This is a genomic window from Streptomyces sp. NPDC050704, from assembly GCF_040654355.1.
Lineage (GTDB): Bacteria > Actinomycetota > Actinomycetes > Streptomycetales > Streptomycetaceae > Streptomyces.
Window position 1 is genome coordinate 1 of sequence record NZ_JBFAHW010000064.1, and the last position, 57,671, is coordinate 57,671.

The 57,671-nt window shown below is 69.6% G+C and carries 45 protein-coding genes, 1 other RNA gene and 2 pseudogenes (1 of these 48 running past the window's edge); 33 read left to right on the forward strand and 15 right to left on the reverse strand.

Going from position 1 to position 57,671, the window contains the following annotated elements; all coding sequences use genetic code 11:
* Positions 1-124: 124 nt before the first annotated feature.
* A complete protein-coding gene (locus AB0I18_RS31700; RefSeq protein WP_363109066.1) occupies positions 125-3,880 on the reverse strand; it encodes an FHA domain-containing protein in 3,756 nt (1,251 codons plus the stop codon).
* 434 nt (positions 3,881-4,314) lie between these two features.
* On the opposite strand from AB0I18_RS31700, the gene AB0I18_RS31705 reads away from it, so the two are divergent.
* From AB0I18_RS31705 to AB0I18_RS31720, 4 genes are all read left to right on the forward strand, one after another.
* Positions 4,315-6,033: a protein kinase gene (locus tag AB0I18_RS31705; RefSeq protein ID WP_363109067.1), complete on the forward strand. Its 1,719-nt coding sequence runs from the start codon at positions 4,315-4,317 to the stop codon at positions 6,031-6,033.
* Between the two features lie 250 nt (positions 6,034-6,283).
* Positions 6,284-7,570, forward strand: a complete 1,287-nt coding sequence (locus tag AB0I18_RS31710) for a serine/threonine-protein kinase (RefSeq protein ID WP_363109068.1) — start codon at positions 6,284-6,286, stop codon at positions 7,568-7,570.
* A gap of 441 nt (positions 7,571-8,011) precedes the next feature.
* Complete coding sequence (gene prfB / locus AB0I18_RS31715) at positions 8,012-9,118, forward strand: peptide chain release factor 2 (RefSeq protein ID WP_363109069.1); 1,107 nt, start codon at positions 8,012-8,014, stop codon at positions 9,116-9,118.
* Between the two features lie 305 nt (positions 9,119-9,423).
* Positions 9,424-10,287, forward strand: coding sequence for an LPXTG cell wall anchor domain-containing protein (locus tag AB0I18_RS31720; RefSeq protein WP_363109070.1), 864 nt, complete (start codon positions 9,424-9,426; stop codon positions 10,285-10,287).
* A gap of 126 nt (positions 10,288-10,413) precedes the next feature.
* Here AB0I18_RS31720 and AB0I18_RS31725 read toward each other — a convergent pair whose 3' ends face one another.
* Positions 10,414-10,605, reverse strand: coding sequence for a hypothetical protein (locus AB0I18_RS31725; RefSeq protein ID WP_363109071.1), 192 nt, complete (start codon positions 10,603-10,605; stop codon positions 10,414-10,416).
* Between the two features lie 344 nt (positions 10,606-10,949).
* Here AB0I18_RS31725 and ftsE point away from each other — a divergent pair, with 344 nt between their 5' ends.
* The 6 genes from ftsE (at position 10,950) to dacB (ending at position 16,741) form a co-directional block, all read left to right on the forward strand.
* Positions 10,950-11,639, forward strand: a complete 690-nt coding sequence (ftsE, locus tag AB0I18_RS31730; protein WP_151476621.1) for a cell division ATP-binding protein FtsE — start codon at positions 10,950-10,952, stop codon at positions 11,637-11,639.
* Between the two features lie 33 nt (positions 11,640-11,672).
* The gene (gene ftsX, locus AB0I18_RS31735) at positions 11,673-12,590 is read left to right on the forward strand and encodes a permease-like cell division protein FtsX (protein WP_363109072.1); all 918 of its coding nucleotides are present in this window, start codon (positions 11,673-11,675) and stop codon (positions 12,588-12,590) included.
* 67 nt (positions 12,591-12,657) lie between these two features.
* On the forward strand, positions 12,658-13,836 hold the full coding sequence (locus AB0I18_RS31740) for a S41 family peptidase (RefSeq protein WP_363109073.1): 1,179 nt from the start codon (positions 12,658-12,660) through the stop codon (positions 13,834-13,836).
* 58 nt (positions 13,837-13,894) lie between these two features.
* On the forward strand, positions 13,895-14,428 hold the full coding sequence (gene smpB / locus AB0I18_RS31745; RefSeq protein ID WP_363109107.1) for an SsrA-binding protein SmpB: 534 nt from the start codon (positions 13,895-13,897) through the stop codon (positions 14,426-14,428).
* A 140-nt stretch (positions 14,429-14,568) separates the two neighbouring features.
* Positions 14,569-14,958: a transfer-messenger RNA gene (ssrA, locus tag AB0I18_RS31750) on the forward strand.
* Positions 14,959-15,133: 175 nt separating this feature from the next.
* The gene (dacB, locus tag AB0I18_RS31755; protein ID WP_363109074.1) at positions 15,134-16,741 is read left to right on the forward strand and encodes a D-alanyl-D-alanine carboxypeptidase/D-alanyl-D-alanine-endopeptidase; all 1,608 of its coding nucleotides are present in this window, start codon (positions 15,134-15,136) and stop codon (positions 16,739-16,741) included.
* A 123-nt stretch (positions 16,742-16,864) separates the two neighbouring features.
* Here dacB and AB0I18_RS31760 read toward each other — a convergent pair whose 3' ends face one another.
* From AB0I18_RS31760 to AB0I18_RS31790, 7 genes are all read right to left on the reverse strand, one after another.
* Positions 16,865-19,864, reverse strand: coding sequence for a glycoside hydrolase family 3 C-terminal domain-containing protein (locus tag AB0I18_RS31760; protein ID WP_363109075.1), 3,000 nt, complete (start codon positions 19,862-19,864; stop codon positions 16,865-16,867).
* A gap of 32 nt (positions 19,865-19,896) precedes the next feature.
* Positions 19,897-20,904 (reverse strand): LacI family DNA-binding transcriptional regulator, encoded by a 1,008-nt coding sequence (locus tag AB0I18_RS31765; protein ID WP_363109076.1) that lies wholly within the window; start codon positions 20,902-20,904, stop codon positions 19,897-19,899.
* Positions 20,904-23,156, reverse strand: a complete 2,253-nt coding sequence (gene yicI / locus AB0I18_RS31770) for an alpha-xylosidase (protein ID WP_363109077.1) — start codon at positions 23,154-23,156, stop codon at positions 20,904-20,906. Before yicI ends, AB0I18_RS31765 begins: the two co-directional genes overlap by 1 nt.
* Positions 23,157-23,195: 39 nt before the next feature.
* Entirely contained in the window at positions 23,196-24,017 is an 822-nt protein-coding gene (locus tag AB0I18_RS31775) for a carbohydrate ABC transporter permease (RefSeq protein WP_363109078.1), read from the reverse strand.
* Complete coding sequence (locus tag AB0I18_RS31780; RefSeq protein WP_363109079.1) at positions 24,014-24,979, reverse strand: sugar ABC transporter permease; 966 nt, start codon at positions 24,977-24,979, stop codon at positions 24,014-24,016. The genes AB0I18_RS31775 and AB0I18_RS31780 overlap by 4 nt, the downstream gene beginning before the upstream one ends.
* Complete coding sequence (locus AB0I18_RS31785; RefSeq protein WP_363109080.1) at positions 24,976-26,271, reverse strand: extracellular solute-binding protein; 1,296 nt, start codon at positions 26,269-26,271, stop codon at positions 24,976-24,978. The genes AB0I18_RS31780 and AB0I18_RS31785 overlap by 4 nt, the downstream gene beginning before the upstream one ends.
* Before the next feature lie 226 nt (positions 26,272-26,497).
* Positions 26,498-27,892, reverse strand: coding sequence for an MFS transporter (locus tag AB0I18_RS31790; protein WP_363109081.1), 1,395 nt, complete (start codon positions 27,890-27,892; stop codon positions 26,498-26,500).
* 83 nt (positions 27,893-27,975) lie between these two features.
* Between AB0I18_RS31790 and AB0I18_RS31795 the strand changes: the two genes are divergently transcribed.
* From AB0I18_RS31795 to AB0I18_RS31845, 11 genes are all read left to right on the forward strand, one after another.
* A complete protein-coding gene (locus tag AB0I18_RS31795) occupies positions 27,976-28,977 on the forward strand; it encodes a LysR family transcriptional regulator (RefSeq protein WP_363109082.1) in 1,002 nt (333 codons plus the stop codon).
* A gap of 389 nt (positions 28,978-29,366) precedes the next feature.
* Positions 29,367-30,443 (forward strand): hypothetical protein, encoded by a 1,077-nt coding sequence (locus AB0I18_RS31800; RefSeq protein ID WP_363109083.1) that lies wholly within the window; start codon positions 29,367-29,369, stop codon positions 30,441-30,443.
* Positions 30,443-32,626 (forward strand): glycosyltransferase, encoded by a 2,184-nt coding sequence (locus AB0I18_RS31805; protein ID WP_363109084.1) that lies wholly within the window; start codon positions 30,443-30,445, stop codon positions 32,624-32,626. Before AB0I18_RS31800 ends, AB0I18_RS31805 begins: the two co-directional genes overlap by 1 nt.
* A gap of 80 nt (positions 32,627-32,706) precedes the next feature.
* Entirely contained in the window at positions 32,707-34,224 is a 1,518-nt protein-coding gene (locus AB0I18_RS31810) for an acyltransferase (protein ID WP_363109085.1), read from the forward strand.
* A gap of 246 nt (positions 34,225-34,470) precedes the next feature.
* Entirely contained in the window at positions 34,471-35,133 is a 663-nt protein-coding gene (locus AB0I18_RS31815; RefSeq protein ID WP_363109086.1) for a hypothetical protein, read from the forward strand.
* Between the two features lie 8 nt (positions 35,134-35,141).
* Positions 35,142-36,170 carry a hypothetical protein gene (locus tag AB0I18_RS31820; RefSeq protein WP_363109087.1) on the forward strand — a complete coding sequence of 343 codons (1,029 nt, stop codon included), beginning with the start codon at positions 35,142-35,144 and terminating at the stop codon, positions 36,168-36,170.
* Between the two features lie 125 nt (positions 36,171-36,295).
* On the forward strand, positions 36,296-36,613 hold the full coding sequence (locus tag AB0I18_RS31825) for a hypothetical protein (RefSeq protein ID WP_363109088.1): 318 nt from the start codon (positions 36,296-36,298) through the stop codon (positions 36,611-36,613).
* Between the two features lie 89 nt (positions 36,614-36,702).
* Entirely contained in the window at positions 36,703-37,950 is a 1,248-nt protein-coding gene (locus AB0I18_RS31830; RefSeq protein WP_363109089.1) for a hypothetical protein, read from the forward strand.
* Positions 37,951-38,043: 93 nt separating this feature from the next.
* The gene (locus AB0I18_RS31835) at positions 38,044-38,652 is read left to right on the forward strand and encodes a hypothetical protein (protein ID WP_363109090.1); all 609 of its coding nucleotides are present in this window, start codon (positions 38,044-38,046) and stop codon (positions 38,650-38,652) included.
* A 35-nt stretch (positions 38,653-38,687) separates the two neighbouring features.
* Positions 38,688-39,386 (forward strand): hypothetical protein, encoded by a 699-nt coding sequence (locus tag AB0I18_RS31840; RefSeq protein ID WP_363109091.1) that lies wholly within the window; start codon positions 38,688-38,690, stop codon positions 39,384-39,386.
* 396 nt (positions 39,387-39,782) lie between these two features.
* Positions 39,783-40,214: an SgcJ/EcaC family oxidoreductase gene (locus AB0I18_RS31845; RefSeq protein ID WP_363109092.1), complete on the forward strand. Its 432-nt coding sequence runs from the start codon at positions 39,783-39,785 to the stop codon at positions 40,212-40,214.
* 522 nt (positions 40,215-40,736) lie between these two features.
* On the opposite strand, the gene AB0I18_RS31850 is transcribed toward AB0I18_RS31845, so the two are convergent.
* Positions 40,737-40,931, reverse strand: a complete 195-nt coding sequence (locus tag AB0I18_RS31850; RefSeq protein ID WP_363109093.1) for a DUF397 domain-containing protein — start codon at positions 40,929-40,931, stop codon at positions 40,737-40,739.
* An 8-nt stretch (positions 40,932-40,939) separates the two neighbouring features.
* Complete coding sequence (locus AB0I18_RS31855; protein ID WP_363109094.1) at positions 40,940-41,392, reverse strand: DUF5753 domain-containing protein; 453 nt, start codon at positions 41,390-41,392, stop codon at positions 40,940-40,942.
* Between the two features lie 18 nt (positions 41,393-41,410).
* Here AB0I18_RS31855 and AB0I18_RS31860 point away from each other — a divergent pair.
* Both AB0I18_RS31860 and AB0I18_RS31865 read left to right on the forward strand, forming a co-directional pair.
* A pseudogene (locus AB0I18_RS31860) lies at positions 41,411-41,642 on the forward strand (ATP-binding protein); the annotation flags it as partial.
* 144 nt (positions 41,643-41,786) lie between these two features.
* Positions 41,787-42,986, forward strand: a pseudogene (locus AB0I18_RS31865) (helix-turn-helix domain-containing protein).
* Positions 42,987-43,026: 40 nt separating this feature from the next.
* Here the strand turns inward: AB0I18_RS31865 and cpt are convergent.
* Complete coding sequence (gene cpt / locus AB0I18_RS31870) at positions 43,027-43,557, reverse strand: chloramphenicol phosphotransferase CPT (protein WP_363109095.1); 531 nt, start codon at positions 43,555-43,557, stop codon at positions 43,027-43,029.
* A gap of 574 nt (positions 43,558-44,131) precedes the next feature.
* Between cpt and AB0I18_RS31875 the strand changes: the two genes are divergently transcribed.
* Together AB0I18_RS31875 and AB0I18_RS31880 are read left to right on the forward strand one after the other, a co-directional pair.
* The gene (locus AB0I18_RS31875) at positions 44,132-45,514 is read left to right on the forward strand and encodes a nitrate/nitrite transporter (protein ID WP_363109096.1); all 1,383 of its coding nucleotides are present in this window, start codon (positions 44,132-44,134) and stop codon (positions 45,512-45,514) included.
* 182 nt (positions 45,515-45,696) lie between these two features.
* On the forward strand, positions 45,697-46,866 hold the full coding sequence (locus AB0I18_RS31880; protein ID WP_363109108.1) for a uroporphyrinogen-III synthase: 1,170 nt from the start codon (positions 45,697-45,699) through the stop codon (positions 46,864-46,866).
* On the opposite strand, the gene AB0I18_RS31885 is transcribed toward AB0I18_RS31880, so the two are convergent.
* Complete coding sequence (locus AB0I18_RS31885; protein ID WP_363109097.1) at positions 46,818-47,417, reverse strand: anthrone oxygenase family protein; 600 nt, start codon at positions 47,415-47,417, stop codon at positions 46,818-46,820. The genes AB0I18_RS31880 and AB0I18_RS31885 overlap by 49 nt on opposite strands.
* A 233-nt stretch (positions 47,418-47,650) precedes the next feature.
* Between AB0I18_RS31885 and AB0I18_RS31890 the strand changes: the two genes are divergently transcribed.
* The 3 genes from AB0I18_RS31890 to AB0I18_RS31900 all read left to right on the forward strand — a co-directional run bounded on the left by AB0I18_RS31890 (position 47,651) and on the right by AB0I18_RS31900 (position 49,851).
* On the forward strand, positions 47,651-48,244 hold the full coding sequence (locus tag AB0I18_RS31890; protein WP_363109098.1) for a CGNR zinc finger domain-containing protein: 594 nt from the start codon (positions 47,651-47,653) through the stop codon (positions 48,242-48,244).
* A 273-nt stretch (positions 48,245-48,517) separates the two neighbouring features.
* On the forward strand, positions 48,518-49,039 hold the full coding sequence (locus AB0I18_RS31895; protein WP_221357382.1) for a sigma-70 family RNA polymerase sigma factor: 522 nt from the start codon (positions 48,518-48,520) through the stop codon (positions 49,037-49,039).
* Between the two features lie 38 nt (positions 49,040-49,077).
* Positions 49,078-49,851 (forward strand): zf-HC2 domain-containing protein, encoded by a 774-nt coding sequence (locus AB0I18_RS31900; RefSeq protein WP_363109099.1) that lies wholly within the window; start codon positions 49,078-49,080, stop codon positions 49,849-49,851.
* 68 nt (positions 49,852-49,919) lie between these two features.
* Here AB0I18_RS31900 and AB0I18_RS31905 read toward each other — a convergent pair whose 3' ends face one another.
* The gene (locus AB0I18_RS31905; RefSeq protein ID WP_363109100.1) at positions 49,920-50,060 is read right to left on the reverse strand and encodes a hypothetical protein; all 141 of its coding nucleotides are present in this window, start codon (positions 50,058-50,060) and stop codon (positions 49,920-49,922) included.
* Positions 50,061-50,075: 15 nt separating this feature from the next.
* Between AB0I18_RS31905 and AB0I18_RS31910 the strand changes: the two genes are divergently transcribed.
* The 3 genes from AB0I18_RS31910 (at position 50,076) to AB0I18_RS31920 (ending at position 54,838) form a co-directional block, all read left to right on the forward strand.
* A complete protein-coding gene (locus AB0I18_RS31910) occupies positions 50,076-52,310 on the forward strand; it encodes a UvrD-helicase domain-containing protein (RefSeq protein ID WP_363109101.1) in 2,235 nt (744 codons plus the stop codon).
* A gap of 366 nt (positions 52,311-52,676) precedes the next feature.
* Positions 52,677-54,104 carry an NAD-dependent malic enzyme gene (locus AB0I18_RS31915; protein WP_363109102.1) on the forward strand — a complete coding sequence of 476 codons (1,428 nt, stop codon included), beginning with the start codon at positions 52,677-52,679 and terminating at the stop codon, positions 54,102-54,104.
* Between the two features lie 452 nt (positions 54,105-54,556).
* The gene (locus AB0I18_RS31920; protein ID WP_105974351.1) at positions 54,557-54,838 is read left to right on the forward strand and encodes an HU family DNA-binding protein; all 282 of its coding nucleotides are present in this window, start codon (positions 54,557-54,559) and stop codon (positions 54,836-54,838) included.
* Between the two features lie 108 nt (positions 54,839-54,946).
* Here the strand turns inward: AB0I18_RS31920 and murA are convergent, their stop codons facing one another.
* Positions 54,947-56,293 (reverse strand): UDP-N-acetylglucosamine 1-carboxyvinyltransferase, encoded by a 1,347-nt coding sequence (gene murA / locus AB0I18_RS31925; RefSeq protein WP_363109103.1) that lies wholly within the window; start codon positions 56,291-56,293, stop codon positions 54,947-54,949.
* A 281-nt stretch (positions 56,294-56,574) separates the two neighbouring features.
* On the opposite strand from murA, the gene AB0I18_RS31930 reads away from it, so the two are divergent.
* Positions 56,575-57,147: a YqgE/AlgH family protein gene (locus AB0I18_RS31930; protein WP_363109109.1), complete on the forward strand. Its 573-nt coding sequence runs from the start codon at positions 56,575-56,577 to the stop codon at positions 57,145-57,147.
* A 254-nt stretch (positions 57,148-57,401) separates the two neighbouring features.
* Positions 57,402-57,671 carry the start of a transposase gene (locus tag AB0I18_RS31935; RefSeq protein WP_363109104.1) on the forward strand. It continues 606 nt past the right edge of the window, so the window shows 270 of its 876 coding nt (coding positions 1-270); its start codon is at positions 57,402-57,404; its stop codon lies beyond the right edge, outside the window.

The following is a 57,671-nucleotide window of genomic DNA, read 5'->3' on the forward strand; positions in this document are numbered from 1 at the left end:
CGTCCGGCGTTTGAGGACGAGGCCGTTCAGGCCGATTGCGGGGGTCTGGGGGCGCAGCCCCCAGGGATGGGACGGGTAGGGGCGGCGGGGGCGAGAACCAGCCCGCGCCGCCCCGGACCCGGCACTACAGAAGCGACGGCACCTCCGCCGCGGACACCGAGCGCGCGGCCCGCTCCAGGGCGCTGGCCAACAGCGCAAGGTCCGTGGGCCCGTTGCCCAGCTCGCGAACCGGCCGACGCGCGGGCGGATCACCCATACGGGACCACTCCAGCGGGACGACAGTGGGCCGCAGCGTCGCCGTACGGGGGATACGCCCCGTGACCCGGCCGCCCTGGAAGGGAGTCGACCGCCCGGCGGGCCCGGTCAGCCGCCCCCGCCCGGGAGCGGGCTCCTCAGGCCCGGACACGGGCGCCTCCAGGGCGACCCGGAGCGTGGCCCGCCGTGCCAGCTCCGTCTCGTCCGTACGCGCCCCGCCACCGGTCGCCGCCACCAGATGCACCCCGAGCCGCTCACCGTCCCGGGCCACGGCTTCCAGCGCCCTTATGACCGAACCGGCGGCCGGACGCCCGGGGGAGCCAAGCGCGGGCGAGAGCAGGGCGTCCAGATCGTCGACGACCACGACGAGCCGGGGCAGCGGAGGACCCGCTTCCGGGCGCGGCCGGGTCGCGGCGGGGCGCAGCCGGATGGTGGAGCTGGAAGGTGCGTCCAGGTCGGCGGCGCCGGGCCCGGCGCCCGACGCGGCGCCGGAGTGCCGGCCCGCGGAGGTGCCCGAGCCGCCCGGGCCGCCTGCCGAGCGCTGGGAGACGACGCGGCCCGACACCTCCTCCCGGGTGTGCCACTCGGCGAAGTCGAGGCGGCCGAGCAACTCCGCCCGCCGCTTCAACTCGGCGGCCAGGGACTGGGCGAACTCCCGCATCCGTACGGGATCGTTGGCGCCCAGGTGCGTGGTGACATGCGGCAGATCCGTGCAGACCTGCAACCCGTCCCCGCGCACGGCCGCACCACCGGTGCCGGTGCCGTCCCGGCCGTCGACGAGCACGATGCCGAGCCGGTCGGGCCGCTCGGCGGCGGCGAGCGACGCGGCGACGGAACGCAGCAGCTCCGTACGCCCACTGCCCGACGGGCCCTCGATCAGCAGATGCGGGCCCTCGGCCGAGAGGTCCACGCCGACGGGCCCGCGCGGCCCGGCCCCGAGCACGGCCGCGGCCCGCCCGCCGAGCGCCTCGGTGTCGTCGGCGGCGTCCGCCCAACGCGCCATCAGCGAGGCCGGGGTCGCCCTCGCCAGGCCCAACTCGTCCAGCAGCCGGGCGGCCTGGGGCAACGGCGCGGACACGCGCGTGTGCCGCTCACCCGCCACACCGTCCGCCCGCAACGGCGCAAGGGCTCGCCCGAACCGCTCGGCCCACGCCATGGACACGGCGTCCACGGCGGCCACCGTGCCATGACCCACCGGACCGCCACCGGACGCGCCGTGCGGCTGTCCGCCGGGCGCCACGCGCAGCAGCCGCAGCGCCGTGGCCACGTCACCGCTGAGCAGCGCGACGGCCCCGCACTCCCGGAACGCGGGCGAGGCCGCACACGCCGCCTCGTACGTCTCCGTCACCGGCGAGGCGGGCGACGCGGCCGGTGTCTCGGCCAGACAGATGACGTGGATCCCGACCTGGGGCCCCTCGGCCGCGAGCCGCGACACGGCCTCCCGCACACCGGCGCCACCGGGGTCACCGTCCACGACGACGACGGTGTGCGGTCCTGGCCACGCCATCTCGGCCGGGGCCTCGTCCTCGGACCGCGCCCAGGAGGGCCGGTGAGCCCTGCCCCGGCCGTCCGTGTCACCGGCCAGGGTGCCGCTGGGCAGCCCCAGGTGGGTGACTCCGCTGTCCCGCCCGGCGGCGTACGGGCCGGGGGCCAGGGCGGCCGCTCCCGAGCCGGTGCCGGCGCCGGAGACGTCGCGGGCGCCGCGGGCCCTGGGGTCGCCTTCTTCGTCGGCGTACCTCCCGGAGCGGGCGTCCGGTCCCTCGTTCGGACCGTCGCTCGGGCCACCGGCGGCCGGGAAGACCCCGCCGTCGTCCGGCGAGCCGCCGCCGAGGTGCGCCCCGCTCCTGCCCGTACCTCCGGCCGAACCGGAGGCGGAGCCGGAACTGGAACCGGATCCGCGGCCCGTCTCGGCCAGTTGGTCCTCCAGGCGGCGGATCAGCTCCTCCGTACGAGCCGTCGCCTGCTCACGGTCGTAGGCGAGGAGGAGGCGGCAGTCCTGGCCGTGGGTGGGGCGCAGGTGCGGGAGCCAGCCGAGCCAGGACCACTCGGCGGTGCGCTCCTCCAGGGAGCGCGAACGGTCCGTGCTGATCAGGGTGATTTCCAGCAGGTCGGGGGAGTGCAGCGCGGCGAGCTGGGCCACCACGGCGCGCGCGAGCCCGGAGAGGCGGCCGCGCGGCCCGGCCAGGCCCAGCGCGCCGACCTCCCGCAACCCGGAGGTCACCGGCACCGCGGGCAGCAGTCCCGAGCCGTCGGGCGCGGTCCGGTCCGCCGTGCCGAGCCGCACGGTGAGCGTCTCCGGGTGGCCGGGCCCGCGCTCCCACAGCCGCGGTCCCGGGCCGAGCGCGGTCAGCAGCAGCGCCGCGGGATCGGGCCACCGCTCCGGCTCGGGCGTGCCCCCGGCCAGGGGCTCGGCGGACTGGGTGCCGTCGTACTCGTACTCGTAGCCGTCGCGCTCGTAGCCGTCGGGTCCGCCGGGTCCGTCGTAATCCGCGTACTCGATGTCGGGATCGTCGCTCCGGCCCCCGGCCAGGCGCCTGGCCCACGCGGAGAGCCCGCCGCGCTTGCGGACCCCGCCCGGCACGGGCGTCCCCCGGAGGGGAGTGCCCTTCCGCTTGCCTTCACCGGTGGCCTCCGTGCCCGCCTCGCCCGGCGCGGCAGCCGCCCCGGAGCCCGCGCTCTCCATCCGCGGCGCCCCGCCCTGTCCCGGCACCACATGCGGCCCCGCGGGACCGTGGCCCTGGGCCCCGGGAGCCCCGCCCTCGGCGGCGCCCCACCCGGCCGTGCCGTAACCGTGGTGCGGCTCGGCGCCGGGCGGTGAGACCTGGGGACGGGACGCGTCCGGGGCGCCCTCCTGGGCTCCGGCACCCCCGTCGCGCGCGTGCGGCACTCTCGCCGCTCCGGTGCCGGCGGAGCCTGCCCGTGGCTCCGACTCCTGTCCCGTACGGCCGGAAGCCGCCGCCTGCCGCCCTCGAAGGGGCTCGTCCGGCGCCGCCGCCACCCGTACGTGGCCCTCGCCGTCCGGCGCGGTCTCCCGTACGGAAGCCGGTTCACCGGCCGGAGCCAGTCGCAGCGCCGACTCGCCGACGCGCAGCAGCGCCCCCGGCGCGAACCGCAGCGGGCGCTCGCCCACGCGTCTGCCGTCCAGCCTCGTGCCGTTCGTGGAGCCCAGGTCCGCGATCGAGACCCGGCCGTCCGACGCGACCGTCACCGCGCAGTGCAGGCGGGAGACGTCCGGGTCGTCCAGCGGCACGTCGGCGTCGCCGGAGCGGCCGATGTCGATCCGGCCGCCGTGCAGCAGATGAACGCCTCCGGCATCGGGCCCGGCGACCACCCGCAGCTGGGCCGCGGCCGCGTCGACATCGGGACCGGGCTCCGTGGGCGCCCCCAGGGACAGCACGGCACCGTCTATGAGAGGTGGCTCACCCAGCGTGCAGCGCTGCGCGTCGAGCCGCTCCGCCCCCGCGTACAGCACCCCGGCCCCCTCGCCCCCGACCGCCGAGGCGAGGCCCGAGGCCACCGCCGCGAGCGCGGTCCCGGCGGGTGCTGTGACCAGCACGTCGCAGGACGCGGAGCGTCCCTCGGGGCGCGTCCCCAGCGGGTCTACGACGGTCAGCCGGATCTGCATCGCCGTCAGCGGTCCCTTCTGTCGCGGGGCCCGCGACGAGGCTGCGCCGCGGTCCCCCACCGCGGATTCCCCCACCGCACACGGGCACATGGGCCAGTACTGCGAGTACGGAAGGCATCCTCGCACCTGCCACTGACAACACGCCCGTCCTCCACCGTCAAGTGATCTTGATTGGTCGGCTCTGCCCGCAAAAGTGCCTGACCAGTGCCCGGTTGAGATCGGTCACGTCAAGGTCCGGCAACCAAACCGCCCAAAGCGAGCGTCTTTTCATCGAACACATACGGGAGCGTCCCACGTAATGCATAGGCAGACAGGGCCGCGGAAACCGGAGGAAGACGACAGCCAGGTGCCGCGTCGGGCGGCACTACAGTGGGTCGGAACCACCCGTAGCCGGGTGGACGGACCAGTCAGGCAAGCAGCAGGGAGCGCATGACGTGCGGCCGGTAGGGAGCAAGTACCTCCTTGAGGAGCCGCTGGGACGCGGCGCCACAGGCACCGTCTGGCGCGCTCGCCAGAGGGAGACCGCGGGAGCGGAGGCGGCCGTACCAGGCCAGCCCGGGGAGACCGTGGCGATCAAGGTCCTCAAGGAGGAGCTCGCCAACGACGCGGACATCGTGATGCGGTTCCTGCGGGAGCGGTCCGTGCTGCTCCGGCTGACCCACCCGAACATCGTCCGGGTCCGGGATCTCGTCGTCGAGGGCGATCTGCTCGCGCTGGTCATGGACATCATCGAAGGGCCCGATCTCCACCGCTACCTGCGTGAGAACGGCCCGTTCTCGCCGGTCGCCGCCGCCCTCCTCACCGCCCAGGTCGCCGACGCGCTCGCCGCCAGCCACGCCGACGGCGTCGTGCACCGCGACCTGAAGCCCGCGAACGTCCTGCTCAAGCAGGACGGCGGCCAGATGCACCCGATGCTGACGGACTTCGGCATCGCCCGGCTCGCCGATTCACCGGGCCTCACGCGGACCCACGAGTTCGTGGGCACGCCCGCGTACGTCGCGCCCGAGTCGGCGGAGGGCCGTCCGCAGACCTCCGCCGTCGACATCTACGGCGCCGGGATCATGCTGTACGAGCTGGTCACCGGCCGCCCGCCGTTCGGTGGCGGGTCGGCTCTCGAAGTCCTCCACCAGCACCTCAGCGCCGAGCCGCGCCGGCCTTCGACGGTGCCCGACCCGTTGTGGACGGTCATCGAGCGCTGCCTGCGCAAGAACCCCGACGAGCGGCCCAGCGCCGAGAACCTCGCACGCGGCCTCCGTACGGTCGCCGCGGGCATCGGAGTGCACGCGAACTCCATGCAGATCGCCGCCGCCGAGGGCGTGGGCGCGCTCCTCGCGCCGGACCCGGCGCCCGCCTTCGTGCCGGGCGACCCCGGCGCCGCCGACCCCACGCAGGTGCTGCCCCAGGGGGCCGGTTCGTACGACCCGAACGGCGCGACCAGCGTCCTGCCGCACACCGGCGCCGGTGCCGCCGACCCCACGTCCGTCCTGCCCCACCGCGGCGCGGCCGATCCGACCGCGGTGATGCCGCCGGTGCCGCCGAACCAGCCTGGGGCGGGACCCGAGGACCCGCACCCCTGGCAGAACCAGCTGCGCGCGGCCCGTGACCGCAACGAGCCGACGCAGGTGCAGTCCTATGCCGACCCGAACGACGACCCGCTGCGGCGCCGCCCGCAGCGCCAGGTCGCACGGCCTCAACGGCAGCCGCAGCCGCAGCCGCCGCCGCAGGCACAGCCGCAGCAGCGGTCCCAGCGGCGTCAGCAGCAACGGCCGCCGCAGAACCAGCCCGGTTACGGCTACCCCCAGGGGCAGCAGCCGCAGCAGTACGCGCCTCAGCACCAGCAGCCTCAGCCGCAGCGGTACGCGCCTCCGCCGCAGCAGCCCCAGCAGCCCGCGCCGCGGCCGCCGCGCGAGCCCCGGGAGCCGCGGCAGCGCAGCGCCAACCCGATGAAGATCCCCGGCCTCGGCTGCCTCAAGGGGTGCCTGTTCACGATCGTCATCCTGTTCGTGGCCAGCTGGCTGATCTGGGAGCTGAGCCCGCTTCAGGAGTGGATCGGGACGACGAAGGGGTACTGGGCGCAGTTGTCCGACTGGTTCAGCACGGTGTCCGGGTGGGTCGAGGATCTGGGTGGCGGGTCCGGCGGTTCCGGACAGTAACTCTTTCCAGGAAGTCTTTTGGGGTGATTGCCCCTTCAAATCCCCAGAGCCGCGGTGCGGTTCTGGGGATTTGTCGACACCTGGGGGGTGATTTCTGCTTCCGAAGCGAAGGTTGGCGCTCTGGGCGCGTAGTTTTGTCGATCGGGGATTCTGGGTTTGCCGACCGGGATCCGCCCGTGGCGGAGCCGCTGAAGAATGCAGCGTCGCGGGAAATGCGCTGGGTCGGCAACACGCATCCGTAGGAGCAGTCTTGGTACGGAAGATCGGTAGCCGGTACACCGCGAACCAGATTCTGGGACGGGGCAGCGCCGGCACGGTGTGGCTGGGCGAGGGACCCGAGGGTCCGGTCGCCATCAAGCTGCTGCGCGAGGACCTCGCGTCCGACCAGGAGCTCGTGGGTCGTTTCGTGCAGGAGCGGACGGCGCTGCTCGGCCTCGACCATCCGCACGTCGTCGCCGTGCGGGACCTCGTGGTCGACGGCAACGATCTCGCGCTGGTCATGGACCTCGTCCGCGGTACGGACCTGCGCACCCGGCTCGACCGGGAGCGCCGCCTCGCGCCCGAGGCGGCCGTCGCGATCGTGGCCGACGTCGCGGACGGGCTCGCCGCCGCGCACGCGGCGGGGGTGGTGCACCGGGATGTGAAGCCGGAGAACGTCCTGCTCGACATGCAGGGGCCGCTCGGGCCGGGGGGCTCGCACCCCGCGCTTCTCACCGACTTCGGGGTGGCCAAGCTCATCGACTCACCGCGGCGGACGCGGGCCACGAAGATCATCGGTACGCCGGACTATCTGGCGCCGGAGATCATCGAGGGGCTGCCTCCGCGGGCGGCCGTCGACATCTACGCGCTGGCGACCGTGCTGTACGAGCTTCTCGCGGGGTTCACGCCGTTCGGTGGGGGGCATCCGGGCGCGGTGCTGCGCCGGCATGTCACCGAGACCGTCGTTCCGCTGCCCGGGATTCCGGAAGAGCTGTGGCAGTTGCTCGTGCAGTGTCTGGCCAAGGCGCCGGCCTCGCGGTTGCGGGCGTCCGAGCTGGGTGAGCGGTTGCGGGAGCAGTTGCCGTTGCTGGCGGGGATGCCGCCGTTGGATGTGGACGAGCCGGACGGGGAGGGGGACGCCGAGGCGGACGCTGCCGACGGTGCCGCTGGCGCCGACGCCGGGTACGAGGAGTCGGCGGAGGATTCGGGTGCGCCGCGGCAGGGGGAGCGGGGGCGGGTTCGGCGGGGGGCTGTTCCGTTGGTGCCCGGGGCTTCGCCGGACTCCAACCGGGATACCCACACGAGCATGCGGGTGCCTGGGCCGGACGAGCTGGCGGGTGGTGCGCGGGGGACGGCCCGGGCGCCGCGGGCCGCGGGGGCGCCGCGGCCGGGGTCGGCGCGGCATCGCGCCTCCGCTCGGCGGCGGCGGGTCACTCTTGGGGTGGCGGCCGTGGCGTTGGTGGCTGCGGCTGGGGTGGGGACGTGGTTGGCGACGGCCGGGGACAATGCGGATGCGACGCCGCGGGATGTGGAGACGTCGGTGCCGGCGTCTCCGTGATGCGGTGTTTGTCTGCGGGTGCGTTGTGGCTGGTCGCGCCCACGCGGCGGAGCCGCACAATGTCACAGCCTCGCGCCCCTGGGTTGGTGGGTGGTGGGGGCGGTGCCGCGACGGGGTATCCGATCGCCGCTCTGGGATATTCAGCTGAAGCTGAGTTGCCGCGGCGATCGGACACCCCGACACGACCCCTCACGCCGGAAGGCCGAGTGCGGGTGGGTGGGGCCTGCGGTGCAGACCCCGACCCGGTCTTTTGTCTTTTAGGGGCGCGGGGAACTGCGCGACCAGCCCCCACCGGCCCGCACCCTACGAACAACCCGACGGGGGTCTGGGGGCGGAGCCTCCAGTTTCGGGAAGGGGTGGGGTGGGGGAAAGGGAACCTGGCTCCGACGGTCGTCGCCCGCCAACCGTCGGAGACTTCTGTGGAGCCGTTACGCTGGGGGCGTGGCAGTCGTCGATGTATCCGAAGAGCTCAAGTCCCTCTCCTCGACCATGGAGTCGATCGAGGCCGTCCTGGACCTCGACAAGCTGAGGGCAGACATCGCCGTGCTCGAGGAGCAGGCGGCGGCGCCGTCCCTGTGGGACGACCCGGAAGTGGCGCAGAAGATCACCAGCAAGCTGAGCCACCTCCAGGCGGAGGTGCGGAAGACCGAGGCGCTCCGCGGGCGTATCGACGATCTGAGCGTGCTCTTCGAGATGGCTGAGGAGGAGGACGACCCGGACACCCGGGCCGAGGCGGAGACCGAGCTCGTCGCTGTCAAGAAGGCGCTGGACGAGATGGAAGTCAGGACGCTGCTGTCGGGGGAGTACGACTCCCGGGAGGCGCTGGTCAACATTCGCGCGGAGGCCGGTGGCGTCGACGCCGCCGACTTCGCCGAGAAGCTGCAGCGCATGTATCTGCGGTGGGCCGAGCAGCGCGGGTTCAAGACGGAGGTCTACGAGACCTCGTACGCGGAAGAGGCCGGCATCAAGTCGACCACCTTCGCCGTCCACTCCCCGTACGCGTACGGCACGCTCTCGGTGGAGCAGGGCACGCACCGGCTGGTGCGGATCTCGCCGTTCGACAACCAGGGACGGCGGCAGACCTCCTTCGCGGGGGTCGAGATCCTGCCCGTCGTCGAGCAGACCGATCACATCGAGATCGACGAGTCCGAGCTGCGGGTGGACGTCTACCGGTCGTCCGGGCCCGGTGGCCAGGGCGTCAACACGACCGACTCCGCGGTCCGGCTGACCCACCTGCCGACCGGCATCGTGGTGTCGTGTCAGAACGAGCGGTCGCAGATCCAGAACAAGGCCTCCGCGATGAACGTCCTGCAGGCCAAGCTGCTCGAGCGGCGGCGGCAGGAGGAGCAGGCCAAGATGGACGCCCTCAAGGGCGACGGCGGCAACTCCTGGGGCAACCAGATGCGTTCGTACGTCCTGCACCCGTACCAGATGGTCAAGGACCTGCGGACCGACTTCGAGGTCGGTAACCCCGAGGCCGTCTTCAATGGCGAGATCGACGGGTTCCTTGAGGCCGGAATTCGCTGGCGCAAGCAGCAGGAGAAGTAAGCGACATTTGCGGACGTCGCTTTGTCGACAGGGCAACTGCCATCCGGTGGGTGGTAGTTGCCCTTTGTGCTGTGCGATGTCTGGGTTTTACATCACACTCACATGACGTCGTGGTGGTCAAATAACCTTGATCTGGACATCGCGGTCGCAACGACCTTGACGTTGCCCAGAAAAGTGGGAAGGGTAACGCGCGGCATGCGTATCTCTGGGGCGCATGTGAACCGGGGGCTTCACTGAGCTTTCCCCGATGTCGTGGCCCCGGACGCTGCTCCACTGACGAATTAGCTACTGGGGGTAGCAACCAGATGACCAAGAAGACGCGGATCCGTGTCGCGCGGATAGCCGCCGGTGCGGTGATCGCCGCTGGTGCTTCGCTGACCGCCGCCGGTGCCGCTTCGGCTCTCGATGTCAATGTCAACGTGGCCGGTGTGAACGTCGGCGCCAGTGTCGACGAGAACGGTGTGTCGGCGGACGTCAGTGCCTCGGCTGACGAGGACTGCCCTGTCGGTATTTGCACGACCGGTGGGACGACCGGTGGGGACACCACGGGTGGGACCACGGGTGGTGACACCACTGGTGGGACGACCGGTGGCGACACGACCGGCGGGACCACGGGTGGCGACACCACGGGTGGGACCACGGGTGGTGACACGACCGGTGGGACGACCGGTGGCGACACCACGGGTGGGACCACGGGCGGTGACACCACGGGTGGGACGACCGGTGGCGACACGACCGGTGGGACCACGGGCGGTGACACCACGGGTGGGACGACCGGTGGCGACACCACGGGTGGGACCACGGGCGGTGACACGACCGGTGGGACGACCGGTGGCGACACGACCGGCGGGACTACGGGTGGCGACACCACGGGTGGGACGACCGGTGGCGACACCACGGGCGGGACCACGGGTGGCGACACCACTGGTGGCACCGACCCCGACGGTGGCAACAGCCCCATCGAGCAGAGTGACGGCAAGGAGAGCCTGACCGACACCGGCTCGGACGCCTCCGACACCTCCGCTCAGGGCACCGGCGGCGAGCTGGCCGAGACGGGTGCCGCCGAGAATGTCACCTTCCTGCTGATCGGCGCCGCCACGATGATCGCCGGCGGTATCGGCTTCCGGATGCTGCCGCGTCTGATGAACGGCCGCGGCGCAGCTGTCTGACGTACGTGAGTAGTGCGTATGTGAGCGAGTGAGCGGGTGAGTGTGCGAGAAGGGCCCGGAGCCAAGCTCCGGGCCCTTCTCGCATGTCCTTTGGCGTACGCCCTCGCGCGTCCGTTCTCGCGGGTTCTACGCGGTCTGGTGGGCCAGCAGGGCCACCGCCGCGATCAGTATGGCGAGCAGTGCGATCAGGGCCATGGGGTTCAGCCCGCCGAAAGGGCCCTCTTGCTGAAGCCGCTGACGGTTCGCGCGGCAGACGGGGCAGCGGCCTTCGTTCACGGGCGCGGCACAGTTCGCGCACACCAGCCGGTCGTACGTCATGCGCTCGCCCTCCTTGCACCGGTTCCATGTACACAACGCTCTCGGGAACGCGAACGTTCCCCCTCCACTGTGCCAGGTTCCTCCGGAAGGTGCGCGGGTTCCTGTGCGGGGGCTGGATAGGGCGCCTCGTGGGGGTGGGTCGGTTCGTTGCGCGGCTGCGGGTTGGTGGGGGCTGGTCGCGCAGTTCCTCGCGCCCCTTGAGGGCTGCGCCCTCATTGGGGCATGCCCTCGTCGGGCGGTACAAAAACGTACAAGCCTTGCTCAACCCTGACTGGTGCCTGCGCTCGCGTGCCCAGGTCGCGTATGGTCACGCACACCTACCCCCGACGGCCTGTGGTGCATCCGTGATCCGATTCGACAACGTGTCCAAGGTCTACCCGAAGCAGACCCGCCCCGCTCTCAGGGATGTCTCCCTGGAGGTCGAGCGAGGTGAGTTCGTGTTCCTGGTGGGGTCCTCCGGCTCCGGAAAGTCCACCTTCCTGCGGCTGATCCTCCGCGAGGAGCGGACCAGCCACGGTCAGGTGCACGTCCTGGGCAAGGACCTCGCGCGCCTCTCCAACTGGAAGGTGCCGCAGATGCGCCGCCAGCTGGGGACGGTGTTCCAGGACTTCCGGCTGCTGCCGAACAAGACGGTCGCCGAGAACGTCGCCTTCGCGCAGGAGGTCATCGGCAAGTCCCGCGGCGAGATCCGCAAGTCCGTGCCCCAGGTGCTCGACCTCGTCGGGCTCGGCGGCAAGGAGGACCGGATGCCCGGTGAGCTGTCCGGTGGTGAGCAGCAGCGCGTCGCCATCGCGCGGGCCTTCGTCAACCGGCCGAAGCTCCTCATCGCCGACGAGCCGACCGGAAACCTCGACCCGCAGACCTCCGTCGGCATCATGAAGCTGCTCGACCGCATCAACCGGACGGGCACCACGGTGTTGATGGCGACCCACGACCAGAACATCGTGGACCAGATGCGCAAGCGCGTCATCGAGCTGGAGCAGGGCCGACTCGTCCGCGACCAGGTGCGCGGCGTCTACGGCTACCAGCACTGACGACGACGGTTCACGGAAAGGCTTAGCAGACGCATGCGCGCCCAGTTCGTTCTGTCGGAGATCGGTGTCGGTCTCCGTCGCAATCTGACGATGACCTTCGCGGTCGTCGTCTCGGTCGCCCTCTCCCTCGCCCTGTTCGGCGGTTCGCTCCTGATGAGCGACCAGGTGAGCACGATGAAGGGCTACTGGTACGACAAGGTCAACGTCTCGATCTTCCTCTGCAACAAGAGCGACGCGGAGTCCGACCCCAACTGCGCCAAGGGAGCGGTCACCACCGAGCAGAAGGAGCAGATCCAGACCGACCTGGACAAGATGCCGGTCGTCGACAACGTCACGCATGAGTCCAGCGACGAGGCCTACAAGCACTACAAGGAGCAGTTCGGCGACTCCCCGCTGGCCGCCTCGCTCACGCCGGACCAGATGCAGGAGTCCTTCCGCGTCAAGCTGAAGGACCCGGAGAAGTACCAGGTCATCGCGACCGCCTTCGACGGCCGTGACGGCGTGCAGTCGGTGCAGGACCAGAAGGGCATCCTGGACAACCTCTTCGAGCTGCTCAACGGCATGAACTGGGCCGCCCGCGCGGTGATGGCGATGATGCTCGTCGTCGCGCTGATGCTGATCGTCAACACGGTGCGCGTCTCGGCGTTCAGCCGTCGGCGTGAGACCGGGATCATGCGCCTGGTGGGCGCCTCCGGGTTCTACATCCAGGCGCCGTTCATCATGGAGGCCGCCGTCGCGGGACTGATCGGCGGTGGGGTGGCCTGCGGATTCCTGGTGGTCGCCCGGTACTTCATCATCGATCACGGGCTGGCTCTGTCCGAGAAGCTGAATCTGATCAACTTCATCGGCTGGGACGCCGTTCTCACCAAGCTGCCGCTCATCCTCGCCACGAGTCTGCTGATGCCCGCGCTCGCCGCGTTCTTCGCGTTGCGCAAGTATCTGAAGGTGTGACGCACGCCAATCGGGCCGTACCGGCAACCGCCGGTACGGCCCTTCGCGTTGTCCTAGACTCACCGGCATGTCAGGCCGAGACCTGTTCTGTCAGCCCCGCCGCTTCGGCCGCGGGGCGGCCCTGACGTTGGTCTTCGCGAGTGTCCTCGCGGCGGGTGCCGCGACCGGCTCGTTCGAGGACTCCGGCCGGAAACCCGCCCCTCCGTCGGGCCGGTCCGCCCAGGCCGGCCACGAGGAGGACGTCGCCGACGCCGCCGCCGAGGCCATGGCCGACGGAAAGTCCCCGGTGGAGGCCGCCGAGCGGGCCGTCAGCCGCAGCGGCGACCGCTGGGGCGCCGTCTACTCCCCGGGCGAGTACGAGGAGTTCGAGGAAGCCCTCGACGGCCAGTACACCGGCGTCGGCCTCTGGGCCCGGCGCGAGCGCGACGGACGGATCGAGGTGACCCGGGTGCAGTCCGGCTCGCCCGCGCAGGCCGCCGGGATCCGCGAGGGCGACCGGCTGCGCAGCGTCGACGGCCGCCGGGTCGACGGCAGGCCCGTCACCGAGGTCGTCTCCTTACTGCGGGGCGACGCCACCGACGCGTCCGCGGGCACCGCCGTCGCGCTCGGCCTGGAGCGCGGCACGCGCGCGTGGAGCGAGACCCTGCACCGCGCGCAGCTGTCCACGGACTCCGTGACCGTGCGCGAGCTCCCCGACGGCATCACCGTGATCAAGGTCGCCTCCTTCACCAAGGGCTCCGGCGACCTCGTACGGTCCGCGGTGGCCCAGGCGCCCGCGGGCACCGGGATCGTCCTCGACCTGCGCGGCAACTCGGGCGGCCTGGTCACCGAAGCCGTCACCGCCGCCTCCGCCTTCCTGGACGGCGGCCTTGTGGCGACTTACGACGTGAACGGCGACCAGCGGGCCCTGCACGCCGATCCCGGCGGCGACACCTCCAGACCCGTGGTCGCGCTCGTCGACGGCGGCACGATGAGCGCGGCCGAGCTCCTCACGGGCGCCCTGCAGGACCGCGGCCGCGCGGTCGTCGTGGGCTCCAGGACCTTCGGCAAGGGCTCGGTCCAGATGCCGAGCAGACTGCCCGACGGCTCGGTCGCCGAGTTGACCGTCGGCCACTACCGCACTCCCTCCGGCCGCAGCGTGGACGGCCGTGGCATCACCCCCGACCTGGAGGTCGAGGAGAGCGCCCTGGAGCGGGCCGAGACCGTACTGAGCGGACTCGGGGCCCCCTCGTCGCCGACCTCGTAATCGGCTTTCCCTCGGACCCCCCTCTAGTGCGAAAATGGCCAGCACTATGAGCAAGGGCATGTACGTACCGAAAGAGTCCCAGCCGAAGCAGGGCGGGGGAGCCTCCGGCAAGGTCAAGGACGGCAAGCGCAAGATCGTCGCGCAGAACAAGAAGGCGCGGCACGACTACGCGATCATCGACACCTACGAGGCCGGACTCGTACTCACCGGCACAGAGGTGAAGTCGCTGCGCCAGGGCCGCGCCTCGCTGGCCGACGGGTTCGTCCAGATCGACGGGGACGAGGCGTGGCTGCACAACGCCCACATCCCCGAGTACAGCCAGGGCAGCTGGACCAACCACACCGCGCGCCGCAAGCGCAAGCTGCTCCTGCACCGCGAGGAGATCGACAAGCTGGCGTCGAAGTCCGAGGAGACGGGGCACACGATCGTGCCGCTCGTCCTGTACTTCAAGGACGGTCGCGCCAAGGCCGAGATCGCGCTCGCCCGGGGCAAGAAGGAGTACGACAAGCGGCAGACCCTGCGGGAGAAGCAGGACCGGCGGGAGTCGGACCGGGCGATCGCGGCCGCCAAGAGGAAGCAGCGGGGTGAGTAGGCGGGCAGCCGCCGGGAAGTAGTCGCCGAGAAGTAGCCGCCGGGAATACGGTGGCATCGGCGTGCGTTGGTCACGTACGATGGCGTCAGTGCCCCACCGAGGGTGCGTGGGTCGAAAGGCCCGGCTTGAAAACACAACATGGGGATGATCGGTTTCGACAGCGGCTGTCGAAGCAGGGGAAGCGAGCCGAGGAAGCGGCAATGATCTCGTTAACCATATGTCGCAACCAATAATCGCCAATTCCAAGAGCGATTCCCAGTCCTTCGCCCTCGCTGCCTAATAAGCAGTGAGTGAAGGACCCTTAATGGGTGTCAGCCCGGGAGTGTTCCCGACCCGGATCCTGGCATAATCTAGGGAACTAAACCATCGGACCCGGTCACGGGGTGCGATTGGGAAATCAAACAGTGACTGAGCCCGTCGGAGACTTGTTCGCGAGATCTCCGGGGCTGAGAAAATCGTAGCGAACTGCGCTCGGAGAAGCCCTGATTCTGCACCGTTGGACGCGGGTTCGATTCCCGCCATCTCCACAATTCCCATGTGAGGCCGAGGCCCCGCTGTTGATGCAGCGGGGCCTTTGTCGTGTCTACGGCCCACCGGTACGCTCGGGCAATCGTGGGGACTCGGTGAGCGGCTCGCAGGCGTACTGTCCATGCGGCGCTTCGTCGGGGATGCTCCTGTGACATGAGCAGACCCGTCAGTAAACCCGTGAGAAGAACCGCGAAGCGTTCCGGGGAGCGCGTCAACTCCCGTACGCACCGGTGGATCTGGCCTGTCGTGATCGGGATCGCGGCGGCCGGGCTCAGTTGGAGCGCGCCGGCCGGGGCGGACTCCGACAACAGTGGGCTGCCGGAGGCCATCGACACGATCCTCGGGGACAGCCGGATGGAGGGCGGGGTCGCGAGCGTCGTGGTCGCCGACGCCGCGAGCGGCGACGTGCTGTACCAGCGGCAGCCCACCACGCGGCTGATGCCCGCCTCCAACACCAAACTGCCCACCTCGGCCGCGGCGATGGAAATCCTCGGCCCCGACCACACGTTCACGACGGATGTCCTGGCGACCGGCAGTCGCAAGGGCTCCGTCCTGAACGGCGATCTGTATCTGCGCGGCACCGGCGACCCGACGGCGCTCGCCAAGGACTACGACGGACTGGCCGCCGACCTGGCCGCGTCGGGCGTCACCCGCGTCAACGGGCGGCTCCTCGCCGACGACACCCGCTTCGACAGCGTGCGGCTGGGCCGGTCCTGGGCCGCGGACGACGAGTCCGCGTACTACTCGGCGCAGATCAGCGCGTTGAGCGTCGCGCCCGACACCGACTACGACACCGGGTCGGTGATCGTCGAGGTCGCGCCGGGCTCGGCGGCGGGGGAGAAGCCCGTCGTCACCGTCACCCCGAAGACGAAGTACGTGGACATCGACGTGCGGGCCACCACCGTCGCCGCGGGCGGGGCGGACGATCTCACCGTCGAGCGGGAGCACGGCACCAACACGATCACCGTCAGCGGTACGACGCCGGTCGGCGGCTCCGGGGCCAAGGAGTGGGTCGCCGTGTGGGAGCCCACCGGGTACGCGGCCGCCGTGTTCCGGGACGCGCTCGCCGCGCACGGGGTGAAGGTCACCGGGCCGACGCGGCTCGGGCGCGGCACGCCGGACAGCGCGCGGCGGCTCGCCTCGCACGACTCCATGCCGCTGAAGGACCTGCTGATCCCGTTCATGAAGCTGTCAAACAACATGCACGCGGAGGTGCTGACCAAGGCCATGGGGTACAAGGTCTCGGGGTCCGGGACCTGGGGCGCCGGGCTCGCCGCCGTCAGCGGCTATCTGAAGGGCGTCGGCGTCGACACGGGCAAGCTGCGGCAGGCGGACGGGTCCGGTCTCTCGCGGATGAACAACATCCCCGCCGGGCAGTTCACCAAGCTGCTGCTCGCCGTGCGGGGCGAGCCCTGGTACGCCGACTGGTACCGGTCCCTGCCGGTGGCCTGCGGTCCGGACCGGTTCGTGGGCGGGACGCTGCGCACCAGGATGTGCGGGACGCCCGCCGCGCTCAACGCCCGTGCCAAGACAGGGTCGTTGACTGGCGCTTCGGGGCTCTCCGGGTACGTCACGGATGCCGGTGGGCGCGAGCTCGTCTACAGCATCGTGCTCAACAACTACCTGGCGTCGTCCGTGAAGCCGTTGGAGGACGCGATCGTGGTGACGCTGGCGAAGTCCACGGCGGACAAGGCGGTCCTCGTGAAGCCGGTGAGCACGCGCGGCGCCGAGCGGGCCGGGGCCGGGGATCTGGAGTGCTCGTGGCGCAAGCCGGCGGAGTGCTGAGCGACTGCTGAGCGAGCACTGAGGTGAGGTGTGGCCCAGGGCGCCCTTTCGGCGCCCTGGGCCGCTGTTCTGTCATGCCGCTGTTCTGTTATGCCGTTATGTCGTTGCGCAGGTCAGCGCAGGTCAGCGCAGGGAGAAGGTCGACAGGCGCAGGCCCTCGCTCAGTACGAGGTACACGTCCTGGCGGCCCTTCGCGGCGGCCGACAGAGAGGCGTTCACCGTCTCGTACGTGTACACCGACCCCGTTCCGGACGCCTTCGCCGTGCCGACGAGCGGGCCGGTCGGTGAGCCGAGCCGTATCTCGACCTGGCCGGCGGCCCCGGCCACCCGCGCGCTGAACTTCGCGGCACCGGAGCCCAGTTGGGCATCGGCGAATTCGAGCCAGGACCCGTTCGCCGTGGAACCCGCCGCGGTGCCGCGGACCTTGGACTCGTCGACCAGTCGCACACCCTGGTAGTCGTCGAAGTTCTCGGCCCGCGTCGGGTGCGAGAGATCCCGGGCCGGAATCGTCTCGCCGCGCACCTTCAGGGACGTACGGGAGCGGATGTCCTCGGAGGACGCGCCCACGAGGACGTCGTAAGTGCCGCTCTCCACCACCCACTTGGAGCGGGTGACGTCCCAGTGCGCCAGGTCCTTCGGCGTGAGCCCCAGTTTGACGGTCTTCGTCTGGCCCGGCTTGAGCGAGACCCGCTGGAAGGCCTCCAGTTGCTTCAGCGGTTGCTTGTCGCGGGATACGCGCTGGTGGGTGTAGAGCTGCACGACCTCGTCGCCAGCGCGCTTGCCGGTGTTGGTGACGGCGACCTCGTATCCGCCGTCGAAGCGCTTCAACTTCCCGTACCGGAAGGAGGAGTACGAGAGTCCGTAGCCGAACTCGTAGAGCGGGTCGCCCTTGAAGTACTGGTACGTGCGGTCGTGCTTGATGTTGTCGTATTCGAGGATGGAGGGGAGGTCGGCCTCCGACTCGTACCAGGTCTGGGTGAGCCGTCCTGCCGGGTTCACGTCGCCGAAGAGGATGTCGGCGAGGGCGTTGCCGGTCTCCTGGCCCGCGTGGGTGGTCCAGAGGAGGGCCGGGACCTCCTTCTGGAGGGCACCGAGGGTGGTCGGGTAGCTGTTCTCGACGACCACGACCGTCTTCGGGTTGGCCGCGCGCACCGCCTTGACCAGGGCTTCCTGGGACGGTGCCAGGCTCATGTCCTCGCGGTCGTCGTTCTCGCGGCCGTTGATCGCCGGCATGGACCCGACCACCACGACCGCCGCGTCCTTGCCCTTCACCGCCGCCACGGCCTCCGCGGTGCCGCTGCGGACGACGTCCTTGGTGTAGTGCGCGGCCTCGGCCTTGGTGACGAGACCGAGTGCGCCGTCTTCGCCGGTCGGGCCGAGGTAGACCGGGTTCGACCACCAGGGCTCCCGGGTCTCGTAGCCCGCGTAGCGGAGCAGGTACGTGCCGTCGGGCTGCTCCTCCAGCGCGAACTGCTGCTGGACGAACCAACCGTTCGGCTGGGCCTGGTCGTTGACGAAGTTCGACCAGTTGTAGCCGACGTACTTGCCGTTCGCGGCGGAGCGGAGGGTGACGATGCCGGCGCCCCAGTCGAAGACGTCGAACTGGGCGGCCGCCGCGTCGGACGAGGTGGCACTCTCCTGCAGGGCCTCCCCGTCGGCGTCCGTGCCCGCCGTCACGTACTCCCCGGTCTCCGCGTTCTTGAGCGCGATCCGGTCCACGCCTTCGTTGCTGGTCACGGGCGTGCCGAGCCGGTCGGAGATGCCCTCGGCGGGCGTGACGGCGTACGGGAGTGTGCCCGAGTACCAGTCGGTGTAGAGGGTGTCGGCGAGCGGGCCGACGACCGCCACGTCCTGGGACGCGGAGGCCTTCAGGGGCAGGGTGCCGCCCGAGTTCTTCAGCAGCACCGCCGCGTCGGCCGCGGCCTTCCGGGCCAGCTTCTGATGGGCCGGGCTGTTGATGACGGACTTGTCGATGGACCCGTACTTTCCGCCGCCCGGGTCGAACTCGCCCAACCTGACCCGGACGTTCAGGATGTGACCGGCCGCCTTGTCGACGTCCGACTCCTTCAACAGGCCTGTGGAGACAGCGGACTTGACGGCGGTGGTGGTCGGAACGGAGTTCGCGTCGTCCGTCGTGAAGCTGTCGATGCCCGCCTTCAGCGTGGCCGCGTTCCCCTCGGGCAGGGTGTCGTAGTACTTCTGACTGCCGGTGCCGATCAGGTTGTTGGGCGCGTAGGCGTCGGTGACGTTCAGGAGGTCGTGGGAGGTCCAGGTGCGCACCTCGTCCAGGGCCGGATTGACCGTCGCCGGGCGGCCGTTGACCAGGTTGTACGAGGACATCACGCCGGTCGCCGCGTCCGCCTCGATCGCCGGTTTGAAGGCCTGCTCCTCGTACTCCTTCAGGACCCGTGGGCGCAGGTCGGACGAGGTGGTGGTGCGGTCGGCCTCGTTGTTGTTGCCGAGGAAGTGCTTGAGCGTGGGCGCCGTCTTGAGGTGGTCGGGGTCGCCGCCGGTCAGGCCGGTGCCGTACGCGATCGCCATCGAGCTCGTGAGGAACGGGTCCTCGGAGTAGCCCTCCTCGTTGCGGCCCCAGCGCGGGTCGCGCAGCGGATTGACCACGGGCGCCCACAGGTTGAGGCCCCAGCCGGCCGGGCGCTCCTGCTGGAAGCCGCGCGCCTCGTCGCCGACCGCCGAGCCGATCTGCTTCAGCAGGGCCGGGTTCCAGGTCGACGCGAGCCCCACGGCCTGCGGGAAGACGGTGGTCTCGCCGAGCCAGGCGACCCCGTGCAGGGCCTCGGTGCCGGTCTTGAACGACTGGATGCCGAGGCGGGGGATCGCGGGCTGGTGCTGGTGGAGCAGGGAGATCTTCTCGTCGAGGGTCAGGCGGGAGAGGAGGTCGTCCACCCGCCTGTCCACGGCCAGGCGCGGGTCGCGGAAGGGGTACGAGGGCTCGTCGGCCCCCGCCGGTACGGTGGCGCCGAGGCCGGCGATCAGGGCCAGCGCCAGGACGAGCGTGGTTCTCGGGCTTCTCAGCCGTCCCGGGTTCCTCAGCCGTCCCGGGTTTCTCAGTCGGCTCGGGTCTCTCGGTCGGTTCGGTCTTCTCCCGCTCTTCTTGCCTGTCATGTCACGGCTCCTTCGGTTAGGGCCTTGCATGGTCAGGGGCGTGGCATCGTGCTCGCCCGCACGGTCAGCCGCGGCGGCAGCAGCGTGGCCTCCGGTACGGTCGCCGCGCCGCCCAGCTTCTTCATCAGCAGCTCCACCGCCCCGGCGCCCACTTCGGCGGCCGGTATGGCGATCGAGGTGACGGGGACGCGGGCGCGCTCGGCGACCTCGTCCGGACAGATCGCCGTGACCGACAGGTCACCCGGGACCCGTAGACCGAGCCCCTCGAACGCGTCGATCAGCGGCTCCAGGATCGGCTCGTTGTGCACCACGACACCGGTCAACGCGGGCCGCTCCCGCAGGAGTTGCTCGGCGACCTGGCGGGCCGCCGCGGGCGCCGCCTCGCACGGGTGGACCGAGGAGGACAGCCCGTTCCGGTGGGCCGCGGCGGTGAAGCCCTGGACCACGCGCTGGGCGAACCCGGTCTCGCGTACGTACACCTCGGGCGGTGACCCGACGAGCCCGATCACCCGGTGACCGAGCCCGGCCAGATGCTCGACGCACAGCTCGCCCGCCGCCCTGAAGTCCAGGTCTATGCAGGTCAGCCCCTCGGGCTCCTGGGGGAACCCGATCATCACCGAGGGCCGGTCCAGCGCGCGCAGCAACGGCAGCCGGGGGTCGTGGAGCTGGACGTCCATCACGATCAGCGCGTCGACCAGCGCGGTGTCCGCGACCCGCCGCAGCCCCGCGTCACCCTCCTCCTGCGTCAGCAGCAGCACGTCGTGGTCGTACCGACGGGCGGCGGTCACCACGGACACCGCGAACTGCATGACGACCGGTACGTGGATGCCGGCCCGTAAGGGGATCACCAGCGCCAGCACGTTCGACCTGCTGCTCGCCAGGGCGCGGGCCCCGGCGTGCGGGCGGTAGCCGAGCTGGTGGATGGACTCCTCGATGCGCTGCCGGGTCTCCTCGGAGATCGGGCGCTTGCCGCTGAGCGCGTACGAGACGGTGCTGGGGGAGACCCCGGCATGCCGTGCCACATCGGTGATCTTGACCATCAGCCCAGCTCCACCGTCAGGAATCCGGTGCCGGCCTTCGCCCGCACCTCACGCCCGCCCGAGGCCAGTCCCCAGGGTGCCGAGGGATCGCTGCAGGAAGCCCGCAGCGTGTCCCCTTCGCGGACGACGGTGAAGGTCACGTCGCCCACCGGCACGGTCACCTGGGCGCCGTGATCGAGCCCGTACGCGTGCAGGGTGACCCCGTCGGCGTACGCGTAGTCGGGTCGGTCGTCCACGGCGCCCACCGGGATCACCGCACCCGGCCTGACGAGCAGCGGCACGCTGGAGAAGCCGTGCTTCTCGCGCACCCAGCGCGGCCCGGTGACCGGCTCCCCGCTCAGCAGGTGGGTCCAGGTGCCCTCGGGGACGTAGTACGAGACGTCTCCCTCGTCGGAGAACACGGGCGCGACCAGCAGATCGGGGCCGAGCATGTACTGCCGCTCCAGATGCGCGCACCCGGGGTCGTCCGGGAACTCCAGGACCATCGCGCGCATCATCGGCACGCCCTCGGCGTGCGCGGTGCGGGCGGCCTCGTACAGGTAGGGCATGAGGCGCAGCTTCAGCTTGGTGAAGAGACGCAGGACGTCCACGGCCTCCTCGTCGAAGAGCCACGGCACGCGGTAGGAGGAGCTGCCGTGCAGCCTGCTGTGCGAGGACAGCAGGCCGAAGGCGATCCACCGTTTGAAGAGGGCGGGCGTCGGCGTGCCCTCGAAGCCGCCGATGTCGTGGCTCCAGTAGCCGAAGCCGGACAGGCCGAGGGAGAGCCCGCCGCGCAGCGACTCGGCCATCGACTCGTACGTCGCCTCGCAGTCGCCGCCCCAGTGCACCGGGAACTTCTGGCTGCCGGCGGTCGCCGAGCGGGCGAACACGACGGCCTCCTCCTCGCCGCGGTGCTTGCGCAGCACGTCGAAGACCGTGCGGTTGTACAGGTACGTGTAGTAGTTGTGCATCCGCTCGGGGTCGCCGCCGTCCGCGTACGCGACGTCGACCGGGACCCGCTCCCCGAAGTCGGTCTTGAAGCAGTCGACGCCCTGCGCGAGCAGCGCCTCCAGCTTCGACGCGTACCAGTCGCGGGCCGCCTCGCTGGTGAAGTCGACCAGCGCCATCCCCGGCTGCCACAGGTCCCACTGCCAGACACCGCCGTCCGGCCGCTTCAGCAGATGCCCGAGGGCCTTGCCCTCCGCGAAGAGGGGCGAGCGCTGCGCGATGTACGGGTTGATCCACACGGAGATGTGCAGCCCGCGGTCCTTGAGGCGGGCCAGCATCCCCTCCGGGTCGGGGAAGACCCGCGGATCCCACTCGAAGTCGCACCAGTTGAACTCCCGCATCCAGAAGCAGTCGAAGTGGAAGACGGAGAGCGGGAGTTCGCGTTCCTTCATGCCGTCGATGAAGGAGCTGACGGTGGTCTCGTCGTACGAGGTGGTGAAGGACGTGGACAGCCACAGCCCGAACGACCAGGCGGGCGGCAGCGCCGGGCGGCCGGTGAGTGCCGTGTACTTGCGCAGGATGTCCTTCGGGGTCGGCCCGTAGATGACGTAGTACGTCAACTGCTGTGTCTCGGCGCTGAACTGAACCCTGGACACCGCCTCCGAGCCGACCTCGAACGACACCCGGCCCGGATGGTCGACGAAGACGCCGTAGCCCGCGTCCGTCAGATAGAACGGCACGTTCTTGTACGCCTGTTCGGTGGCCGTGCCGCCGTCGGCGTTCCACATGTCGACGACCTGGCCGTTCTTGACCAGCGGTCCGAAACGCTCGCCGAGCCCGAAGACCTGTGTGCCCACACCGAGGTTCAGCTGCTCGCGCAGATAGTGGCCGCCGGTGCCGGCGTCCCGCATGATGCCCATGCCCTTGGGGCCGCTGGAGGTGAGGGTGCGGCCGTCCGCGAGGAAGTCGACGTGCCAGGGGCCGGTGCGGCTCACCCTGACGGACAGGGCGCCCGCGGTGAGGGTCGCGGACTCCTCGTCGTACCCGGTGTGCGCCGTGAACTCCTCTTTGGTCAGCTCGAATTGAGGGCCGTTCGCCTCCTCGCCGTCGAAGTGCGTGAACGTGACGCCGATGACGTCCGGCATCGGCGCGTGTGCGCTGATCGTCACGACCGGTCCCTTCAGCAGGTCGCCGCGGTGGCGGATGGGCTGGGTCGGCGCATGGATCTCCAGGACGCCGGGCCCGTCGGTCACATCGAGGACCTCGACCGGGTGGGCTGCGGTCACGCCCTCGCGCAGCAGCCAGTAGCCATCGGTGAACTTCACTCCCGTACCCCTTACTCGACTACCGCTACTTGACTGTCACTACTTGACGGCACCCACGGCGATGCCGCGGGTGAGGGTCCGCTGGAAGACGAGGAAGAAGACGATGGCGGGCAGCACGCCGAGGAGGGCGGCCGCGTTCGTCATCGTGGCGTCCATCAGGCGCTGGCCCTGGAGCACGCCGAGCGCCACCGACACGGTCTGGTTGTCGTTGGAGATCAGCATGACCAGCGGCAGCAGGAACTCGTTCCAGGTCCAGATGAAGAAGAAGACGAGCAGCACGCCGATGGTCGGGCGGCTGACCGGGACCACGATCCGCCACAGCACCTGCCACTTGTTGGCCCCGTCGATCCGCGCGGCCTCGATGATCTCGCGCGGGAACTGGCCGAGGACGGACGAGAGGAGGTACGTGCCGAAGGCGGCCTGGATCACGGTGAAGACGATGATCACGCTCAACCTGGTGTCGTACAGGCCGGCTTCCTTGCTCAGGTAGTAGACCGGGTAGACCAGTGCCTCCTGCGGCAGCATGTTCGCAAGCACGAAGAAGGCGAGCACCCAGGTGCGGCCCTTGATGCGGCCGATGCCGATCGCGTAAGCGTTGAGCACGGACAGCACGACGGCCAGCAGGGCCACACTGCCGCTGATCAGTACGGAGTTGATCAGCTTCTGCCCGAAGTCGACGCGCTCCCAGAAGTCCTTCAGACCGTCCAGGTAGAGCCCCTCGGGGAGGCTGAGCGGGCCGTTCGCCGAGTACTCGGCGGGCGACTTCACCGCGTTGACCGCGACGATCAGGAAGGGCAGGACCATGAACAGGGCCCCGATGATCAGGGCGACGAGGACGGGATAGCGGCGTAGGGCGGTCATCTGCGGATCCCTTCCTCGGCGTCCTCGGCACGCGTCTGGAGCTTGAGGCCGAGCACGGCGAGCGCCAGGATGATCACGGTCAGCACGGTCGAGATCGCGGCCCCGTAACCGACCTGGGTCTTCTCGAAGAAGGTGGTGAAGGAGAAGTACGAGGGGACGTTGGTCGCCCCGCCCGGGCCGCCCTTCGTGAGGACGTACACCGCGCCGAAGACCTTGAGCGCGGCGATCGTGCACCAGAGGAGGACGACGTAGATCTCGGGCCGGATCTGGGGGAGGGTGACGTGCCAGAACCTCCGCCACCAGCCGGCGCCGTCCAGCTCGGCGGCCTCGTACAGCTGCGGATCGACGCGTTGCAGCCCCGCCATGAAGATGACGAGGGGGAAGCCGAGCTGCACCCACACCATCACGCCCATCACGCTGTAGAGCGCGATGTCGGGGTCGCCGAGCCAGTCCTGCTGGAGGCTGCCGAGCCCGATGGCCTTGAGGAGCTCGTTCAGGGAGCCGTTCTCGGGCGCGAGGATCCAGCTCCACACGATGCCCGCGACCGCGATGGGCAGCACCTGCGGGAGATAGAAGCAGGCGCGCAGCACGGCGGCCGTCTTCGTGCCGAAGTGCTTGCCGACGAAGTCGAACAGGGCGGCCGCGAGGACCAGGCCGAGCGTCGTCGGCACCAGCGCCATCGCCAGGACCATGAAGAGGCTGTGCCGGAAGGACGCCCAGAACTCCGAATCACCCATCAGCTCCCGGTAGTTGGCGAGCCCGGTCCACTTCGGGGTGCCGACGCCCTGCCAGTCGGTGAAGCTCACGCCCGTGTTCATCAGGAACGGCACGATGATGATCGTGAAGAAGGCGAGGATGCCGGGCAGCAGGAACAGGGTGTACGAGTCGCGGGGGCGGCGCGGGCTCTTCGCGTGCTCGGGCTTTTTGGTGACCCGGCCGCCCCGTTCGACGGTGACCGTCATGTCTTCGGTACGCCCTTGTCGTACGCCTCCTGCACGGCGTCGAGGTAGGCGTCCGGCTTCGCGCTCCCCGTCATCAGCTTCTGCGTCTCGGAGACGAGGACGTCGTAGAAGCCGGGAACGGGCCAGTCGGGATAGAAGGCCAGTCCGTCCCGCTCGGAGAGCGTGTTGAAGTCGGCGATGAGCGCCTTGGACCGCGGGTCGGTGATGGCGGCGGGGTCGGCCGCCACCGGGACTCCGCCCTTGTTGCCCAGCATGTTCTGGATCTTCTTCGACATGGTGATGTCGATGAAGTCGTACGCCAGCTCCTTGTTCTTGGCGCCCTTGGGGACGACCCAGAGGTTGCCGCCGGAGCCGAGGGTCATGTCCGAGTCGGGCCAGAGGGCGGTGCCCCAGTCGAACTTGTTCTCCGCGGCGAACCGGCCGTACCACCAGCTGCCGGAGAACAGGATCGGGCTCTTGCCCTGGATGAAGGAGACTCCGGCGTCCTCCGCCTTCGTACTCGTGGAGTCCTTGCTGATGTAGCCCTTCTTCACCCAGTCCGTGAAGGTCTCGGCGCCGTACGTCCAGGCGGCGTCGTGGAAGTCGGTCTTGCCCTTGTAGAGCTCGTACGAGTCCACCCAGGCGCGGTCGGCCTTCGACAGCGCCAGCTGGTACAGGTACTGGTGGGCCATGTACTCGGCGCCCGCGTTGGCCAGCGGGGTGACGCCCGCGTCGACGAACTTGTCCATGGCGGCGGTGAGTTCGGCGAACGTGGTGGGTTCCGGGACCTTGTGCTTCTTGAACAGGTCCTTGTTGTAGAACACCATCGTGTACTCGGCGTAGTTGGGGATTCCGAACCACTTCCCGGAACCCATCACGCCGTTGGTGTCGTACTGGCTGGTGGTCCGCACCCCGGAGCTGAGCTTCTTGTCCCAGCCGCGCTTGGTGGCCTCGGCGGTCAGATCGGTGAGAAGCCCCTGCTTGGAGAGCAGACCGGCCGTCGCGTTGCCCTTGTTGTACTCCATGAGGTCGGGCGCGTCGCCCGAGTTGAGGACCATCGGGGCGGTCTTCTGGATCTGTTCGAAGCCCTTCTCCTCGAACTTCACCTCGACGCCCGGATGCGTCTTCTCGAACTCCTTGATGGCCGCGTTCCAGGCCACGCCCATCGCGCTGTCCGGACCCTCGTAGTGCCACAGCTTCAGCGTCTTGCCGTCTGATCCACCGCTGTCCGAGTCGCCGCAGGAGGCCAGGAGCAGCGTTCCGCTCAGGGCGGCCGCCGCCATCGCCGTCGCACGCCTTCGTGCCGTCAACATCCAGTGCCTCCATGGGAGTCGGATGGCTCGCTGTCCCGGTGAGTCATGCTTGTCACGCTCACCGGCCGTGCTCGTCACGCTCGCCGTGGGGGTCGTCACGCGGTGTTCATCGAATCGTTTCGATGCGCGACGTCGAAGCGCTTCGACGAGCGAAGGTATGTGGGGGCTGTGAGTGCGTCAATGGGGTGCGTCGGAATTGAGGTGAACGTTCGATGGGTCGAACAGTTCACCGAGTTGCCGGGCGCACTGTCGCGAGGGCGATCAGCAGGGCCGTCGCGGCCGCGGTGACCGGGACACCGTAACCGGCGGCGGCCGACACGTGTTCCACGACCCACCCGCCGAGGGCCGACCCGCAGGCGATCCCGCCCAGCAGGCCCGTCACCGCCAGCGTCATGCCTTCGTTCAGCCGGCCCTCGGGCGTGCGGCGCTGGAGGAGCGTCATACCGGTGACCATCGTCGGCGCCGTGGCCATCCCGGCGAGGAGCAGGGCGAGGGCGAGGACCAGGAGGTCGCCGGTGAGCGTGGCGGCGAGGAGGGGCAGCGACATGAGGGGTGCCATGGCGGTGACACCCAGAAGGTATCTCCGCTCCGCGGACCTCCCGGGCCGCAGCGCTCCGTAGAGGAGCCCCGCGGCACCGGAGCCGGCCGCCTGGAGCGTGAGGATCACCCCGGCCGCCGACCGGTGCCCGTGTGCGTCCGCGAACGCGATCGTGACGACCTCCATCGACCCGAAGACGGCGCCGGTGGCGAGGAATCCGATGAGCAGAGTGGGTATTCCGGGGGCGCGGAGAGGGGACGGGGACTTCGCGGTCGTACGCCCCCGGGCGGGCGGTTCCGTCGACCGCTGAGCGGTGAAGACCAGTACGCCGGTCAGCAGCAGGACGGCACCGACGAGCGTGCCCGCCTCCGGGAAGAACGTCCCGCACAGCAGCGCGGCCAGCACCGGGCCGAGCATGAAACACAGCTCGTCCGCGGCCTGTTCGAAGGAGTTCGCGGTGTGCAGACGTGCCGGGTCGCCCTTGAGGAGATGGGCCCAGCGCGCCCGCGACATGCCTCCCGTGTTGGGTGTGGTGGCCGTGGCGGCGTACGCGGCGAAGAGGGTCCAGCCGGGTGCCTCGTACCGGACGCACAGCAGCAGCGCGAGCGAGCCGAGCGCCGCGATCGCCGTCGCGGGTACGGCGATTCGCGCCTGCCCGTGGCGGTCGACCAGGCGTGCCGTCCAGGGCGCGACGACCGCCGTCACCGCCAGGCCGGTGGCCGTGACGGCACCGGCCAGCGCGTACGAGCCGCGCGTCCCCGCGATCATGATGACCGCGCTCACGCTGAACATGCCCATGGGTAGGCGCGCGATCAGATTCCCGATCGTGAACGCCCGTGTGCCGGGGATGGTGAAGAGGCCGCGGTACGGGTTGCGCGAGGGCGGGCGGGGTGTTCGTGAGCCGCCAGGACCTCGGGATCGTCGCGGCCATCGGGATTCTCGTGGTCCTCGTGGTCCTCGTGGTCCGAAGTCGGCGGCCACCAGGGTGTCGGCGGTGACGGCGAGGAGAGTCGTGGGCGCGGATGTCGTATCCGGGGATGTCGTACGCGGCGACGGCCACGGGGGCGGGAGCTGTGACGGCATGGATCAACGGTCGCCCGGCCCGCCACCAGGGGTCCAACACCTTCTCCGTACCGATTCACGCACCTGCGTTGTAGGTTCGCCCGATGCCCGCCGACTCCGTGAGCCCCGCGACAGCCCGCGCCCACCTCGACCCGCGCCTGCTGCGCGCCTTCCTCGCCGTCGCCGAGGAGCTGCACTTCACGCGCGCGGCCGCCCGCCTGTACGTCGCCCAGCAGGCCCTCAGCCGCGACATACGCCGCCTGGAGCGGGAGCTGGGCGCGGACCTCTTCGTACGCACCACCCGCCAGGTGACGCTCACCGCCGACGGCGAGCGGCTGCTGCCGTACGCGCGCCGGGCCCTGGCGGCGCAGGACGAGCTGCTCGCCGTGTTCGGGCGGGCGGGCGCCGAACGCCCCCTGCTCGTGGACGTGAACAGTGAGGGTCTTGCCGTCGAGCGTGTCCTGCGCCGGGCCCGCGAACTCACCCCCGACTGCGAGCTGATGGCCCGCTTCGAGAGCGGCCTCACCGGCGCCGCGGCCGAGCTGCTGGCCGGGCGGCTCGACGCGTCCTTCGGGCGGTTCGCGGGTCTGGAACCGGCGGTACGGGCCCGCCTGGAGCAACAGCCCGTACGGTACGAGCCAATGGCCGTCGTGCTCCCCGAGGACCATCACCTGGCCGCGCTGGACGCCGTACCGCTCGACGCGCTGGCGGGCGAACAGGTGTACGCCGGAGCCGGCAATCCCCGGACCCTGGAGTGGACCGACCTGGCACGTCGGCTTTTCGAGGGACGTGGGATCGAGGTCGCGGCGCCCGTGCCGCTCGCCGTCGGCGCCGGGGAGTTCCAGCGGATCATGGCCAAGACGCGGAACCCCGTGCTGGCCGTCGTGGACTTTCCGGCCATGCCGAAATCAGTACTTCGTCCGCTTGTCAATCCTGTCCCGTTGTCGCCGGTGTCGCTTGTGTGGAGGAAGGGTGCGACGCATCGTGGGATCAAGGCCCTGCGTGCCGCGGCGACAGAAATCGCGGACGAAGAAGGATGGCTGAAGCGTCCAGTGGAGGGGTGGATTCCGGCCACAGATGCACTCATCATGATGAGACGTGACTGACACAGAACCCTCACCGATGCTTACGTACGCTACATTCGTGGCCTGGGTGCGTGTGATAAGGGGGGCGCTCGGAACGGGTGGGGGCCCGATCCGGACGGCGAGTACGAGCACCTGAGTCGTGTGCGCACCCGAACCAGTCCCGTGGGGGGATGTGCGTGCGCGTGGAAAGTTGGCGGGAAGACGCTCTACCGGATCGGCAGGATGCCGGTCAACCGGAGGAGCGTGGAGCCGATTCGTCGGCCCGTCGAGAAGTGGACAGGGCGTTCGGCAGTGAGGCCCGTGAGCCTCTTGGCCGGAATGCTGATCAGTCGTTCCGTGGGGACTCCGACGGGTGGTTCCGCCGTCAGGCGGACACGTCGGTGCCACGGCTGAGAGACACGGATATATCGGTGCCGAAGCAGAGGGACACGGGGACATCGACATCGGTGCCGCGGCAGAGGGATGACGAACCGGGTTCGGCCTGGCCGAAGCCCGACCGCCCCACCTGGCGCGGCCACAGAAGCGGCAACGGCGACAACGCCGGTCACGCTCACGATGCCGGCCATGGCGACAACGCCGGGGCCGACGTCAGACCGGATGCCGATGCCGACTCCGGTGCCGCCTCCGGCCCTGCTGCCGCCTCCGGCCCCGGTGCCGACTCCGACGCCGACTCCGGTCAGGATTCCTGGCAGGAGTCCGAGCACCCCGAGCACACCCATGACCCGCACGAGGTCACGGTCCAGCTCGACGGTGTGGGGCGGCATATGGAGGACTGGCTCGTCCAGCAGGCCAAGGGTGCCCCCAGCGCCCAGGAGGCCTCGGACGGCCCGGTCTTCGTCGACGAGACGGGCCGCCGCAGCCGCAGATACCGCATGATCGGGATAGCCGTCGGCATGGCCTGCGCGGTCTACGCGGTGGTCATCCTCGCCACGCTCATGTCGGGCAACTCGAACGCGCCCTGGCTCCCGGGTCTGGCCCAGCAGGACGGCAAGCCGGCCGACAAGGTCGACACCCCGCCACTGCCCGCCGACTCCGTGGACCCGTCCGGCACGGTGAGCCCCTCGCCCGGCGTGACCCCGTCGACCGGCCAGACGGCGACGCGGCCACCGGACGCCAGCGCGTCGACGGACCCCTCGGCCAGCGTCTCGGCCCCGGACGTGAGCGTCGAGCCGAAGCCCTCGGCGACCACCACCAAGCCGGCCCCGGATCCGGAACCGACCACCAGCGGCCCGTCCGCCCCGGTCAGCGATCCGCCCGACCCGGACCCCGAGCCGACCGAGACCGTCACGGACGACCCCTCGGAACCCCCGCCCGGAGGCGGCACCGACACGGTCGCCGGTGACCCGCTCACACCCGAGCCGATCCCCGTGTCGCCGGGCGCGGCCGACCAGTCGGCTCCGTCGAACTCGTCGCCCCCGTCCTCCGCGGATTCCCCGTCCTCCGCGTACTCCCCGTACTCATCGTCCTCTTCGGAGAACATCCTCTGATGGCACGTCGCACCAGCCAACGTGGCGCGGACCGGGGCGCCCGGCGCCGACGCCTGCCCATGCGCTACCTGCTGCCCTCGCTCATCCTCCTCGCCCTGATGGCGATGCTGATGCTGCGTGGCTTCGTACACAGCGAGATCCTCGCCGACCACCGCGTCCAGTCTCCGGCGGCTTCCGACCGGGTCCCCGAGGAGATCCTGGAGGGCGGCCCGGTGATCGACACCCGGAGCGGCCGCGAGGAGAGCCGGAACGTCCCGGACCGCAGACTGGTCCTGACGTTCGACGACGGCCCGGACCCCAAGTGGACCCCCAAGGTGCTCGACGTCCTCAAAAAGCACGACGCGCACGCCGTCTTCTTCGTCACCGGCACCATGTCCTCGCGCCACCCGGACCTGGTCAAGCGCATGGTCGACGAGGGCCACGAGATCGGCCTGCACACCTTCAACCACCCGGACCTCTCACTCCAGTCGAAGAGCCGCATCGACTGGGAGCTGTCCCAGAACCAGCTCGCGCTGACGGGCGCCGCCGGTATCCGGACCTCGCTCTTCCGGCCGCCGTACTCGTCGCAGGCCGGCGCCATGGACAACAGGTCGTGGCCGGTGACCGAGTACATCGGCAGCCGCGGCTACATCACGATCGTCAACGACACCGACAGCGAGGACTGGCGCAAGCCGGGCGTCGAAAAGATCATCCAGAACGCCATGCCCAAGGGCGGCAACGGCGCCATCGTGCTCATGCACGACTCCGGCGGCGACCGCTCGCAGACCGTGGCGGCGCTCGACCGGTTCGTCACCGGGCTCCAGGACGACGGCTACCGATTCGACACGCTCACCGCGGCGCTGAAGGCGCCGAGCGCGCACACCGAGGTCAACGGCCTCGACCTGTGGAAGGCCAAGGCGTGGGTCCTCGCGGTCCAGGCCTCGGAGAACACGACGAGTGTCCTCGTCGTCGGCCTCGCCATCATCGGCGTCCTCGTCCTCGCCCGCTTCGGCCTGATGCTGCTCCTGTCCGTGCTGCACGCCCGCCGGGTCCGCCGCCGCGGCTTCAGCTGGGGCCCCGCGATCACCGAACCGGTGTCCGTCCTCGTACCCGCCTACAACGAGGCGAAGTGCATCGAGCAGACGGTCCACTCCCTGGTGGCGAGCGATCACCCCATCGAGGTGATCGTCATCGACGACGGGTCGAACGACGGCACCGCGCGCATCGTCGAGAACATGCGCCTGCCGAACGTACGCGTCGTACGCCAGCTCAACGCGGGCAAGCCCGCCGCCCTCAACAGGGGTGTGGCGAACGCCCGTTACGACCTCATCGTGATGATGGACGGCGACACGGTCTTCGAACCGTCCACCGTCCGTGAGCTGGTCCAGCCCTTCGGCGACCCCAGCGTCGGTGCGGTCGCCGGCAACGCGAAGGTCGGCAACCGCGACTCGCTGATCGGCGCCTGGCAGCACATCGAGTACGTGATGGGCTTCAACCTCGACCGCCGTATGTACGACATGCTCAACTGCATGCCGACCATCCCGGGCGCGGTCGGCGCGTTCCGGCGCTCCGCGCTCAAGCGGGTGGGCGGCATGAGCGACGACACGCTCGCCGAGGACACCGACATCACCATCGCGATGCACCGCGACGGCTGGCGGGTCGTGTACGCGGAGAACGCGCGCGCGTGGACCGAGGCCCCGGAGTCCGTCCAGCAGCTGTGGTCCCAGCGTTACCGCTGGTCGTACGGCACGATGCAGGCGATCTGGAAGCACCGCAGGGCGATCATCGAAAAGGGCCCGTCGGGCCGCTTCGGCCGGGTCGGCATGCCCCTGGTGTCCCTGTTCATGGTCCTGGCCCCGCTGCTGGCCCCGTTGATCGACGTATTTCTCATCTACGGGCTGGTGTTCGGCCCCACCGGGCAGACGATCGCCGCCTGGTTCGGCGTCCTGGTGGTCCAGGCGGTGTGCGCCGCGTACGCGTTCCGGCTCGACAAGGAACGCATGACGCACCTCCTCTCCCTCCCACTCCAACAGATCCTGTACCGCCAGCTCATGTACGTCGTACTCCTCCAGTCCTGGATCACCGCCCTGACCGGCGGCCGGCTGCGCTGGCAGAAGCTCCGGCGCACGGGCGCGGTCGGACTCCCCGGCGCGGCGGGCCCCGGCACGCCCCAACAGGCGACGGACCGAAGCCCCGTCGGATAAGCACGCCCCCACCAGGGACTCCGTGGACGGGCACACAGGCCGGCCAGGACCCCTCAATGCACGACGGGTACGGGTACGAAATGCGCGAAACGCACGACGGGTACGACGAGAACGGCCAGTACGGCGGGTATGGCGAGAACGGCCGGCAGGGCGGGGTCGGCGAGAACGGCGGCGAGTACGAGAGGTACGAGGGCGGGTACGGCGGCGGGTACGGCGGTTACGAGAGCTCCGGCGGGAACTCTCCCGGTTCCGCCGCCGTGCCGGGGCCGGGGCCAGGACCGGCCTTCATGGACGAGGGACCGACGGCGACGGCCACGGCGACATCGGCTCCGCCTGCCGTGGAGGAGCAGGCGGGACCGGTACTGGAACCGATATCCGAGCAGGCTTCGGCGGAGCCCGCCAGACGCGCACCCGTCCGGGACCGGTACTTCGACTTCCTCCGCGCGATCGCCCTCTTCCGCGTAGTCCTCTACCACCTGACGGGCTGGGCCTGGCTGCCCCTGGTGTTCCCCTCCATGGGCGTGATGTTCGCGCTGGCCGGCAACCTCATGGCCCGCTCGCTGAAGCGCCCGGCCGCAGAGGTCATCCGCAGCCGCATCCGCCGCTTGGTGCCCCCGATCTGGCTCCTCGGCGCCGTCGGCGTCTCCGGCATGGTCCTCCAGGGCTGGGGACCGGACGCGGACGGGCACCCAGGCTGGTGGTGGCTCCATCTCCTCTTCTGGATCGTCCCGTTCAGCGACCCGCCGTACGCCGAGGGGCTGCCCGGAATCCAGAACTTCCTCGGTGAGAACTGGGCCTCGGACCTCGCGGGCCCGCTGTGGTACGTCCGCGCGTACCTCTGGTACGTACTGCTGTCGCCGTTCCTGCTACGTGCCCTGCGCGCGATGCCACTCGCGACGATCCTCGCGCCGATCGCCCTGTCCGCCGCGTTCGAGCTGGGCTACGTCAACCTGCCCGGCGAGCGGTTCCCCTCGGCACTCACCGACTTCAGCACCTTCGGCGCCTGCTGGATCCTCGGCATGGCCCACCAGGAGGGCATCCTGCAGCGCCTCCCGCGCTACATCGTTCCGTCCGTGGCCCCGGCCATCGCGCTGCTGGGCCTCTGGTACGCCATGACCCACAACTTCACGACGGACCACGACCTGGACAGCATGCCCCTGGCCCAGGCCCTCTGGTCCTTCGGCACGGTGCTGATGCTGGTGCACTTCAGCCCGTCATGGTCCGAGTGGCCACGCCGGCTGCGCCGTTGGGACGGACTGATCACCCTGCTCAACTCGCGTGCGGTGACGATCTACCTGTGGCACAACATCTGCATCCTCCTCGTCGTGACGCAGTGGGACCGCCTGTGGCAGTTCGACGTGATGTGGCAGCACTTCTCCTGGCTCCTGGAGAGCCCATGGCCCGTACTCGCCCTCACCTGGGTCCTCATCGGAGCCTGCGTCGTCTGCTTCGGCTGGGCGGAGGACCTGGCGGCGAAGAGGAGCCCACAGCTGTGGCCGAACGGCAAGAAGAGCACGACGAGGAGCACGAGGAAGAGCACGGCGAAGGGCACGACGAAGAGCCGGCCGAGGTCTCGGGGACGGTCCAGGGCACGGTAGGGACGCGGTAGAGACGGGGTAGGGCACACCCACACCGAGGCGCAAATCTGTGCCTTGCCGTTTGCGCGGGCCAAGTCGGGGACTCGGCCCGCTGCTCGGCGTCGTTCTTTCGACGACTCCGCGTACCGGTTTGCAGCCTTTGCCCCGTTTCTGCGGGCGCCTTGCCGTAATTCGCTCTGGTGTCGCTCTCGCCCCCTCGGTAGCGTGGCTGCGCTCATGTCCCCTTCGCCCCACCAGGAGCCGTCCGTGAACCGCCGCCCCACCCTGCTCGCAGCGATCACGCTGACCGCCGCAGCGGCCTTGACGCTGTCCGCCTGTGGCGGCGGCGACAGCGACAGTTCCAAGGACAACGACAAGATCGCGGGCGCCGACACCGGCGGAGAGAAGTCGGCGCCGCCGAGCGCTTCCGCCTCGGCGGCGGCCGCGGGTCGGCCGAAGATCGAGCTGCCGTCGGACCTGACGTACACCTTCGACTGGCCGAAGACGGGGGACAAGGAGAAGGACGCGGTCCTGGCCGACAGTGAGCAGTCCGTCAAGGCGGTGGACCTGGCGATCGCCAACCAGGATGCCCTCGACAAGGCGTACCTCTACTACTACGAGGGGGAAGCGGCCGCCGGGACCGAGCTGTTCATCAAGAACTATGTGAAGCACAAGGCTCGGACTACTGGCGCCTACCGCTTCTATGACCCCGTCGTAGCCGTTGATGACGACGGAACCGCTTCTCTCAGCTACTGCGAAGACCAGGGCAAGGCGTACGTCAAGTATCTCAAGACCAACAAGGTCGAGAAGACCGAGGTCACCGCGAAGAGTTACGTCATTTACCACACGTCGCTCAAGAAGAATGAGCAGGGTGTCTGGGAAATCCAGAAGATCGTCTCTCAGAGTGGGAGTTCCAAGTGCCAGCCCTGAAGCGCAGGTTGACAACGGTTCCTGCGGCGGTCGCCATTGGTACGCTCCTGCCGCTCCTTTTGCTTCCGGGCGTCGCGAGTGCCGACGACAAGCTGAACGACAACACTCAGAATCCGCCCCCGAGCGGTCCCTCGGGCCGTGTCGAGGGTGACAAACTCACCTCAACAGCGGGCGGAGCCATCGTCTTCGACCGTTCCAAGAACGGCAGCGGCGGTTCGGTCGGAGCCGTCACATCCACCACTCCCTGGACCCCGCCTGCCTGCTGGTACGCCCCGAAGTACACGCCGGAGCAACTCCAGAAAACAATGGAACCGGTCTGGGAATCCGGGTCCACCGGCGGTCAGTGGGACAGCGAACAGCGCAACCGGTACGTCAACGGCGACCCGTACAAGGACTTCAACAAGGACAAGACCGGCAAGGGCTATTTCTGGGACTCGTACGTCGATAAGAGCTACCCGACGGGCTGGGACAAGTGCACGGAGGCTCCGTTCTGGGTGGACGAGGGCGAGCCTCCGCCGGCCGACATCGAGAATGCCGTCACCCCTGAGATCCTCGCCCAGCTCGCGTACGCCGAGATCCGGGTGCCCGGCACCGAGGTGACCCTGGCGCCCGAGGGTACGACCAAGGTGAACCTGCCGACCTGGGCCTGGCTGGACGGCGCGGAGTTCAAGCCGGTCTCGGTCACGGCATCCGTACCCGTACTCAACATCCAGGCGACGACGACCGCCGTGCCGGTCTCGCTGAAGATCGAGCCGGGCACGGCCGACGCGACGACCTACCCCGCTTCCGGTGTGTGCGAGCTCAACGGCGACCAGATCGGCGAACCGTACGCCAGGGGCAAGTCGGACGAGACGCCTCCGTGCGGTGTGCGGTACCTGCGTTCGTCGGGCGACGGCTCGTACCAGCTTCAGGCGACGATCACGTGGAAGATCCACTGGACCGGCACGGGCGTCAACGAGGAGCAGGAGTTGCCTGCCGGCGAGTTCGGGGCTGATCAGGACGTGATCGTGCAGGAGATCCAGGCCGTCAACCGCTGACCCCGGAGGCGGGTCTAGGCACTGGCCAGCTGTCTCGCCCGAAGGGGTGGTTGGCCGGGAGATACCAAGAGCGGATCGCGTCGTTCTCTCTCAGGGATGGTGGGCGAGCGGGGGAGCAGAGGCGCGTGGCGGAGCGGCTGGCTGTTGACGGCGATGAGCTCGGGCGTTTCATGAAGATGCTGAGTAAATCGACCGACTCGCTCACGGGCGTCAGGAAGGCGTTGTCCGCGGCCACCATCACCGGGCTGGGCACGGATGATCTCGACTCCGCGTGCGAGGACTTCCAGGAGGACTGGAAGTACGGCTCGGAGGAGATCGGCAAGCAGACCGAGGACCTTGCCAAGATCATCGGTAAGAGCCGGGACAGTTACCGCGAGGTCGACAAGGCGCTTGAAGAGGCGTTGAAGAAGGCCAGGAGTGGTGAAGGCGGCGGCAAGAAGTGACTACCCCCGGCCTTGAACCGTCGCCCCTCCCTGAATCCGAGGCCGCAAAGAACAGCCCTCTTCCGCAGGGGCTGAAGTCCTCGCCGAGGATGCCGAACACCGACTATCCACACCTGGGCTTCAACCCAGTACCGGGCAGTACCGAGACGGTAAGCGGCCTGCACAAGAAGCTCGCAAGCTGCGCGAAGGTCCTCGAAGACACGCGTGACCTGGTCACCAAGCTGATGGATGGCAGTTACTGGAAGGGCGACGCCGCCGTCGCCTTCCGGGAGCAGCTCGACGGTGGTCCGCTGCCGCTGAACCTGAAGAACGCCGCGCGCTCCCTTCGTAAGGCGTCCAAGCAGCTCAACCTCTGGGAGGGCGAGCTCGACGACTTCCAGCGTCGGGCCAAGCGCCTGGACGAGGAAGCGAAGGATGCGCGCGCGGTGGTCGACGCCGCCAAGGGCAAGGCGACCACGGCCGGCGACGACCCGGCACTGGACAAGAAGGGCGTCACCCAGGACGACGCGAAGAAGGCACTGACCCGCGCGAACACGGCCGTCGACGAGGCGGAAGCCGACCTGGAGAAGATCCTGGGCAGGGCCCGAAAGCTCGCCGAGGAACACGAGACCCAGGCGCAGCATCGGGCAGGCAAGATCCGCGACGCAACGAAGAAGCTGGCTCCGCAGGAACCGGGGTGGTTCGACTCGGCGATGGACTGGCTCGGCGAGAACTTGCCGGACATCCTCAGCGGCGTGGCGGCAGTCGTAGGGTTGGCGGCGCTGTTCGTCCTGACGGGCGGGACGGCGGCTGCGGTGCTGCTGCTTGTTGCGGCGGCGTTGAGTGTTACGGCCTTGGGGATGCGGGTGCTCGGCGATCCAACACTGCGTGCATCTCTGTGGGACGGATTCACCAAAGGTGAGCTCGACACGGACTTCTGGAGCAACCTGGTAACGGTCGGTGGTGACGCCCTCGGCATGCTTCCTGGGGTCGGCGCGGCGGGCAAGGGCGTTATGGCTGCTGCGCGAGTCGCTGGCGAGGCAGGGGAAGTCCTCACGCTCGGCCAGCGCGTTGCCCGTTTCGGTACTGTCACCATCGAGCACGCGAAGTCCATCTCCGCCCTGGACAACTCCCTGCTCAATTTCACGATTCGGGGTGCCCGGTCGGAACAGACCATCAGATCGGTCCAGCTCGCCTCCGCCTCAATCGGCGTGGCCACCGCAGGCTTCGGCCTGGTAACGAAGGCCGTGGATGCTGGCGACGACGGGATCAAAGACGGCTCCGTGGCAGGCATCGACGGAGCACGACTCGGAGTTGATGGTGGTGCGCTCGTCGACCTCGTCCGGCATGTTTTCTGAGCCCCGAACATAGAAAGAGCCCACCCCATGCACTCAGCCGACTCCCCGACAGCTTGGGGCCATTCACCGACTCAACGGGCCTGGAACCTGCACATGATCATGATCGTCGGGCGGTTCGTCGGTTGGATCGCCGCCTGGTTCGGGGCCCTCTTTCTCATCGTGGCGACCCCACCCTGGGTCGGTTGGATCTTTCTTCCTGTCCTCGTCTACGCAACCTTCCGCGCCGTTCTCCAACTTGCCTTCTTTCGTCCGTCCCTCCACATTCGGCGTGTCCTCCAGCAATATCCCTGGCAATTCCTCACCGACGTCCCCCGTGGCCGGAACAAGCACCCACAGGCTCAGGAGGACGAGATGTGGTTCGAGATCCCCAACCCCGAAAAGCCAGAGGAACAGATTCCGTTGCTCTTCTTGGCGAACATGCGCACCTTCTGGTGGATGCGACGCTTCGGAACCTCTCGTACTAAGCCGGAGTTGAAAGCCCAGATCGAGCCTCTCTGGTTCGCCGGCGACCCCCGCTTCATCGCCGTCGTCGCGGCCGCCGGCCGCGGAGGCAAAGCCCCTAGGCGGCTGCACCTCCTCTACCAGCGCACGGCCACGGGCCGCCGAGGAATCACCCCCACCGACTGGAACGCCAGCCCCGCCGCCCTTGAGCGTGCCCGCCGTGCCGGAGCTCACGTGCCCGACCCGTCGGCTCCGCAGTAGCGTCGGCGCCGAGCCGCGCGTACCGACAGGACTCCATGACCACTGCCCCCCGCTTCACCGTCGACGACTCCGCCAAAGACCCCGACGCCGACATCTGGTTCGCTGAACCCGCAGGTTTCACCCCGCTCCCTCTCGACATCCTGCTCGCCCGGCCTGACTCCCCAGCTGCCCACGAGCTGCGTACCGCCTTCGCCCCGTTCCTCGAAGCTGCACCCGACGAGGTGACTCGACAGCGGTTCGTTGCTCAAGTCGCGGAAGGGCAGCAGTTGCTGGCCGCGCTGCGTGAGATCGGTACCGTCCACTGCTCCATCGGTCTGCACCGCGACGACATCGACGACGCGGGCGGCGGCAATGGTCAGCCCTTGTCCTCTTTCCTCACTCTCTCCTGGCGCGACACGGCCGTGTCATCGCGCGCGGCCACCGCAGCCCGTGCCGTGGCTTCTGCTGATGGCCATGCGCACATCGCCTACCTCGAACTGCCCTGCGGCCCAGCCACGTTCAGCGAGACCGTACGCACGCCTTCAGTCGACAGTGGCCTTCCGCCGCAGGCGCTCCTCCAGATCCACGCCCACCTGCCCCACCCGGACTGCAAACGTCTCGTCGTCCTCACGCTGAGCACAACAGCTGTGGCCCGCCGCGAGCAGTACCGCGCAATCCTGCAGCAGATCGCCGAAACGGTCAGTTTCGACAATCCGCTGGAAGCACGAACGAGCGAGGCGAGTGGGGCTCGTTGACCGCGGGAAAGGCTCCCGCAGGCGGAGAGGATGGCACGAAGCGACGGCGTGGCTTGTCATGTGTCGTCATGGTGGGCCTCATCCTCGGGCTCTTCGTCGTCCCTGGTCTTGGAAAGGACCGGTGGGGCCCGGAAGTCTGGCACTGGGCCGGGGCCTCTTGGCCAACACCTCCAGTCGATATCCAGCTCTCTGGGTGACCGGCCTCGCCGCGACTCTTGTCGGAGTTCCCTTGGCGAAGGGGTTCGTCCGCGTACGCGTATACGACAGGCTCTTTCCGACCCGTGCGTCGGCGAACCGCACCGCCGCTACCGCCGCCTCCTGCCCAGCTCGTCGCTAACGAGCTGGGGATCGATTGACCCCGCTTTGGGCCTTGATCTCAAGTCCAGTTGAGGTTTCATGATGATCGGCATGGAGCCAACAGCCGTTGATCAGGAGACGCAGCAAGCCGAGATTGAAGCGATCAAGCAGGTGATCGCCGCGCTTGAGCACGCCCAGCAGAAGGAGTTGCCCGAGGAGTTCGTCGGTCTCTTCCGGGCCGACGCGATCTGGACGACGGGCCACGGCAAGTACCTCGCCGGCCGCGATGAGATCTCGTCCTTCACGCACCAGGTGCTGCCTGGCGCCATGAAGGACTCGACAGCCACGTACGAGGTGGTGGACGTGCTGTTCATCCGCCCCGACGTCGCTGCGGTCAAGGCGCGCGCACAGTACTGGACGCTGGAAGGGGAGCCGATCGGGAACGCGGGCACCCCGCTCTACGTGATGGCCAAGGAGGACGGGCAATGGCGCCTGGTCGCCTGCCAGAACACAGAGGTGCTCACCCAGTGACGTGAGAAGGGCCGCATGGGTCAGGCGAGTTGTGAGGCAAACCTGGGTCCGTGCGGTCTGTTCCCATCCTGCCTGCCTGCCTGCCTGCCCTGCCTGCCTGCCCTGCCGGGGATTTCTCGTGCACACGCCGGCGACTTGGTTGAAGAGCTCGCCCCCGCGTGGCAGACCTCTCGTGAATCGGCGCTGTGCGAGTGCCGGACCCAAGCGGAGCCCGGCGTTCGTGGGCCGGCTTCTGGTCCCGCTTGTGTAGCTGCGCTCGGGCTTGCCACACGCGGCGCCGGCCGAGTTGTACGGAGTGGACCGCTCCACCGTTTCGGGGGCGATCCGCGAGGCCCGTCCGCTGCTGACGGCCCGCCGCAAGACCGGCACCGAACTGGTGCTCGTCTGGCAACCTCACTACTGCCCCTCCCACCAGCCGCTCGACCAGGCCCGCACGCCCCCACCTCTATCGCTCCCAAGGCCGTAATTGGAAGCTTTGGGACATTGGAGGGTGGTGCTGCATGTCCCAAAGCTTCCAATTGGTCAGGCCTTGCGTGTGGAGGGGGGTGTTTTTAGGGTGTGTATTAGGGCGCTCATGCGGGCGCGGGTGGTTGAGAGGATGATCTCGGGGTCGTCGCTTTCGCGGAGGTGGACCGTTTCTGTGGGGGTCGCCGCCACGTAGACGCAGTTGGCCGCTTCGGCACTGTATGACGACTTCTGCCAGGTGAGTTCGGGCATGGGGCTCCTCAGAGGTCTTGTGCGATGCGCTGGATGAGGTCCCGGGACTTCGGCTCAGGAAGAGCCCGCGATTCCATGCGGTCCAGCACCGAGCGGTAGCGCTCCAACTGCGCGTCCGCGTCGAGGAATTCGCAGCCGTGGTCGGTGTCCAGGACGACGGTGTCGAGCCCTGGTACTGGGCCGACGGTGCAGGTGATGGGCTGGCCCGATGCCGGGAACCCCGCTTCCCCGAAAGGGATCACCAGGATGGTGATCGTGGGCTGCTCGCTCATCTCCAGCAGATAGCCGAGTTGCGCCCGGCTGGTCTCAGGGCCGCCGAAGCCCATGCGCAGTGCCGCCTCGTGCACGACAGCCGTGTACGGGGTCGGAGTTCCCTCGAAGAGGACGGCCTGGCGCTTCACGCGGTGCGAGACGCGGTGCTCGATCTCGTACGACCGTAGCGGCGGAACAGCTTCACGCATAACTGCTCGGGCAACATCGCCGAGCTGTTGACGTCCGAGTCGGTCACCAACGCCTATCGGCATACGGAAGGGCCCGTATCTCTGCGGCTGACCGCGCTGGGGGCGGGCGATTGCGGGTGGGCGTGGGCTGCTGCTGGTGCGGCAGTGCGCGGACGTGTGGGGTGGGTGGCCGGTTGGTGACAAGCGCTACGGGAGTGCGGGCAAGCTGCTGTGGTTCGAGGTTGGCGGGAGGGGCTGTCGCGGTCAGTAGTCGCGCGATGGCAGCGACCCCGCTGGCCGTAATGAATTTAGGCCCACCAGAGCCCGGCTAGTGCTCTGACCGCGTAGGTTCGCCGGTTTGGTGGTTGGAACGGTTGGATGGGTGGTGACGTTCGTTCCGACCGCTGGAGGTGTGGTGGCCGAGCCTGTGCGGGTGCGCAGACTGACCGATCAGGAAGGGCAGAAGCTGCAGCAGATCGTCCGCCGGGGCAGTGTCAGTTCGGTGCGCTACCGGCGGGCGATGATGCTGCTGGCGTCCGCCGGCGGGAACCGCGTGCCGGTGATTGCCCAGTTGGTGCAGGCCGACGAGGACACGGTGCGGGAGGTGATCCACCGGTTCAACGAGATCGGCCTGGCCTGCCTGGACCCTCGATGGGCGGGAGGCCGTCCCCGCCTGCTCAGTGATGACGACGAGGACTTCGTCGTCCAGACGGCCACCACCCGCCCCACCAAGCTCGGCCAGCCCTTCACCCGCTGGTCGATCCGCAAACTCGCCGCCTACCTGCGCCGCGTGCACGGACGCATCATCCACATCGGCCGGGAAGCCTTACGGTGCCTGCTCCTGCGCCGCGGCATCACCTTCCAGCGCACCAAGACTTGGAAGGAGTCCCCCGATCCCGAACGCGACGTCAAGCTCGACCGGATAGAGCACGTCCTGGAGCACTTCCCGGACCGGGTCTTTGCCTTCGACGAGTTCGGCCCGCTCGGGATCCGGCCCACCGCCGGCTCCTGCTGGGCGAAGCAGGGCAGGCCCGACCGGCTCCCGGCGACCTACCGCCGCACCCACGGCGTCACCTACTTCCACGGCTGCTACTCCGTCGGCGACGACCGCTTGTGGGGCGTCAACCGCCGACGCAAGGGCACCGCCAACACCCTGGCCGCGCTGAAGTCGATCCGCACCGCCCGGCCCGACGGCGCTCACCACGGCGGTGGCCGCGGTCACGCCGACGACGGTTCCGCCGAGGCGGGCGACCGCGCGGCTGTACGTCTGTGAGAACCGATCTACATCATCTTGGACAACCTCTCCGCCCACACCGGAGCGGACATCCGCCGCTGGGCGAAGAAGAACAAGGTCGAGCTGTGCTTCACCCCGACCTACGCCTCCTGGGCCAACCCGATCGAGGCCCACTTCGGACCGCTGCGGAAGTTCACCATCGCCAACTCCCACCACCGCAGCCACCCCGCGCAGACCCGGGCCCTGCACGCCTACCTGCGCTGGCGCAACGCCAACGCCCGCCACCCCGACGTCCTGGCCGCCCAGCGCAAGGAACGCGCCCGCATCCGCAGCGAGAAGGGCATCCGCTGGGGCGGACGCCCCCTCACCACCGCCGCCTGACTCGCCCCGGCCTCACAGCGGCAGACAGCCTGGCTGTCGATCACTTGACATGCGCGGCGATGGTCCGTGCGCACTCCATCGCCTCCGCATGTGTGGTGTCCACCTCCAGGTCATAGGCCACAGCCTGGTGGACCACGTCCGCCTGGGATGCAGCCATCCCGATGGTCCGATCGCCTCGTGCGACCTCACGGCCTGCGGCCACCGCAGCGTCACACCTGACGCCGACCCACAGCACCTGCAATTCACGCAAGGCTTCCTGCCACCGCTGCTGTGAGTACGCTCCGCCGAGGAAGACCTCATCGACGATGACCCGGGCGCCCGCACGCGCCATCGCGGCGACCCCCTCGATCCATGCCGCTTCCAGCGTTCGGAACTCAGGACCGACGACCACTTCTCCGTCCGGAGCGAACTCGATCCCGCCATCCGACGCCTGCATGGACGCCGGCATTGCCTCAACCAGCGCGTCTGTCCCGAGGGCCAGCCACGGATCCGGCAGGACTGCCTGCAGACACCGAACGATCCCGGATTTCCCCGAGCTGGAACCACCGTTGACAACGATCACCTGAGTCATCACCGCGCCACAGTAGAGGCACCGGGGCAACGCTCGAAACGGATTTCCGTGAACCCTGCACCGCCTGCCACAACCCGGCGAACCTTCCCGGTCAGAGCACTAGCGGGAGCCCGCCTGGCGGAGCCGTCACCGGCAGTTCCCGGGTCGAGTCCTTCGGTGGGCGGGCCCCTGTACCCCAGCCCGTATGCCATCAGCCCGTAAGCCGGCCAAGCCCCCATCACTACCCCGCCCCGTACCCCAAAGCCTCACCCCCAGCAGCCATACCCGCACCCTCAGTCGCAGCCGTACCCCCACCCCCAGCCGCCCCCCACCCCGCCCTCGACCTCAGGCGTACCCTCAATCCCAGCCCCGGGCTCACCCGGGCCCCAGCACCAGCCCCCGCACCCCCACCACCCCCCTCACCAGCAGAAAACCCCCACCCCCCGAAAAAACCCTCACCGCGCCCCCCGTCCCAGGGTGAGAGCAACGTTCCCCGGCGGTCACCCACAGCCACAGGCCGGAAACGCACCCTCCCTACCTTCGTGACTCAGTCCCCAAGCACGACATCTGAGCACCGGAGAACCGTGGAGGCGTCATGACAGCCCCTAGTACAGCCCCCGCACAGAGCAGGGGAGGCCGCTGGATCGAGCACTGGGATCCGGAGGACGAGGCCTTCTGGAACGAGACTGGCGAGAAGGTCGCCAAGCGGAACCTGCTCTTCTCGGTTCTCTCCGAGCACATCGGGTTCTCGATCTGGACCATGTGGTCCGTGCTGGTGCTCTTCATGGGCCCCGAGTACGGCCTGACCCCGGCCGACAAGTTCATGCTCACGTCGATGGTGACGCTGGTCGGCGCCGTCGTGCGGGTGCCCTACACCTTCGCGGTCGCCATCTTCGGCGGGCGGAACTGGACGATCGTCTCGGCGGCCCTGCTGCTCGTGCCGACCGTCGCCGCGTTCACCGTCATGGAGCCGGGAACCTCGTACTCCACCTTCATGCTCGTCGGCCTGCTCGCCGGTATCGGCGGTGGCAACTTCGCCTCCAGCATGACCAACATCAACGCCTTCTTCCCGCTGCGGAAGAAGGGGTGGGCCCTCGGCCTCAACGCGGGCGGCGGCAACATCGGCGTACCGGTGATCCAGCTCGCCGCTCTCGCTGTCATCGGGGCGAGCGGTGGGCCGCGTGTGCTGCTCGGGATCTACATCCCGCTCATCGTCGTCGCCGCCGTCCTCGCCGCGATCTACATGGACAACATCTCGTCCGTGAAGAACGACACCGGCGCGGCCAAGGACGCCGCGCGGGACGGGCACACCTGGATCATGTCCTTCCTCTACATCGGGACGTTCGGGTCGTTCATCGGCTACAGCTTCGCCTTCGGCCAGGTGCTGCAGAACCAGTTCGGGCGCACCCCGCTGGAAGCGGCGTACGTCACCTTCATCGGTCCGCTGCTCGGCTCGCTGATCCGGCCCGTGGGCGGCTGGATGGCCGACAAGTACGGCGGCGCGAAGATCACGCTGTGGAACTTCGTCGCCATGGGCGCGGCGACCGGCGTCATCATCGTCGCCTCCATGCAGAAGTCGCTGGCGCTCTTCACCGTCGCCTTCATCGCGCTCTTCGTGCTGACCGGCCTCGGCAACGGATCGACGTACAAGATGATCCCCGGCATCTTCCAGGCCAAGGCCGTCGCCAAGGGCCTGAGCGGTGAGGCGGCTGCCGCGTACGGGCGGCGGCTGTCCGGAGCCTCCATGGGGCTCATCGGAGCCGTGGGCGCGCTCGGCGGCGTCGGTATCAACCTCGCCTTCCGGCAGTCCTTCCTCTCCTACGGTTCCGGCACCGGTGCCTTCGTCGCCTTCCTCGCCTTCTACGCGGTCTGCTTCGTGGTCACCTGGGCCGTATACCTTCGTCGCCCGGCGGCCCCCCAGCCCTCGGCCTCGACGGCTTCCGAGGCGAAGTCGCAGCTCAGCTACGCTGAGGTGTGACGTAACACGTCCGACATCAAGCGGAACCGAGTCTGTCACGCACCGTTGACAGGCTCGGTCGACCGCATGAAGGCGTGCAGCCACGGGGCGTGCGGAGGACGACGCCCGGAGCGTGACGCCCCCAGACCCAGCGGGTGACTCAGGACGGAACACCACTCAAGCGGGACGAGAGCCAGAGCCATATGTACGAGGAACAGCAGCGACCAGAGCCGCGCCCGGGCCGACAGGACCAGAGCCCTCTCGCGGGGTTCACCGTCGGTGTGACCGCCGCCCGCCGCGCCGACGAACTCGGTGTGCTCCTCCAGCGGCGCGGGGCCGTCGTCATGCACGCCCCCGCCCTGCGCATCGTGCCCCTCTCCGACGACAGTGAGCTGCTCGCGGCCACCAAGCAGCTGCTCCACGAGGCCCCGGACATCGTGGTCGCCACCACGGCGATCGGATTCCGCGGGTGGATCGAGGCCGCCGACGGCTGGGGGCTCGGCGAGGATCTGCTCGCCGTTCTCCAGGGAGTCGAGCTGCTGGCCCGCGGGCCCAAGGTCAAGGGCTCGGTCCGGGCCGCCGGGCTCACCGAGGAGTGGTCCCCGTCCTCCGAATCCATGGCCGAGGTACTCGACCGGCTGCTGGACGAAGGGGTCGAGGGGCGCCGGATCGCGATCCAGCTGCACGGCGAGCCGCTGCCCGGTTTCGTCGAGGCGCTGCGGGCGGCGGGCGCGGAGGTCGTCGGTGTCCCCGTGTACCGGTGGATGCCGCCGGAGGACATCGGGCCCGTCGACCGGATGCTCGACGCCACGGTCAGCCGGGGTCTCGACGCGCTGACCTTCACCAGTGCGCCGGCCGCCGCCTCGCTCCTCGGCCGCGCCGAGGACCGCGGGCTGCTGCCCGAGCTGCTCGCCGCCCTCAACCACGATGTGCTGCCCGCCTGCGTCGGCCCGGTCACCGCGCTGCCGCTGCAGGCCCGCGGCGTCGACACGGTCCAGCCGGAACGCTTCCGGCTCGGCCCTCTCGTACAGATCCTGTGTCAGGAACTGCCGTCCAGGGCTCGTACGCTGCCGATCGCCGGCCACCGGGTGGAGATCCGCGGGCACGCCGTGATGGTGGACGACGCGCTGCGGCCCGTACCGCCCGCCGGAATGTCGCTGCTGCGGGCGCTGGCCCGGCGGCCCGGCTGGGTGGTTGCCCGGGCCGAGCTGCTGCGGGCGCTGCCCGGCGCGGGCAAGGACGAGCACGCGGTGGAGACCGCGATGGCCCGGCTGCGTACGGCCCTCGGTGCGCCGAAGCTCATCCAGACCGTCGTCAAGCGCGGCTACCGGCTGGCGCTCGACCCGGCCGCCGACTCCAAGTACGGCGGCTGACGCCGGCTCCGGCCGTGCCGCCCGTACCGCACCAGCGCCGGAGTCAGCAGGGCGAACGCGAGGACGTGCAGCACGGTCCGTACGGCGTTCCAGGCCACCCACGGGTCCTCGAAGTCCTCGCGCACGGCGGCCGGATCGGCGATCGTGGCCGGATTGCCGGCGTCCACGAGGTCGGTGTTCAGCGGGATGTTGAAGCCGACGGTTACCAGGAACGCGAGCGCGTACGCGACAAATGCCGCGAACACCCACCACCGAAGACGTGGTGAGCCGCGCAACTGCCAGGCCGAGACGGCCGTCAGCAGCAGTGCGCCGCTGAAGATCAGCAGGAACACCGGGTTCTGGATGACGTCGTCGATGTTCTGCATGACCTCGATGTAGACGCGGTCGTCGCTGCGGGCCAGTGCCGGCATCACGTTGTCCGCGTACGTGCCGAAGAGTCCGGCCATCAGGCCCGTGGCGATCGTGGCGGCCAGCAGGACGCCCCCGGCCGTCGTCCGCCGCTCCTTGTTCGCCGCCGTGCTCGCTGTCGTGTTCCAGTTCGTGTTCGTCATGGTTACGAGTCAACCGGCGGGCCCGGCCCCGCGACATGGCCGGGACGCGCACGCGCATAAGCGGGCGTCCAGGGCGGTACGGCCGTATGGCTGTACGGAGGCCAAGGCGTTACTGGGGGTTCCGGCGGCGCGTGCGGGGAGGCACTGTAGGAGACGGACCCCTCACCGACTCCCTACCTCCTCACACCCTCGCCGATCCCTCACGGCGGCACTTTCTAGGCGGTGACAGGCACATGGCACTGGGCACGGCCACGGCCTCGTACGAGCTGCGGTTCGACTCCGGGCGGATCAGCCTGGATCTCCTGGCGACCACCCACCCCGAGGAACGGCTCGAATCGGTCGAGCCGTTGCGGGCCTGGATCAGCGGATCCGGACTCGTGCCGGTGGGCACCTCGCTGGCGGCGGCCGACTCGTCCTGGCTCGTGGGCTTCCGCGAACTGCGTGGACATATCGGGCAGTTGGTACGCGGGAAACCCTCCCCGGACTCCCGGCCCTTCGAGATCGCGCTGGCCCGCGTCAACGAACTCGCCCGCCCCGCACCGCCGGCACCGCGCGCGGTGCGGCACGCCGACGGCTCACTGGTCCGCGCCCTGGACGGCCCGCCCGCCTGCGCGGCCCTCCTCGCGGCGATCGCCCGCGACGCAGTGGAACTTCTCACAGATCCCGTCGCCCGCGCGCGCATCCGGCAGTGTGAGGGGGACAGCTGCCCCATCGTGTACCTGGACACCTCCCGGGGGCGTCGTCGCAGGTGGTGCTCCAGCGAGGTGTGCGGCAACCGGGAGAGGGTTGCCCGGCACCGGCGCAGAGCGGCGCTCGCGCGGGCCTAGGGCCGCGGCAAACCCGCGGGTATGTAGCTGCGTTCGCGCGGGCTAGGATCCCCCGGTGGAGCCCCCGTGAAACAAATGTGGGGCATGTGAAGAGAGTTGACCCTCTCTCGTCCCGCGCTCCGCAGAAAGAAATCCGTGCACATTGAACAGCGCAGCACCTCCGCCCGTATCCGGTGATGAGCGACCGACTGGGGGATCCCCCGGACACCGGAGGTAGGCGTGCGCAAGGATTCCGCCGTGGCCGATGAACGATCGCCGAGGGCCCGACATCGCATGTCCCAGCCCTCGGAACCGGACGAGGAGCTGATGCGTGCGCTGTATCGCGAACACGCCGGTCCTCTGCTCGCCTATGTGCTGCGGCTGGTCGCGGGGGACCGGCAGCGCGCGGAGGACGTCGTGCAGGAGACGCTCATCCGTGCCTGGAAGAACGCCGGTCAGCTCAACCGAGCGACCGGTTCGGTACGCCCCTGGCTGGTGACGGTCGCGCGGCGCATCGTCATCGACGGCCACCGCAGCCGGCAGGCCCGGCCTCAGGAGGTGGACCCGTCACCGCTGGAGGTCATCCCCGCGGAGGACGAGATCGACAAGGCGTTGTGGCTGATGACACTCTCTGACGCGCTCGAGGACCTGACCCCGGCCCACCGGGAGGTACTGGTCGAGACGTACTTCAAGGGGCGTACCGTAAATGAGGCAGCCGAGACGCTCGGAATACCCAGTGGCACGGTCCGCTCACGGGTGTTCTATGCCCTGCGTTCGATGAAGCTCGCACTGGAAGAGCGGGGGGTGACGGCATGAGCACATACGGGGGATACGGAACGGGTAGTCCTGGACCCATGCAAAGTGCGCAGGGACCGGGCGATCTGCACGAAACCGTTGGCGCCTACGCTCTCGGCATCCTCGACAACGCGGAGGCGACCGCCTTCGAGGCGCATCTCGCCACCTGCGAGTGGTGCGCCCAGCAGCTCGACGAGCTCGCGGGCATGGAGCCGATGCTGGCCGCCCTCGCGGATCTGCCGGGCTCAGTCGGCACCCCGGCCATCGGCGAGTCGCTGGCCGCCCGCCCGAGTCCACAGCTCTCGGACCGTCTGGTCGGCGAGGTGTCCGAGCGCCGTGTTCGCGCCAAGAGGAGCCGGCGTGCCTTCTTCGGGCTCGCGGCCTCCCTGATCATCGGCGGCCCGATCGCCGCGATCGCCGTCACCGGCGGCGAGACGGAGCAGCAGGCCCAGCAGCCCACGCACTCCACGGCTCCCGCCGAGGACGCGTTCAGGACCATGACCGAAAAGGTCAAGGCCACGGACGCGAGCACCCAGGTCAGCGCCACGGTCGGGATGGAATCCAAGGCCTGGGGGACCCACGCGGTCCTGGAGCTGAAGAACGTCAAAGGGCCGGAGAAGTGCTCCCTCATCGCCGTCGGCAAGAACGGCGAGCGGGAGACGGCGACCTCCTGGGCGGTCCCGAAGTGGGGCTACGGCATCAAGAACGCCACCACCGAGCAGGCCAAGAAGCCGCTCTACGTACACGGTGGCGTCGCCATGGACCCGGCCGACATCGACCACTTCGAGGTCATGACCTTCGCGGGCAAACGGCTGGTAGAGGTGAACGTGTAACACGATCCAGAGCGGATACGTAGCCTGACGGGCTCCCCTTCGCGTACGGTTGACGGCTGCCATGCACGTCAGAAGGGGGCCCGGTGGCCGCTCAGGTTCAGCAGGAAACGGCGCTTGATCCGGTAGGCGATTCGGTACGCGACCGGGAGATCGGTGTCGAGCAGGAGCACCTTGACCGGGTGTACCAGCGCCTTGAGGAAAAGATCCACGAGGCGGAGTTCCTGATGAACGACGCCGCCAAGCGCGGACAGGTCGGAACGCCGGGTGCGCTCGCCGAGCGCGACGCCCAGGTGTTCCGGGCGGGGGTTCATCTCAACCGCCTGAACAACGAGTTCGAGGACTTCCTCTTCGGACGGATCGACCTGCTCCTCGGCAAGGACGGCAAGAAGGGCCCGGACGGCGCGTACACCGCCGTGGAACCGGCGGAGGGGGCCGTCAGCGAGGACGGCACGGCCGACATCGCGGAGACCCTCCACATCGGCCGGATCGGCGTCCTGGACTCCGACTACGCGCCGCTGGTCATCGACTGGCGGGCCCCGGCGGCCGCGCCGTTCTACCGCTCCACCCCGGTCGATCCCGGCCGGGTGGTACGCCGTCGGGTCATCCGCTCCAAGGGCCGCAGGGTCCTCGGGGTCGAGGACGACCTGATGCGCCCGGAACTGAAGGCCACCATCGAGGGGCGTGAGCTGCCGGTGATCGGCGACGGCGCCCTGATGGCCGCGCTGGGCCAGGCCCGCAGCCACACCATGCGGGACATCGTCGCCTCCATCCAGGCCGAGCAGGACATGGTCATCCGGGCCCCCGCCGCGTCGGTGACGTACGTGGAGGGCGGGCCGGGGACCGGCAAGACGGCTGTCGCCCTGCACCGGGCCGCCTACCTGCTCTACCAGGACCGCCGCCGGTACGCGGGCGGCATCCTGATCGTCTCGCCCACGCCCCTGCTGGTGGCGTACACGGAAGGCGTCCTGCCGTCCCTCGGCGAGGAGGGCCAGGTCGCCATCCGCGCGGTCGGCTCCCTGGTCGACGGCGCCGAGGCCACGCTGTACGACGCGCCCGCGGTGGCGCGCGCCAAGGGGTCGTACAGGATGCTCAGGGTGCTGCGGAAGGCGGCCCGGGGGGCGCTGGAGACACCGGGCGCCGCCCCCCAGCCCTCGGGTCAGCTCGCGTTCGGTGACGACGAACCGCAGGACGACGAAACGCAGGCCCTCGCCACCCCCACCAACCGCCTGCGCGTCGTCGCCTTCGGCCGCCGGCTGGAGCTGGAGGCGCCCGAACTGGCCCGTATCCGGGACAACGCGCTCTCCGGGACCGCGCCGGTGAACCTGCTGCGCCCGCGCGCCCGCAAACTGCTGCTCGACGCCCTGTGGTCGCGGTCCGGCGCCGGGACCCGGCACTCCGACCCCGAGCTGGCGGCGGAACTGCGCTCGTCGTTCGACGAGGACGTCAGCTCCGAGGACAGCTTCATCGCGTTCTTCGAGGCCTGGTGGCCGGAACTGACGCCGGGTTCCGTCCTGGCGGCGATGGCCGACGAGAAGCGGCTCGGCCGGTGGGCGCGGCGAATCCTCAACCCCGGCGAGGTACGGCGGGTGGCGCGCTCCCTCAAGCGGGACGGGCTCTCCGTGCACGACGTGGCGATGCTCGACGAGCTGACCGCCATCCTCGGCACCCCGGCCCGTCCCCGCAAGAAGCGCGACCTCGACCCGCTCGACCAGCTCACGGGCCTGGACGAGCTGATGCCCGTACGCGAGGAGACGCAGCGCGAGCGCGCCGAGCGGCTTGCCCAGGAGCGTACGGAGTACGCGCACGTCATCGTCGACGAAGCGCAGGACGTCACGCCCATGCAGTGGCGCATGATCGGCCGCCGTGGCCGGCACGCCACCTGGACGGTCGTCGGCGACCCCGCCCAGTCGTCCTGGTCGGACCCGGACGAGGCCGCCGAGGCCCGCGACGAGGCCCTCGGCAGCCGCCCGCGCCGCCGCTTCACGCTCACCGTGAACTACCGCAACCCGGCGGAGATCGCCGAACTCGCGGCCAAGGTCCTGGCCCTCGCCATGCCCGGCTCCGACTCCCCGTCCGCGGTCCGCTCGACGGGCGTACGGCCGCGGTTCACCGTCGTACGCGGAACCCTGGGCAAGACCGTGCGGGAGGAGGCGGCCCGGCTGCTCGACCAGGTCGACGGCACGGTCGGCGTCGTCGTCGCCATGAACCGGCGCGCGGAGGCCACGCGCTGGCTGGCCGCGCTCGGGGACCGCGTGGTGGCCCTCGGCAGCCTGGAGGCCAAGGGACTGGAGTACGACGCCACAGTGGTCGTCTCCCCGGCGGAGATCGCCGACGAGTCCCCCGCGGGGCTGCGCGTGCTGTACGTGGCCCTGACCCGGGCCACCCAGCAGCTGACGGTGGTCTCGGCCGACCGGGACGTGCCCGACGCGGACGGCGTTCCGGACCTGCTCCGGGACTGACCGGGTGGCTTCGACGGGTCCGACCGTGTGGCCGCGGAACGAACTCTCGGGACGGGAATTGCCTTACGGGATTCGTTTGTTACCTTGGACATGGCACCGGCCCGATCCAAGCCCCCGGGCCCAACCTTCGTCGCTACGAGCGACCACTTGCCGCGAGGCGAGCATGGCGGGTCGGTGTCATTGAACGCGCACGACGAAGTACCAGAGGTCCACGTCACCCGGTGACGTGGACCTCACTTCGTTGTGAACAAAACGTTCGCAATCCGGGGCGGCTACCACGTACTCCGCGGTAGGTGCGACGATCGGACGGCAAACTCGCGAGCCGGTAACGCTCGCAGTACACGGTGAAAGCAGAGGAAGTCGGCCATGGCAACGGCGCCCAGCGTCTCCTACTCGATGACGGTCCGGCTGGAGGTGCCCGCAAGCGGAACCGCGGTCTCCCAGCTCACCGGGGCCGTCGAGTCCCACGGAGGCTCGGTGACCGGCCTCGACGTGACGGCCTCCGGCCACGAGAAGCTCAGGATCGACGTCACCATCGCGGCGACGTCCACCTCGCACGCGGACGAGATCGTCGAACAGCTGCGCGGCATCGAGGGCGTCACGCTCGGCAAGGTGTCCGACCGTACGTTCCTGATGCACCTCGGCGGCAAGATCGAGATGCAGTCCAAGCACCCGATCCGCAACCGTGACGACCTCTCGATGATCTACACGCCGGGTGTCGCCCGGGTGTGCATGGCGATCGCCGAGAACCCCGAGGACGCCCGCCGCCTGACCATCAAGCGCAACTCGGTCGCGGTCGTGACGGACGGCTCGGCCGTGCTCGGCCTGGGCAACATCGGCCCGATGGCCGCCCTGCCGGTGATGGAGGGCAAGGCGGCCCTCTTCAAGCGGTTCGCCGGCATCGACGCCTGGCCGATCTGCCTGGACACCCAGGACACCGACGCGATCGTCGAGATCGTGAAGGCCATCGCGCCGGGCTTCGCGGGCATCAACCTGGAGGACATCTCGGCGCCCCGCTGCTTCGAGATCGAGGCGCGGCTGCGTGAGGCCCTCGACATCCCGGTCTTCCACGACGACCAGCACGGTACGGCGATCGTCGTGCTCGCCGCCCTGACGAACGCCCTGCGCGTCGCGGGCAAGGCCATGGGCGACATCCGCGTCGTCATGTCCGGTGCGGGCGCGGCCGGTACGGCCATCCTGAAGCTGCTGCTCGCCGCCGGCGTCAAGCACGCGGTCGTGGCCGACATCCACGGTGTCGTGCACGCGGGCCGCGAGGACCTGGTCGAGGCCGCCCCGGACTCGCCGCTGCGGTGGATCGCCGACAACACCAACCCCGAGGGCGTCACGGGCACGCTGAAGGAGGCCGTGCGGGGCTCGGACGTCTTCATCGGCGTCTCGGCCCCGAACGTCCTGGACGGCGACGACGTGGCCGCCATGGCCGAGGGCGCGATCGTGTTCGCGCTCGCGAACCCCGACCCCGAGGTCGACCCGGCGATCGCCCGCCAGACGGCGGCCGTCGTGGCCACCGGCCGTTCCGACTTCCCGAACCAGATCAACAACGTGCTGGTCTTCCCGGGTGTCTTCCGCGGTCTCCTGGACGCGCAGTCCCGCACGGTCAACACGGAGATGATGCTCGCCGCCGCGACCGCCCTCGCCGACGTGGTCACCGAGGACGAGCTCAACGCGAACTACATCATTCCCAGCGTCTTCAACGAGAAGGTCGCGGGCGCGGTCGCTGGCGCGGTCCGCACGGCGGCCAAAGCCGCGGGCGCTTCGGCGCCCACGGCCCCCTGAGGGGCGCCCCGGCTCGTGTTTTCGGCTGCGGGCCGTGGGGGCTGGTCGCGCAGTTCCCCGCGCCCCTAAAGGGGCGCCTGCCTGACGGGGCGCCAGTTTGACGGGGCGTCTGCCGGAAGGGGTGCGGGGTGTTGTGACAGTGGCCACGGCGGTGCGGTTCCGGCGCGTCGTGGGAGGCTCGGACTGTGGCCGCCTTTAGGGTGGCGGCCAGGCTCGGGCAGTGCAGGCCTTTGCGTGTGACTCCCAAGGGTGTTCGTGTGACTCCCAGGGGTGCCGGATTGGCTTTCCCGCCGCAGGTGGGGGCAGGATGCGTCTTCGGGCGCGAGGGTCTGGCTACGGACCCGGGTCCGGGGACCGACCGAGGACCCTGGCAGCATCGACTTCGCTGTGCCCAATATGCGGCTCCGCCGCGTGGCACGCCTCAACGGCAAGAAGAACACGGGAGTAACAACATGAACCGCAGTGAGCTGGTGGCCGCGCTGGCCGACCGCGCCGAGGTGACCCGCAAGGACGCCGACGCCGTTCTGGCCGCGTTCGCCGAGACCGTCGGCGAGATCGTCGCCAAGGGTGACGAGAAGGTCACCATCCCCGGCTTCCTGACCTTCGAGCGCACGCACCGTGCCGCTCGTACCGCGCGCAACCCGCAGACCGGCGACCCGATCAACATCCCGGCCGGCTACAGCGTGAAGGTCTCCGCGGGCAGCAAGCTCAAGGAAGCCGCCAAGGGCAAGTAAGGCCAACGCCGCCCGCGTCACGGGACGGCACACGGCAGAGCAGTACGCGAATGGGGCGGCCACCCGATCATCCGGGTGGCCGCCCCATCGTCGTACGCGGGAAGGGTGTTATCCGAGCGCCTTGCCCGGCAGCTCGACCTTCGCGCCGAGCTCGACGAGCTTCTCCATGAAGTTCTCGTAGCCGCGGTTGATCAGGTCGATGCCGTGGACGCGGGAGGTGCCCTGGGCCGCCAGCGCCGCGATGAGGTAGGAGAAGCCGCCGCGGAGGTCGGGGATCACCAGGTCGGCGCCCTGGAGCTTCGTCGGGCCCGACACGACCGCGGAGTGCAGGAAGTTGCGCTGGCCGAAGCGGCAGTTCGAGCCGCCCAGGCACTCGCGGTAGAGCTGGATGTGCGCACCCATCTGGTTGAGCGCGGAGGTGAAGCCGAGGCGGGACTCGTACACCGTCTCGTGGACGATCGAGAGGCCGGTCGCCTGCGTGAGGGCGACGACGAGCGGCTGCTGCCAGTCGGTCTGGAAGCCGGGGTGGACGTCCGTCTCCAGGGCGATCGACTTGAGCTGGCCGCCCGGGTGCCAGAAGCGGATGCCCTCGTCGTCGATCTCGAAGGCCCCGCCCACCTTCCGGTAGGTGTTCAGGAACGTCATCATCGAGCGCTGCTGGGCGCCGCGGACGTAGATGTTGCCTTCGGTCGCCAGCGCCGCGGAAGCCCACGAGGCGGCCTCCAGGCGGTCCGGGAGGGCCGCGTGGGTGTAGCCGCCGAGCGAGTCGACGCCGGTGATCCGGATCGTCCGGTCGGTGTCCATCGCGATGATCGCGCCCATTTTCTGCAGAACGCAGATCAGGTCCTCGATCTCCGGCTCCACGGCCGCGTTCGAGAGCTCTGTCACGCCCTCCGCCAGGACCGCCGTCAGCAGCACCTGCTCGGTCGCGCCCACGGACGGGTACGGCAGCTGGATCTTCGTGCCCCGCAGCCGCTGCGGAGCCTCCAGGTACTGGCCGTCCGACCGCTTCTCGATCGTCGCGCCGAACTGCCGCAGCACCTCGAAGTGGAAGTCGATCGGCCGGCCGCCGATGTCGCAGCCGCCGAGACCCGGGATGAACGCGTGGCCAAGACGGTGCAGCAGCGGGCCGCAGAACAGGATCGGGATGCGCGACGAGCCCGCGTGCGCGTCGATGTCGGCGACGTTCGCGCTCTCCACGTGCGACGGGTCCAGGATCAGCTCGCCCGGTTCCTCTCCCGGACGGACCGTCACTCCGTGCAGCTGCAGCAGCCCGCGCACGACGCGCACGTCGCGGATGTCGGGGACGTTGCGCAGCCGGCTCGGCGCACTGCCGAGCAGCGCGGCGACCATGGCCTTCGGTACGAGGTTCTTCGCACCGCGGACACGGATCTCGCCCTCCAGCGGGGTGCCGCCGTGGACAAGGAGTACGTCATCTGAGCCGTTGACGGTCATGTATCTCGCGTTCCGATGAGTTGGACGGGGGACAGGGGAAAGCTGGGTTGTCGGGCCGAGCCGAAGAAGCAAGCGTAATGGCCGCCTACCCCCCTTCAGTAAGCCCAAGGGCGCCCCAGGGACGTCATAGCTTTGCCACAACACGAACCGCTCCCCGCCGGACACACGCGGTCACGGGCGCGCCCATGCGCTCCACCTGCACCTGTACGCCCTGAGCTGCATTCACTCGGGTACGGGCATTGCCTCCCCCCTGGCGGGGAAGATGCGGGATCATGTCTCGCATGACCGAGGTGTCCTCGCTCACAGGGCGGCTGCTCGTGGCCACTCCCGCCCTGGCGGACCCGAACTTCGACCGCGCTGTGGTGCTGCTCCTCGACCACGACGAGGAGGGCTCCCTGGGCGTCGTCCTCAACCGCCCGACGCCCGTGGACGTGGGCGACATCCTCTCGGGCTGGGCCGACCTCGCCGGTGAGCCCGGCGTCGTCTTCCAGGGCGGCCCGGTCTCGCTCGACTCGGCACTCGGGGTGGCCGTGATCCCGGGCGGCGCGTCCGGGGAGCGGGCTCCGCTCGGCTGGCGCCGGGTGCACGGCGCGATCGGACTCGTGGACCTGGAGGCCCCGCCGGAGCTGCTGGCCTCGGCGCTGGGTTCGCTGCGGATCTTCGCCGGGTACGCGGGCTGGGGCCCCGGTCAACTGGAGGACGAACTCGGCGAGGGAGCCTGGTACGTCGTCGAGTCCGAGCCCGGTGACGTCTCGTCGCCCGCTCCGGAGCGGCTGTGGCGCGAGGTGCTGCGCCGCCAGCGCAGCGACCTGGCGATGGTGGCCACATATCCGGACGACCCTTCGCTCAACTGATGCGCGTCGGCTTCAGCCTGTTCTTGCGAGGAACCCCGGCGTTCACGTCCAGGGAGGAATCGCATCTGGTGGTGGCGGTGCGGGGCGCCGCGGAGATCGGGCCGGGGGCGACAGGCCGCGGGGCGGCTGGGTGACTTCTCGGCGGAGCCGGGGCGTGCTGGGCGCTGTGGCCGTGGGGCGGGGGTGGTCGCTCGTTCGGGTGAGGGGAGGGGAACGCGTGGTGGCTGCTCGTACGGGTGTGTACGTTCCTGGTCATGAAGCTGGTGGTGCGGGTCAAACTCCTGCCGACGCCCGTGCAGGCGGCGGCACTTGCGGCGACCCTGCATGCCTGCAACGAGGCCGCCACCTGGGCCGCTCAGGTCGCCTTCGAGGAGCGGGCGGCCAAACCCCTGGCCCTGCGCAAGCACACCTACCAGCAGATCAAGACCCGGTGGAATCTGGGGGCGCAGGCCGCCCAGCACGCGATCAAGAAGACCTGCGACGCCTACACCACGCTGCGCGCCAACCTCCGCAACGGAAACCAC

Bases quoted from the DNA above. Each gene is read 5' to 3' on its own strand.
- AB0I18_RS31700 (WP_363109066.1), bottom strand. From the start codon at position 3,880: ATGCAGATCCGGCTGACCGTCGTAGACCCGCTGGGGACGCGCCCCGAG.
- AB0I18_RS31720 (WP_363109070.1), top strand. From the start codon at position 9,424: ATGACCAAGAAGACGCGGATCCGTGTCGCGCGGATAGCCGCCGGTGCG.
- AB0I18_RS31725 (WP_363109071.1), bottom strand. From the start codon at position 10,605: ATGACGTACGACCGGCTGGTGTGCGCGAACTGTGCCGCGCCCGTGAAC.
- ftsX (WP_363109072.1), top strand. From the start codon at position 11,673: ATGCGCGCCCAGTTCGTTCTGTCGGAGATCGGTGTCGGTCTCCGTCGC.
- AB0I18_RS31740 (WP_363109073.1), top strand. From the start codon at position 12,658: ATGTCAGGCCGAGACCTGTTCTGTCAGCCCCGCCGCTTCGGCCGCGGG.
- smpB (WP_363109107.1), top strand. From the start codon at position 13,895: ATGTACGTACCGAAAGAGTCCCAGCCGAAGCAGGGCGGGGGAGCCTCC.
- AB0I18_RS31760 (WP_363109075.1), bottom strand. From the start codon at position 19,864: ATGACAGGCAAGAAGAGCGGGAGAAGACCGAACCGACCGAGAGACCCG.
- AB0I18_RS31765 (WP_363109076.1), bottom strand. From the start codon at position 20,904: ATGGTCAAGATCACCGATGTGGCACGGCATGCCGGGGTCTCCCCCAGC.
- AB0I18_RS31775 (WP_363109078.1), bottom strand. From the start codon at position 24,017: ATGACCGCCCTACGCCGCTATCCCGTCCTCGTCGCCCTGATCATCGGG.
- AB0I18_RS31780 (WP_363109079.1), bottom strand. From the start codon at position 24,979: ATGACGGTCACCGTCGAACGGGGCGGCCGGGTCACCAAAAAGCCCGAG.
- AB0I18_RS31785 (WP_363109080.1), bottom strand. From the start codon at position 26,271: ATGTTGACGGCACGAAGGCGTGCGACGGCGATGGCGGCGGCCGCCCTG.
- AB0I18_RS31790 (WP_363109081.1), bottom strand. From the start codon at position 27,892: ATGCCGTCACAGCTCCCGCCCCCGTGGCCGTCGCCGCGTACGACATCC.
- AB0I18_RS31795 (WP_363109082.1), top strand. From the start codon at position 27,976: ATGCCCGCCGACTCCGTGAGCCCCGCGACAGCCCGCGCCCACCTCGAC.
- AB0I18_RS31805 (WP_363109084.1), top strand. From the start codon at position 30,443: ATGGCACGTCGCACCAGCCAACGTGGCGCGGACCGGGGCGCCCGGCGC.
- AB0I18_RS31810 (WP_363109085.1), top strand. From the start codon at position 32,707: ATGCGCGAAACGCACGACGGGTACGACGAGAACGGCCAGTACGGCGGG.
- AB0I18_RS31830 (WP_363109089.1), top strand. From the start codon at position 36,703: ATGCCGAACACCGACTATCCACACCTGGGCTTCAACCCAGTACCGGGC.
- AB0I18_RS31835 (WP_363109090.1), top strand. From the start codon at position 38,044: ATGATCATGATCGTCGGGCGGTTCGTCGGTTGGATCGCCGCCTGGTTC.
- AB0I18_RS31840 (WP_363109091.1), top strand. From the start codon at position 38,688: ATGACCACTGCCCCCCGCTTCACCGTCGACGACTCCGCCAAAGACCCC.
- AB0I18_RS31845 (WP_363109092.1), top strand. From the start codon at position 39,783: ATGATGATCGGCATGGAGCCAACAGCCGTTGATCAGGAGACGCAGCAA.
- AB0I18_RS31850 (WP_363109093.1), bottom strand. From the start codon at position 40,931: ATGCCCGAACTCACCTGGCAGAAGTCGTCATACAGTGCCGAAGCGGCC.
- AB0I18_RS31855 (WP_363109094.1), bottom strand. From the start codon at position 41,392: ATGCGTGAAGCTGTTCCGCCGCTACGGTCGTACGAGATCGAGCACCGC.
- cpt (WP_363109095.1), bottom strand. From the start codon at position 43,557: ATGACTCAGGTGATCGTTGTCAACGGTGGTTCCAGCTCGGGGAAATCC.
- AB0I18_RS31875 (WP_363109096.1), top strand. From the start codon at position 44,132: ATGACAGCCCCTAGTACAGCCCCCGCACAGAGCAGGGGAGGCCGCTGG.
- AB0I18_RS31880 (WP_363109108.1), top strand. From the start codon at position 45,697: ATGTACGAGGAACAGCAGCGACCAGAGCCGCGCCCGGGCCGACAGGAC.
- AB0I18_RS31885 (WP_363109097.1), bottom strand. From the start codon at position 47,417: ATGACGAACACGAACTGGAACACGACAGCGAGCACGGCGGCGAACAAG.
- AB0I18_RS31890 (WP_363109098.1), top strand. From the start codon at position 47,651: ATGGCACTGGGCACGGCCACGGCCTCGTACGAGCTGCGGTTCGACTCC.
- AB0I18_RS31895 (WP_221357382.1), top strand. From the start codon at position 48,518: ATGTCCCAGCCCTCGGAACCGGACGAGGAGCTGATGCGTGCGCTGTAT.
- AB0I18_RS31900 (WP_363109099.1), top strand. From the start codon at position 49,078: ATGCAAAGTGCGCAGGGACCGGGCGATCTGCACGAAACCGTTGGCGCC.
- AB0I18_RS31910 (WP_363109101.1), top strand. From the start codon at position 50,076: ATGAACGACGCCGCCAAGCGCGGACAGGTCGGAACGCCGGGTGCGCTC.
- AB0I18_RS31915 (WP_363109102.1), top strand. From the start codon at position 52,677: ATGGCAACGGCGCCCAGCGTCTCCTACTCGATGACGGTCCGGCTGGAG.
- AB0I18_RS31920 (WP_105974351.1), top strand. From the start codon at position 54,557: ATGAACCGCAGTGAGCTGGTGGCCGCGCTGGCCGACCGCGCCGAGGTG.
- murA (WP_363109103.1), bottom strand. From the start codon at position 56,293: ATGACCGTCAACGGCTCAGATGACGTACTCCTTGTCCACGGCGGCACC.
- AB0I18_RS31930 (WP_363109109.1), top strand. From the start codon at position 56,575: ATGACCGAGGTGTCCTCGCTCACAGGGCGGCTGCTCGTGGCCACTCCC.